Genomic DNA, 57,671 nt, shown 5'->3' with positions numbered 1-57,671 from the left:
CGCGCTACGAATCTGGCAGGGATTTACAAGGACACATGGATATTGGTGTATCGAGGAGTATAGATAGGGGAGCTACATGGCTTCCCATAGAAGTAGCTATCGATATGGGCGAATATGGCGGGTTGCCACAAAAGTTCAACGGTGTGTCCGATCCTAATATCCTGCTGGATGAAAAGACGGGCGATATTTATGTGGCCGGATTGTGGATGTACGGTGTGATTGATGAAACGGGGACCTGGTATCCTGGTATAAAAGATGGAAAAGAGATCTGGAACCATCAGTGGAAGACAAAGGGATCTCAGCCAGGCTTCGGCATCAAGCAAACGTCTCAATTCCTATTGGTAAAAAGCCAGGATAATGGGAAGACTTGGTCGTCTCCGATTAATCTCACTACGATGTGTAAAAAACAGGAATGGTGGCTTTGGGCACCGGCTCCCGGACATGGACTGACACTAAAGGATGGTACCCTAGTAATGCCAACCCAAGGGCGAGATAAAACGGGGAAAGCTTTTTCAAATATTACCTATAGTAAAGATCGTGGCAAGACCTGGACGACTTCGAATGCAGCAGTATCGAGATCGACAACGGAATGTATGGCAGTCGAGTTGGAAGATGGTCGTATTATGTTGAACATGCGATCTAACCTCAATACAACCAATAAAGGAGCGGATAATGGACGAGCCATTGCAACAACTGCAGATTTGGGCAAAACATGGATCGAGCACCCCACGTCGCACCGTGCACTGATCGAACCAACATGCATGGCGAGTATTCATAAGCATCAATACACCGAAAATGGCGCACCGAAATCAATTATTATTTTCTGTAACCCAGACTCTAAATACGAACGTGTCGATATCGCGCTCAAAGTGAGCAAGGATAATGCCGACACATGGGAAAGAAAAGTGCTTCTTGATGAAGGGAAAAGTAGAGGGTACTCTTGCATTACTTCCATTGATGACCATACGGTGGGCGTTCTTTACGAAAGCAGTCAAGCCGATTTGGTTTTCCAACGTATCGCGTTAAAAGATTTGTTATAAAATTATTAAAATATAAAAATGAATAAAGTAAAAGGTTTAATTGCAGCGACTTTTGCTGCATATAATGTGGATGGAACTATTGATCTGGAAGCTATTCCACCATATGTGGAGTACTTGATTGGACAAGGGGTTAGTGGTGTATTTGTCTGCGGAACAAATGGGGAAGGTCCTAACCTTACCGTAGAGGAGCGTATGGAAATTACCGAAAAATACATAGCTAGCGTGGCCGGTAGAATACGCGTGTTTGTACACGTAGGCCATAGCTCCATCACGGAAGCTAAACGTCTGGCAGTACATGCACAGGAGCACCGTGCGGACTACATATCCTCTGTATCTGCTTTTTATTTTAAACCCACTTCGGTGGCAAATCTGGTTGATTGTATGGCAGAGATTGCGGCAGCAGCACCTAAATTACCGTTTTTCTATTACCATATACCTGCACTGACAGGAATACAGATTGATATGCTGGCATTTTTAGAATTAGCAGAAGAAAAAATACCGAACTTGGCCGGTATCAAATATACTGCTGCAACGATCCATGAATACCAAGCTTGTCTACATTACAAATCTGGAAAATTCGATATTTTATTTGGCTATGATGAACTTCTTTTACCTGCCCTTGCTGTGGGGGCAAAAGGAGCTATCGGTAGCACATATAATTACGGCGCTAAGCTATATGCGAAGGTCATGGATTACTTCGAAGAAGGTAAACTGGATGAAGCAGAAAAACTTCATTTTCATGCGGTACAGATGATTCAATTGTTGGTAAAGTACGGCCCTATTCCTACGCAGCGGGCAATTATGAAAAAGATAGGACTGAACTTAGGCATACCAAGATTGCCGCTCGCCGCACTGAGTGAAGATCAGGAGAAAAATCTGTACACCGATCTCGCGAATTCGGACTTCCTTTCGCATGTAGCGTCCAGTTAACATACGGATAATGAACATACATCACTTTATATTTATATTATTTATGCTAAGCGCAATTGATCTAACTGCTCAGAACACTGACGTCAATATAAAATGGAAGAACCTACCTCAAATTCCAGACACAATGGGTTTTGCAGGGGCGTATATCGCTACAACGGACGATTTCTTACTGGTAATGGGAGGCGCCAATTTTCCAGACGGGGTAGCACCATGGGATGGAGGAAAGAAAGTTTGGACAAACAAGATATTTGCCCTTAAGAATCCGGAAGAAAGCTGGACGTCGGTTGGGCATTTACCTATGCCGATGGGATATGGGGCTGTTGCCTCATTCCGGAACAATGTCTTTATCGCGGGCGGAAGCAACCAAGAGGGGCACCTTTCTTCGGTATATAAGTTGACCTGGGTTGGAGGGAAATTGCACATCGATAATTTGCCAAATTTGCCTTCTGCAATCGCAAATTGTTCTAGCGTGCTGATTGGAAACTTTTGGTACATCGTCGGCGGCATCAACTTACCCGATTCGCCAACTGCCGAAGCTATTTGCTGGCGCATGAACTTAGCCGAAACAGCTAAAGGTTGGGAAGTTTGTCCGTCCTTGCCCGGCGACGGCCGTATGCTCGCCGTGCTTGGAGATATAAATGGAAAGCTGGCGGTATTATCGGGGGTAAGTTTACGAGCTGGTAAAAGAACCTACTTACGGGATGCTTATCTGTTGGAAAATAATGACTGTTGGTCGAAGATGGCTGATTTACCTGAATCTGTTGCAGCAGCTCCGGGGCCGGCCTGGTTTGACCACAAGTCCAATAATCTTATTGTATTTGGCGGAGATAACGGCGCACTGGCGAATCAGGATTTAAAACATGATCATCCTGGCTTTTCTAACCGTATACTGATGTACAATATGGAAGATGGAACATGGAATTATGCAACCAATAAAATTATCATTTCAGAAAAAAAGCAACAGGAAAAAATCTGGGCTCCAGTTACGACAGGCACAGCATATTGGGCTGGTGGAGTGGTATTGCCGTCTGGAGAAATAAGACCGGGCACACGTACACCACAGGTGCTCTGGGGAATTATAAATCAAGACTAAATCTTATGAACACGAAAACAAAAGGTTATGCATGGCTATTGGTAGCGCTGTTGTGGGTAGTCGCCTTCTTAAATTATTTTGATAGAATATTAATTACATCGATGCGCGATCCGATTGTCGCGGATTTCGATCTAACGGATGCACAATTTGGCTTGTTAACCTCTGTCTTTCTATGGTCCTATGGTTTTGTAAGTCCATTCGGTGGTTTCTTGGCAGATAAATATTCACGGAAAAAAGTGATTGTGTTGTCCGTCGCCATTTGGTCATTGGTAACGGTGTGGACTGGATACGCTTCTACATTTCCGGAGATGTTGGCTACCCGATTGTTAATGGGGGTGAGCGAGGCCTGTTATATACCCGCTGCACTCGCCCTAATAACCGATTATCATACAGGTAAAACCCGGTCACTCGCGACAGGCCTTCACATGTGTGGTCTCTACACTGGACTAGCTCTTGGCGGTCTTGGGGGATTTATCGCAGAATACTGGGGTTGGCGGTATGGGTTTCATATTTTCGGACTGTTTGGAATTGTTTATTCCTTTGTACTAATTTATTTTTTGAGAGATGTAAAAAAAGATACGACCGAATTAGATCCCGCCAATTTGCAACCTATTACACAAGCTCCCTCATCTTATTCAGTACGGGAAGGACTTTCTTCCTTGTTCAAGTTAACTTCTTTTTATATTATCTTATTCTATTTTGCCGTTCTGGGCATGGCAAACTGGTTGGTTAATGGTTGGTTGCCGACATTTTTGAAAGATCAATTCAATTTGGATCTAGGAACCGCTGGAATTTCTGCCACGGGCTACATTCAGATAGGCTCTTTTGTGGGCGTGATAGCGGGCGGGATTATTGCGGATCGCTGGGTGCAGAAGAATCCGAAAGGTAGGCTGAATGTTATGATAATCGGCTTCTGTATAGGTGCGCCTTTTTTGTTCGTCATGGCCGCTACAAACATCTTTCTAATAGCAATCGTAGCGATGATGGTTTTTGGCTTGGCCAGAGGTTTTAATGACGCTAATTTGATGCCCTTGCTAAGGCAAGTGGTCGATCAGAAGTATATTGCTACAGCTTATGGCTTCTTAAATTTTTTGAGTACGATAGTCGGCGGTATAATGGTGTATGTTGGAGGGGCATTGAAGGATGCGAATGTAAACCTTTCGATTACCTATCAAATCATAGCTGTTGTATTATTACTAGTTTCATTAACGTTGTCCCTCGTAAAAATTAAACAAAAGACCTAAACGCATACAGATCATGAAGAAATCGTTTCTTTTCTTACTATTTATCACATTGTTATCCGTGGCGTGCAAAGCTCAGCACCTCCGTTTACCCTCATTTTTTTCAGATCATATGGTACTACAGCGAAATACCGAGGTGTATATATGGGGGTGGGGACGAGCGGGACAGCAAGTATTGGTCGCTCCGTCTTGGACAATAGATACGATAACTTGCGTGGTGTCTGGAGAGGCAACTTGGAAAACAAAAATAGTAACCCCTGATGCAGGAGGTCCATACACCATTCAAATACACTCGCAAGGTCAGCACCTTGAATTGAACGATGTATTGATTGGCGAAGTTTGGTTATGTTCCGGACAATCTAATATGCAATGGTCTGCGAGAAATAATGTTAAGGAAATAAAAGAAATACTGCCAACCATCAATAACAAAAATATCAGGCTATTACAGGTGAGTAACATAGCTGCGCAAACGCCACAAGATAATATATTCGACCAATGGACGGAATGTAACCCCACTACCGTAGAAAGCTTTTCGGCGATAGGGTATTTTTTTGCTGACCGATTGCATAGGGAACTGGATGTGCCCATAGGTATTATAAATTCGAGTTGGGGAGGTACTTCTGCCGAATTTTGGACACCGAAGGAAGAGATAGCGAAAGATCCCGAACTTGTACAAAACGCACTCTTGCAAAAGCCTGCTCCAAGAAAGCCCTATCAACCGGGTGTACTTTGGAACAGTATGATTTATCCTTTGGTACATTACAAGATTGCGGGGGTGCTGTGGTATCAGGGTGAAGATAATACGATATCCTATAGTGGATATGACAAATTAATACAGACGATGGTCTTATCGTGGCGATCCGCATGGAATCATGACTTTCCGTTCTATTTCGTGCAGATAGCACCCTATACCTATAAATACAAGATTCCCAATGCGGCGCTACTGAGGGAACAACAGACTAAAACGGCGTTAAATTTACCTCATGCAGGTATGGTGGTGACAACCGACCTCGTTGATAATATAAAGGACATACATCCGCAGCAGAAAAAAGCGGTGGCTCATCGTTTGGCCGATCTCGCTTTGGTGTATCCATACAGAAGGGAGATGATTGATTTTCAATCTCCTATTTATAGAGATTATCGAATTGAAAACGATAAAATGCGAATCTTCTTTCATCATCTATATGGAAATTTACACGTGGAAGGAAAGGAAATTGTAGATCTTTATATCGCCGGAGAAGACAAGGTGTTTCACCCGGCAGATTTTAAGTTGGATGGCAAGGAACTGTTGGTCTTTTCAAAAAAAGTAAATAAGCCCGCCGCAGTTCGATTTGGATTTACCAATACATCTATGCCAAATCTATTTACAGAAACAGGTTTGCCTGTCGCGCCTTTTCGTACAGACAATTGGAATCAATTTTAAACAGCTGGCTCAGGATAGGAACGATTCTTTAGAACGAATTCGGCATTAGATAGAATCAGGGTAGCATTCAATATGTTATCCTATTTTTTTTGGTATAAATTACCGTTTTAAAAAATATATTTTTATCTTTAGGTGTAACTAAAGATAAACTTAATGTAAATGACTAATTTTTACAACCATTTTGCTAAAACGATTTATAAATACTCGGTACTCCTGAGAAAACCAAATGTAAACAGATGAACAGAAGAAACTTTTTATACTCCCTCAACATCGGTATGGCATCGGTTGCCTTACTCGACACGAAGCTATATGGTATGCCGCTTACAGCACCTTTAGCCCAACCAATTGCCGATAAAGAATTATCCTATCACACAATCCAGTCCGTGAAATTCTCTTCCGTACGCTTACAGTACCCGCGACTAGTTGGAAAAAATGCCCGCCTTGATATTCACGGCTACGGTCCAAGAGTGGAAACCTGTATCATCCACACGGATAAGGGAGCTATGGGATGGGGTTCATTAAGAGGGTCGAGGAGGCACGCAGAGGATCTAGCAAAAGAGTTAACGGGTAAAAAAGTATCGGACGTATTTCAAACGAATGTCGGAATTTCAGATGGCAAAAATATTCCATTTGATATGGCATTGCATGACCTAGCTGGCGTCATCTTGAACAAGCCGGTGTATGCATTACTAGGACAGGAAAAGCCAATAATAACAGACTGTTATAGTGGAATGATTTATTTTGATGATTTGGAACCATCGAATAAACCCGGAGGAATTGATAAAATATTAGAGGAATGCGCGTACGATTACAAACTGGGATACCGACAGTTTAAGCTCAAGATTGGACGGGGAAATAGGTGGATGCCGTTTAGCGAGGGCTTACAGCGTGACATTGAGGTAACGAAAAAAGTAGCCGAAGCTTTTCCAGACTGCCAAGTTTTGGTCGATGGGAATAATGGGTTTTCTGTCGAAGAATTTATACAGTATATGAAAGGAATAGCTGGAGTTAGCCTGTTCTGGATTGAGGAACCCTTCCACGAGACGGTAACGGAGTATGAGAAATTAAGATCCTGGTTAAAGGGCGAGGGTATTAACACGCTTCTAGCCGATGGAGAGGCAGATTGGGATCAAAATCTGCTACGAGAGCTTATTGAGAAAAAGCTGATCGATGTACATCTTACCGACATCGAGGATCTCGGGTTCACCAACTGGCGAAAGCTAATGCCCGAACTACAGAAACTGGGTGCTCAGGCTTCTCCACATGCATGGGGCTCGTTGCTCAAAACCCATTATACAGCACATCTGACTGGTGGTCTAGGCAATACCGTTACGATTGAGGGGGTATCTAGTACGTCGGATGATGTAGACTTATCGGGATATGCGTTGAAAAATGGCAAACTTGTACCTCCTGCGACAGCAGGCTTCGGAATGCCATTGCTCAAAAAAGAGTAGTACTTTTATTTATTTCGGAATTTTTCCTTCAGCGATTTGGTCTTGTAGACGATTCATGATGGGCGTTGCGGTCAATCCATGCATTACGATAGAAGATAGCATGGTAAATGCCACAATCGCCCACAATTCGTCTTTATGGACGAAGTCGGCATGATCAAGCGCAAAGGCAAGGTAAAATACGGAACCCATGCCTCTGATTCCAAAGAAGCTAACGGTTAGTCGTTCTTTCCAGTGCATTTGTGACCCCGCGAGAGAAAGATAGCCGATAACAGGTCGCACCACCAATAGAAACAGCAGGGAGAATAGTACGATTCGTAGCGTTAACGGTTCAAATATGCCACTGACAAGTGTACCTCCAAAAAAGATTAGCAGGACGCCAAGCAATGCGCGTTCCGTCTGGTCGGTAAAAGAATGGAGTTGCTGATGGTAATCGTTTCCTTTTTCGGCATGACGTAGGGTGATCGCAGCCACAAATACAGCAATAAAGCCATAGCCATGCAGCAACTCTGTAAAACCATAGGTAAATAAGGTAAGTGAAATTGCCAAAAATCCGTCACCGTGCTTGATTAGCTTGTGTTTTTTTGAAACGGTAAATACGAGATAACCGACTAGCTTGCCGCAAAGCCATCCGAGAAATAGACCCGCCGCTATTTTGTATAGAAGATGATATCCGAACCAATGCATTAGTTGTAGCTCTTCGCCAGATGCAGCAAGTGCCAATGTAATAGCCAGCCAGGTAAATGGGAAGGCCATGCCATCGTTTATGCCTGCTTCTGTGGTCAAGGCAAACTTCGAATCGGATCTAATCTTCTCATCCGGGGGGCCGATTTGTACATCTGCTGCCAAGACAGGATCCGTAGGTGCGAGAACGGCCGCAAGGAGGAATGCCGAAGGCAAAGCTAGACCTAATATATAATATCCGAGTATACCGCAAACAATCATACACAGGGACATCGCGATCGCGACTAGTTTCATCGGGTTTGACCATTTTCGAAATGAAAAAGTATGATCGATCTTTATGCCAGTTCCCATAAGAGAGATGATGACAATGAGTTCAGTCAAATGAACTGTTAGGCTGGTATTTTCTTGTGGAAGAGGTGAAGGCAACGAATTGGGCCATGCCAGGTAGACGAGTGCCCCAACTGCAACGTAGAGTAAAGAATAAGATATGCCTGTCCTTTTTGTTAAGGCCGGCATAAAGGCCATCCCTATGCTAGCAAGGCCTACAAGAAACATGACAAGAAAATAGGTATTCATTCGTGTTGATTTGTTTTATAGTACAACAGTGATATACCCTCAAATGTTCTCATCATAAAATACATGATATAGAGATTAGTGTTGGATGCTCGCCTAAAAAGACGAGGGCCACTAAAGATAGTGCGCCCTCGTGCTAATAGTTAGTGTGAAGAATCTTAATAGCCAAATATCTCTTCAAGGCTTAGTTTTGTCAATGTTCCGATGTTCTGAAGTTGCTCTTCCGTAACGTTTTTCTCGGAAGCAACTATACAGTAGGTGTAAGGCTTGTTTGCCAACTCCGTTTGGTGAACGTTCTCGATATCTGCAAACTGCATGGTCTTGACTTGATCGTACCAACCTTTGCGTCTATCGTGATTGATTCCCTTTTTCTGATTTTGTAGATAGCTGAAGATGATGCCATCCTTTTTAATGCGCTGTGTTTCAATATTACTAAGGAAGCTTTTCTTGGCTGTATCAAACGCTTTCTCTGAACGTGGTAAGGTATTCAGTAGTGAATTCATGCCGAGTACAGCATCACTGATTTTATCCGATTGCGTACCAATAAATGCGGATACGCTAAAGGGGTCTTCTTTTTTAGCCGGAATTGAATATGTTGCATATGTTGTGTATGCTAATCCCTTGGCTTCCCTTAAGTTCTGGAAAACGATCGATCCCATTCCTCCGCCGAAGTAATTGTTAAACAGCGCAATACTTGCTTCTTTTTCGGATTGATAATTGTTCCCTTTTCTATACCAGCTAATATCCGCTTGCACCATATCATAGTTTGCAAACAATACCGTATTTACACTTTGCTCCGATCGGGTATAGGTACGTTTCGCAGGTATGTTGGTATACGATTTTGGTGACTGGTGATACTGACTAAGTGCCTTGCTATATTCTTTTAAAGCAAGCGGACTGTAGGCGATCACCTGATGTTCGTAATCCATCAGGCCATGCAATAGGGTTACGAGTTCGTCGCCTTTGATCGCAATAATGGCTTCGGTAGACAATTGATCGTTAAATGGATTTTTTGCACCATATGCAGCGTAATTCATAAGACCTTGCATGATATTGCGTTTGTTGGTCTTATTATTTTGACGCTGTTGTAGCACATCTCGCTTCAGATTTTCCAGCGCCGATTCGTCAACTTTACAGTTCTTTAACAGATCCGTAAGGAGTACCATGGCCTTGCCATAATTTTCCTGTAAGCCGGTTAGCGTGATACGGGTCTCTTCTGAACCTATATTAATGCTGTAGTCGCAAGCCAATTTGTAAAATGCTTCTTGCACCTGTGCTCCAGTTAATTTATCAGTTCCAAGATAGGAAATGTAGTTTCCTGCCAATGGTAGTAATTGATGGTTCCAGCTTCCCATATCAAAAAGAAAGGTTTGTCTGAATAACTGATTATCTTTGTTTTGTACATATAGTACAGCTGCGTTACCTGCTTTTCCTTTTTGGATGTCCCGCTTGTAGTCCAACCATTCCGGTGATACGGGTAGGGATGGCATCGAAGCTATTTCGTTTAAATAGGACGATTGTTTATCCGCATTGGTGTGAACAGGCGTGATAGGAGGCTTTTCTACTTTAGCGATATCATCGGTCATGCCTTGGTTTTTATTAACGACAATATAATTGTCTTTAAAAAATGCATTCGCAAATTCGACGATTTCTGTCTTCGTGATTTTAGAAAGTGCATCAAGATAAGCTACTTCCTGATCCCAACCTAAACTTTTAGTTCGGATGAAATCAGTAGCCAGACTTTCCGTGCGCGCCGTATTATTATCTAAACTTTGCAAAAAAGATAGTGTGCTGTTTGCACGGATCGCATTGATTAATTCGGTATCGAATTCACCTTTTTTTAAGAGGTCGATTTGGGACAAAAGCAAAGAACGCACTTCTTCAAGCGTCTGTCCTTGCTTTGGATAGCCATAGAGGGTGAAGACGCCATAATCCTTTTGCTGTGAGATGTTTGCACCAGCAGCTAATACAAGTTGCTTTTGAGACAGATTTAGATCGATTAATCCAGCTTTTCCGTTATTCAACAAGGAAGCCACAACATCTGCCAATAGGGCATCACGGCTATTGCTTTTACCAATACGATAGCCCATTAACATGTACTGGGCACTAGGTCCTGCGACGTCAAGAACCACGGCACGTTGAATGGGCTCTTCAGCAACCTTGCTATCCGCTACCGCTGTACCAGTTTTAAAGCTACCGAAATGCTTATCTATCTTCTTGATCATCTCGTCGGAACTAAAATCTCCCGCTAATACAATAGCCATATTATTGGCTACATAATAGGTGTCATAGAACGAACGGATTACTTTTAGGGATGGGTTTTTAAGGTGTTCTACGGTACCTAAGGTCGTTTGCTGTCCGTAGTTCGTTTTTGGAAAAAGATGCTTTAATAACGCTTCATATGCGCGGTTCCCATCGTTATCGAGACTAATGTTCTTTTCTTCATAAACAGTTTCTAGCTCGGTATGGAATAACCTAAATACAGGATAACGGAAACGCTCGGCCTGTATCATCAGAAATTTATCGACCGAACTTGAGGGAATATCTTCCTTGTAGATGGTTTCATTAAACCAGGTATGTGCGTTGGTACCTTGTGAACCAATGGCAGACATTAGCTTGTCGTACTCGTTGGCTACGGAGTACTTGGACGCTTCGACAGATAAACGGTCTATCTCTTTATAAAGTGATTTTCGTTTTTCGACATCCGTCTCCGTGGTGTATACCTCGTACAGTTCTTCGATCTGATCTAATAGTACCTTTTCGGATTTCCAATCAGACGTTCCGAACTTATCCGTACCCTTAAACAATAAGTGTTCAAGATAATGGGCCAATCCAGTGTGAGTCGCAGGATCATTATTACTACCAGCGCGCACGGCTATTTGTGCAGTGATGCGTGGCTCATTTTTGTTTTCTGTTAAGACTACCGTAAACCCATTTTTTAATGTGTAAAATCGGGTAGCCATGGGATCGTTGCTAACGTAGCGATAGCTGTATCCTGCCGCTTCCGCTTCCTTCCAGCTGTGCTTTTCCTGTGCCTGGCTAGACTGGATAAAACTCAGACCGATAAAAAGGATACTGATGCGGAAAAAATGACGTTTTATATTCATCATACTGTGTTTTGAAATAGTTCTGTGATAGAGAAATTACTTGATGTTGATGGCAAAGATCTTTTCGTCGGGTGGCAGACATTGCTGATCATTGCATACCATAAATTCCACGGCGCCTTTAACAATAGTCTGACCTTTCTTCAATTTGATCTTTTGTTGAAAAACGACTTCTTTGTTGAAATATAACACCTGCATGTTGAATGTTTTTTCAAATTTCTTGTTCGGGGTAGGCTCGAGTACCTTTCCACTGAGTTGGTAATCGCCAGAAGGCGTAAAGCTGAATGAAGTGGCTACAGGACCGCCCTCACCGATATGTTGCGAATAGATGTTCCAACCATTATCGATTGTAGCCTTTAAAAAAAGTACAGCTTCATCTTTACTGATCTTTTTAGCTGCAAATGTCCATTTTACGGGATCATACACTTGTGATTGTGCTGCGTTGAAGGCAAACAGTGCGGTTATTATTATTATCAATCTTTTCATTTGTATTGTTTTATAGTTTTCTTTCATCAAACTTCCAGATTTTTAAGATTATTATCAACGGTAATCCGTTTTTTCAATAAAATATTTTGTTTTTTATTGTTTTTTCAATTTTTTTTATTGCTGTAGGTAGTGTTTGTTGTGTTCTAAATGAAAAAACGCGTTAACGCGAGGTTAGCAGATTGTTAAATAATAGGTAGGTGCTATACAATAAACCGCTAATTCGTAGGGATATATGGCATTATATGGAGTTGAGTCAATTTAAGAGTATTTTATTTGCTTTTTAGTTTATTTTTTACTATATTTGCATCAGTATGTTCTAAAAACAAAACAGCACATCTGCTGTTTTATTATAAAATCCACAATGGTTTGAGAGAAATTAGTGTAATAGGTGGTGGGAGTTGGGCTACCGCTTTAGTGAAAATATTAGCAGAAAATAAGATCCGGGTATATTGGTATTTACGCCGACAATTACAGGTAGAAGCAATTACTCGAGAAGGCCGTAACCCGGATTACATCAACTTTGCCAAGTTAGATACCGATTATATCGAAGCTTCCACGGATTTGGACGACGTTCTTTCCAAATGCAAGCACCTGTTATTCGTCGTCCCCAGTGCGCACCTCCCCGCAGTTTGTCAGCAGATCGATCCCCAGCAAATGGAGGGTAAAATTATTATATCTTCTATAAAAGGTACAGTCGGACCAGACAATCTACTTCCTTCTGCATATTTGGCAAAAAGTTTTTCGGCATTGCAGGTGAATCAAGCTGTTATAGCAGGACCATGCCATGCGGAAGAAATTGCAGCAGGTAAGAAAACCTACATGACGGTATGTGCCGGAGACCAAGTGCTACGCACCGCGTTGGGTAATGCCCTTGCTTCGAATTACATCCAGATTTGCGAAAGCCAAGATCTATTAGGTGTCGAGTATGCTGCCATTTTTAAAAATGTGGTGGGATTGGTATGTGGTATGGCAAAGGGAATGAACTATGGCGATAATTTTATTGCCGTATTGGTGGCCAATGCGATCCACGAGCTAGAGACGCTATTGCACGCACTGGGTCTAGATGGCGCGCGGATAGGAAGTTCGAGCTATCTTGGTGACCTGTTCGTAACGGCATATTCGCAGCATAGCCGAAACCGCACCTTCGGCGTTTTGATCGGACAGGGATATAATGTGGAACAAACAAAGGATACCATGTCTATGGTAGCAGAAGGCTATACAGCTACAAAAGGTCTACATGATATGGCCGCTGCACGTGGACTTAATTTGCCTATTTTGAATACGGCGTACCGGATTTTATATAATTATATGCCGGTAAAAACAGAATTTAAACTATTAGAAAGGAGCATGATTTGATGTTGTTAGCAACAGATTTAGATGGTACATTTTTAGGCGGTAGTATGGAAGACCGCTTGCGGTTATACCGTTTGATTAAACAAGAAAAAGATATTCAGTTGGTTTTTGTAACGGGAAGGGGACTGGAATCAGTTATTCCTCTCCTAAACGATCCACTTATACCAAGACCGAATTATATTATTGCTGATGTGGGTGCCACCGTAGTGAACGGATTTTCACTCGAGTCTATGGAACCGCTACAAGGCGAGATCGAAGCCAAATGGCCTTCGCTTTATAATATCCGACAAGAGATTTTGGATATCGCGAATGTGACGTACCAAGAAGTACCTCAACAGCGCCGTTGTTCGTTTTATTATGACCAGGATGTTGATCTGGATCAGATAAGGGGTATTGCAGACAAGTTTGATTGCGATATGATTACCTCGGTAGATCAATATCTGGATATCTTACCCAAAGATGTAAACAAGGGGAGCACCTTACGGGCGCTAGTGGCAACACTGGGTGTACCCGACGAGGAGGTACTCGTGGCCGGCGACACGCTAAATGATCTCTCCCTATATCAGGTTGGATTCAAAGGGGTCGTAGTCGGTGCGGCTGAGCAGTCGCTATTGGATAATACCGCGGATTTGGCACATGTGTACCAAGCGGTAGAGAAAGGTGCTGGAGGGATACTGGAATCCATGGATCATTTCGAAGCCTTTAGAAAGCATTACCCAACTGTACGTGGCAAAAATGCCGTATCGGTAAAGAAGAAAACGAACCAGTTGGTGATGGTCTATCACAGACTACCTTTTGAACAGGAAATTGTGAATGGAAAAGCGATACGCGTATCTCCGAAGAGTCCGAACGGGATCATTCCTTCGTTGCTCGGTCTTTTTGAAAAAGGCCGATCGGGTTTATGGATTGGCGAAGAGGTGCTGCAGGAAGATACCCCGGTTATTCCCAATCAGCTTATTGACGAAGAGCGCTTTCCAAACTTGGTGGCATCAACAATCAGCTTACCCAAAAAGGACATCGATCAGTTTTACAGAGTGTTTTCCAAAGAAGCATTTTGGCCAACCATATTTTCATTTGTTGACAAGGCAAAATTTAATCATAGCGATTGGGAACATTACCTGAAAATCAATCGCTTATTTGCCGAGCGTATTGCACGCGACGCCGATCAGGATGCATTGGTATGGATTCACGAATATAACCTTTGGATGGTACCGGCCTATTTGAAGACCTTAAGGCCGGATCTTAAAATTGGTTTCTTCCATCATACTTCATTCCCTGCTGCAGATATATTTAATATCATTCCATGGCGGAAAGAAATCATTGGAAGTTTGCTTTTGTGCGATTTTATCAGTTTTCATATTCCTCGCTATGTAGAAAATTTTGTCGATGTGCTGCGTAGCCATACACCGTTTAGGGTGGTCAAGAAAATCAATGCCGCGAAGCAATTTCTTACCTACAGCTGTGCGTTGGGGGTTGATCAGATGACGAAAATTATTGAAGTCGATGGGAGACAGGTGCGACTTGGCGCGCAACCTGTGGGTGTTAATATCGATAAAATAAAACGGATCTTAAGTCAACCGGAAGTGAAAAACAAAATTGCTTCGGTAAAAAAGAGCAAAGAAGAGCTGGGACGTAAAACAATCCTATCTGTCGAACGACTTGACTACGTGAAAGGTCCATTGGAAAAGATTCTGGCTTTTGGCGAATTCCTTGCCGAATACCCGGAGTTTAGAGAGAAGGTAGAATTGGTGAACATCTGCACGCCGCCATCGCAGGGCATGTCGATATATGACAATATCCGAGATGAGGTAAATAGAGCTGTGGGAGAGATTAATGGTAAATATGCTACGATGGATTGGGTGCCTATCCAGTACTTTTACCGGGCTTTACCATTTGAAGAAGTGGTAACTTTATATGGATCTAGTGATATTGCTTGGATTACACCACTCCGGGATGGCCTCAATTTAGTAGCCAAAGAGTACATGGCCGTTCAGGGCTTCCTGGAAAGCGACGGCGCACTGGTACTGTCTGAGTTTGCCGGAGCGTCTGTGGAATTGCCTTATGCTATTTTAACTAATCCATATGATATGAAAAGTATGAAGGAAGGCTTGCTAAAAGCGTTGCTCATGCCTGAAGACGAAAGAAGGGTACGCGTAAACCGATTATACGATCAGGTAACCTACTACGATATCCATTACTGGGGTAAGGATTTTGTAAAGGAACTGGAAAAAGCTGTAGCAAAGTAAATACTTCGCCTATTAGCGCAATTTCCGGAATTCCTTCGGGGGGACTTTATTCCTTTTTACAAATTCGCGGTAAAAGTAGGATTTATTGGTCATCCCACTTTTATACATCACCTCTTGTACGGATAGATTGGTAGACACCAAAAGCCGCTCGGCGGTCAGAAATCGGTAATCCTTGATAAAATCCATCAGGGACAAGGAGGTGATGTTTTTGACTTTACGGTATAAGCTCCGCGGACTGGTGTGAAGTAATTCGGCGATATAGGCAGGACCTAAATCTGGGTTTTCGATGTGTTCATCAATGATAGCTATGATGTTGGCAATGAGTTTCTTATCATCGCGGTGTACAATGTTCTTCTTTGTCGTCTCATAAGCACTCTCGGGCGAATGAAAGTAATCTCGCATGGTTTCATTTTTCTTAACCAGCCGCACGATATGTGAGCGCATTAGCGAAAGCGAGAACGGTTTTGTTAAATAGACGTCGGCACCAGATTGGATACCGGTCTCCTGTTGCTTCTCCGTAGTCTGGGCAGACAGTACGATTACAGGAATATGTTTAAAGGATTTGTCGCTTCTGATTTCTTGAATAAGCTGTAAGCCATTCTTTCCGGGCATCATAATATCTGTCACGACTAAAGAAACGCTTTCGGTGTTTAGTAGCTCCCAGGCCTGTTCGGCATCAGCGGCCGGCAAGATATGGTAATCATCAGCAAGGTAACGGGAAATCATGGATACAATATCACCATTGTCGTCTACTAGCAAGATAGTGGGTCTTGTGTTTTCTATTTTTTCGAGCACGGTGTCTTCCCGTTTATGATTAGCAGGCAACTGGTCGTCCGAGCCGCTTACCGGTATATGCGGCAGCAATACGCGAAATTGAGTATAGTGATCAGGCTCACTTTCGACCTCTATTTTACCTTCAAGCAATTCGACCATAGAGCGGCAGATCGATAACCCTAATCCGGTGCGACCTGTTAACTGCATATAGCCGCTGTCATCTTCGTTATCGAGCATGTGGTAGGGTTCAAAAATGCTCGACAATTCGGATGCTTCAATACCTTTACCTGTGTTATAGACTGTTAGTTCTAATGTATCATCGATCTGATGTAAGTTTACGCTTACCGTGCCGTTCTCGGATGTATACTTAAATGCATTGGAAACCAGGTTGTTTAGGATTCGCTGAAAAAATGCCGTGTCGGTGTTCCAAGTCAGATCTGCGGAGATGCACTCCACATAATTGATGCCTGCTTTTTCGGCGATTAAACGAAACGACTTAAGGTATTGCGCCGCTAGGGGGGTAAGATTTACATCTTTCTGGATATGATAGGTGGGGGCAGGCTTTTCGGGATCATGTATATTGAGCAGTTCTCTGATCAAACCCTCCAATGCCACCGTATTGCTTGTTAATGTATTGAGATGATCCTGATATTCCGTATCGGAATGAGGGACGCCTGCCTTCAATACCTCACAAATTCCCTTGATGAGGGTCAGCGGTGTGTAAAACTCATGCGTCATATTGGTGAAAAAGGCGAGTTTGGACTCCAGAAGTTCTTTTCGCTGATTTTTGATCATTTCTTTCTGTGCTTCTTCCTGTCTTCTGCGTGCTATGCGCTTCGAAACCTGATACACGTAAAAGCCGAGTGCAGTTAGTAGCAGGGCATAAATACTTAGCGCGACGGTAGAGCTATACCATGGTGGCAATTTAGTGATGTACAGGGATTCGGTTTGTTCGTTACCCGTGTTAACGTCATTTTTGTAACGTACTTTTAATACATATTTTCCGGCTGGAAGGTTCATGAAATCGATCTGATTGGCATTTGAAATCGAGATCCATTCGTCGTGATAATTCTCTAATTTATAGCTGTATGCATAGTCCTTGTTAAGGTAATCGAGTACGGTGAATGAAAGGCTGAAGGATTGTATAGAAGCGGGGATCTCGATCCCGTTTGCTGATGTAGACTCGAAATCAGAAAGTGGATGGCTTTCGCCCTTCACCTTGATATCAAAGAAATGAAAATTTCTGGAGCGTGCGTGCTTCTGCTGCAGTGACTGCTGGGGGTTAATCCATACAAAGCCGTTTACGGCACCAAAATACAACCTTCCGGTATACGGACATTTCCAAAATGCGTCGTCCGAAAATTCATTGATTTCCAGCGTAGGCGCAATATAGTTGTGAAACAGTCCATTCTGCGGATTGTACTTTATTAGGCCCCTGCTGGAACTTAGCCATAAATATCCCAGCTCGTCGGCCAGTATGCCATGTATCATATCATTAACCAGTCCATCTTTCTTGTTGTAGTGTTTGATATCCGATGCTACGCCTCGGGAATATGTAAAGGAGGTTAGTCCGGAAGTGGAGCCAAGATAATAGGCATTGCCTTGATCCCGCCAAACACTTAATATATCAGTAATTGCGGCGTTATTTTCTGGGTCGATCACAGAGACGAACTTATGCTGTTTCTTTTCCATATCGAATTCTGCCACACCTTGACCGCCCCGCAAGCCGATAACTAATTTTGATGGCCCGGAAAATACCATGGACTGAATCTCATTTCCGGCGAAATTCTTGCCTTGGATAAGGTAATTTGTTGCCGACTTGACGCGTATATGGCCAGCGACCTCCTCCAGAAAAACTTCAATCAATCCGAATCGGGTGGAAGCTAGCCATAACTTGGAATTGCTAACTTCGAGGATAGTATGTATGCTTTCTAGAAGCGGAGCTTTACTTTCGTGTATGGCCTCTCGTACTTGCCCACTTTTATAGTCATAATAGAATAATCCTTTTTCAGTTCCGATCCAAAATAAATCATGATAAGCGCTTTTTGCCATACCAAAAATCTGAGAAGATAGCAGTCCTTCTTTTTTGTTGAAGCGCCTAATATTATTTTCATTTATTCGACTGTTTATTAGTGTATTATTTTTACTTATCTTAATTAACCCATCACCATTAGTGCCAACCCAGATGCTACCCAATGAGTCGGTTAAGATCGTTCTAACTGGTTTGTTTGTAATATTGGCCTGGGATAAATTAACTTCACCAAAAACGGGGGTGGAGGCACTATGCTGCTGTACGCCTTGACCATCTGTTCCAATCCACAATAGATCTTGATAGCGATCTGCCAACAAACAAAAAACGGAAACCCCCGGTCGGACCCAAACGGTGGGATCTTCACTGCCGCGTCCAACTTTTAATACACCGGAGTTCTTTAATGCAATATATACCGCTTTATCGTAATATTCGATTTGCGCAATGAATCCGTAGTCTTCGTTGGCCATCGATCGGATATTTGCAAGCTGGTGCTTGCGTGAGGTGAGCAGATCATATTGATACACACTAAATTGATCGTCGATAAAGTACAGGTCATTGCCCGATAAACTCGCTTTGACGATACGCCGTTGGTGTATTTGAACTTCTTGACCATTGACTTTTGGTCTTCCCTTGATTTCGTTTAAGTTTTTGGAAAATAAATGACCATCATTTTTCAATATCAGTAACGTTGAATCAACAATGAAAAGTTGGTTTATGTTGAGTAAGGTCATCTTTTCGTCTGTAATTTCGATTCGATCAATGGTGCCCTTCCCAGCTTTTGCAGATGCTTTATGATAGAGTAGTACCCGATCTTCTGGGATCATCCATGTGTCGCCAGCAGCATCGGATTCAATATGTACCAGCTTTGGCAAGTCAGGGTATGAAGCTGTTATTTTGCGTGTTATCAACGATAGTTTATTTAGGCCCATTGTGGTAGAAATCCATAGATGATCTTTATCCGCCGAAGTAATTTTATAAATAATATTGCTACAAAGTGATAAGGGGTTTGCGGGTTCATGTCTATAGGTAATCACCTCAGTTCCGTTGTAGAATGACAGGCCATCGTATGTCCCGAACCACATATACCCCTGATGATCTTGAAAGGAGTACAATACAGCATTGTTAGGGAGGTAAATAGTTGCACGATTATACTGCTGGGCCATGGAAGGCAGCAGGAAGGTTGTATACATTAGGATGGTTACGAAGTATCTTAATTTGCCAAAAATCATCATAGTGTTGGTTTGCAACTGCATTGTAAAGTGAGCTGTCGTCCCTAAACGTTTAAAAAACACAATCGGCTTGGGAACGGAAGCGAACACGGTTTATAGAATTTAAAGATACAGTTTTCTGCCACGCTATGCTAACCCGGCATAGCACTATCGGTACCATATGTTGCCAAAAAGGTGCACTTTTTTACAACTGGCCAATAAGTGTACCTTTTTGGCAGGATCGAGCGGCAATTTCGTTTATCAATCCGCTACTTTTGGTCTATTATAAATCTGAAAGGATAGCCTCGATCAACTGGCATATCGTTACATCGATACATATTTTCGTCAATGTGAGTGGGCTGGATAAGAAGCTACTAAATAAAAAACTTAAAATAGATAATAATCAATGAAGAAGATTACTTGTGTTTTCCTACTTTCCGTTGCGATTACAACAGTTTATGCACAAAAGGGTATAAAACTAACATCACCAAATGGTGATTTGACGACCGAAATAAAGCTGACCGACAAAATTTATTATTCTGTATGGTGTAAGAGTGATACACTACTGCAAGACAATTTTCTACGTCTGCACCTGGATGATAAAGTATTGGGTGATAGACCAAAATTGTTGAGCAAAAAAGAAAAACAGATCAATGAACAGTTAAAACCTATTGTACCATTGAAGTTTTCCACGGTAGAAAACACGTATAACCAACTTCTTTTGCATTTCAAAGATAAATATACCGTAGAATTCCGTACATACAACGATGGAGTAGCCTACCGGATTATTACGGATATGAAAGACAGTATCAATATCGTATCAGAGGAGATGAACATCAATTTTCCGAGCGAACAATTGTTACATGTACAGCAACCCGGCGGCTTCAAAACGGCGTACGAAGAGATCTATTCGCATATTAACAGTAGGGAGTGGAAGCCGACGGATAAGATGGCCGTACTTCCTATGTTGATCGATACCAAAAAATCCTATAAAATTTTGGTATCCGAGTCAGACCTAAGCGATTACCCCTGTATGTTTGTCAAAAGCAACGGCCAAAATGGAATCACATCAGTCTTTCCGAAAGTGCCCATCAAATTCGGGGATGATGGCGATCGAAGCGTAAAAATTTTAGCTGAAGCGGATTACATAGCTCGGACTGCTGGCCAACGAAGTTTTCCATGGCGTTATTTTGTGATTTCCAAGCAAGATACAGAGATATTGACAAATACGATGACCTACAGGTTGGCCACAAAAAATGTTTTATCCGATGTATCATGGATAAAGCCAGGTCAAGCAAGTTGGGAATGGTGGAATGGTGCGAAGCCCTATGGTCCTGATGTAAATTTTGTATCGGGCTATAACCTAGATACCTACAAATACTTTATTGATTTTGCCGCTAAATTTGGTATGGCCTATATTATCATGGACGAAGGCTGGGCAAAAAATACACGTGATCCGTATACTCCTAATCCGGAGGTAGACGTTCACGAAATCATCAAGTATGGTAAGGAGAGAAATGTAGGGGTGTTTTTATGGCTGACCTGGTTAACGGTGGAGAAAAATCTGGAGCTATTTGAAAAATTTGCGTCGTGGGGCGTTAAGGGCGTGAAGATTGATTTTATGGACCGAAGTGACCAATGGATGGTTAATTATTACGAACGCATTGCAAAAACTGCAGCAAAGCATAATTTGCTAGTGGACTTTCATGGATCCTTCAAGCCGGCCGGACTGGAATATAAATATCCCAATGTGATCTCTTACGAGGGGGTGCGTGGAATGGAGCAAATGGGAGGATGCTACCCCGATAACAGTGTTTATCTTCCCTTCATCCGCAACGCGGTAGGACCGATGGATTATACGCCTGGTGCCATGATAAGTATGCAACCGAACGTATATAGAAGTGAGCGTCCGAACTCGGCAAGTATTGGGACCCGAGCATACCAAATGGGATTGTTTGTCATTTTTGAAAGCGGTATTCAGATGCTTGCAGACAATCCCACCATGTATTACAGAAACGAAGAATGTACGGATTTCATTACCAATGTACCGACCACCTGGGATGAAACAGTCGCCTTGGATGCTAAAGTTGGTGAACACGTAATCGTTGCTAAACGAAAAGGCGAGAAGTGGTATATCGGCGGTATGACCAATAGCAAAGAGGATTGGCGGAATTTTGAACAGAAACTGACTTTCCTGACTGAAGGAAAAACCTACCGGATGACCAGTTTCGAGGATGGTATTAATGCAGTCGGACAGGCTATGGATTACCGGAAAAAATCGGTGGAGGTCAATAGCACATCTTCCATTTCGATAAAGCTCGCTAAAAGTGGGGGTTTTGCAGCAGTGTTGGAGCCTGTAAACAATAAAAGACTACAATAATTTAAAACCAAGATAAACGATGTAAGGACAAATTTTCAATACACTATTTATGATCAGCAAATTATTGCTGTATGATGTAAACCTGTTCTATGCAGGAGCACAATTACCAATTAACGAATAAACTATAACCAATGAAGAAAAAGGATTTTAACAAAATTCGCAGGATCAAACGGGGTATTAAAGTGGGTACGCCGTTAGGGATGATGATACTTCTCTCGCTGATAAGCGTGGACCGAGCCCTCGGGGAATCATCTAATGTAGTAAAAAAGGAAACTGACGAGCTGGTAAGTAGACAGCAGCAACGTACCTTATCGGGTAGGGTGACGACGACGGATGGTGCACCGCTCGTAGGTGTTACAGTTTCCATTGTCGACTTCTCTGTATCGACACAAACGGACCAAAATGGGGAATATGAATTTCGTATTCCCGACGAAGCCAAGACCGTTCGATTTACGATTGTCGGCTTTAAACAGCTAGATCAATCTGTAGTCGGCCGGCCGGCGATAGATGTGCAGCTCGAGGAGTCTGCAGATGATCTAGAGGAAGTGGTGGTAGTAGGGTACGGAACGCAGAAGAAAATCCAGACCCTAGGTGCACAGTCAAACTTGGATGTAAAGGAGTTGAAGCAGCCAGTAGCGAATATCAGCACGGTATTGGCAGGCCGAGTTTCGGGAGTAGTAGGCATGCAACGTAGTGCCGAGCCGGGACTTGATGGTGCGCAGCTCTGGATCCGTGGATTCAATACCTTAAATAATTCCAGTCCGCTTGTGCTGGTGGATGGAGTCGAGCGGAGTTTCAGTAACATCGACCCAAATGATATTGAATCATTTAATATATTAAAAGATGCATCCTCTACTTCGGTGTACGGTGTGCGCGGGGCAAATGGTGTTATCTTGATTACAACAAAAAAAGGCTTGGCTCTGGAAAAGCCGCGGATAGACGTCGATTACTACCAGGGCATTACCGAATTTACCCGCGTGCCAGATATGGTAGACGGAGTTACCTATATGCAAATGGCCAACGAAGCCAATGTAACGCGGGGAGATTCGCCAATCTATTCAGAAGAATTGATCCGAAAAACGCTGACCCAGGAAGATCCAATGCTTTACCCTGATGTAGATTGGTTTCAGGAGATCTTTAATCGATTCGGTAACAACCGGAAAGCTAACTTAAGTATCCGTGGTGGGGCGGCTCGCATGAACTATTATGTATCTGCTGGCTATTACGATGAAAAAGGTCTGTTTAAAACAGACGGTCTTTCACAGTATAATTCTGAAATTGCGTACAAACGCTATAACTTTACCTCCGCACTAACTGTGCATGCCACAAAAACAACGACTGTGGATTTAGGAATAAAAGGCTGGATCTCCAATGGTAACTATCCGGGTACGGGAACTAATTCGATCTTCGCTTCCGTCTTTAATTTATACCCTATCCTATACCCTGTGAAATATCCGGATGGATCGGAACCTTTTGTATCTACGGGTGGAGGCTTGAGTAATCCTTATGGGTTACTTACAAATCGCGGTTATGCGACGACCTATGAAAACCAAATGATGTCGGATATTCATGTGAAGCAAAAGCTGGATTTCTTAACGGAAGGACTTTCGGCTAGGGTTTTATACTCTTTTGATGCGCAAAATACCAATCGATTAAATAGATCCAAAGTCCCCTATACCTATTATGCTAGAGAACGTGATGAGAACGGAGAGTTGATCTATGAACGGACGGACGGAGGCAATGGTAAAGATTACCTTGAGTTTGGTCGAAGCAATGGCGGACGGAGGCAATTCTACCTCGAATCGGCCATTAACTACAGCCGCGACTTCGGGGGACATTCTGTAAATGGGTTATTCTTGTATAACCAGTCCGACCGAGTCAGTGCAACTGCCGACAATCTAATGGGCTCGATCCCTTATCGGAGCCGCGGTATTGTCGGTCGGGGAAGCTATGCATTTGAAGATAAATATTTAGCAGAAGTGAGCTTTGGGTATAACGGATCCGAGAACTTCGCACCTGAAACCCGTTATGGAATTTTTCCATCCTACGCCATCGGATGGGTACCCTCCAATGAAAAATTTTGGGGAAATATGTCCAATGTGATTCAGCTGTTGAAGATTAGAGCCTCATATGGTCTGGTGGGAAGCAGTAAACTGGATGGTAATGAAGATGGTAGACGATTTGCATATATCGCCACTGTGGCAAATACCGGTGGATATAGCTACGGCCAAAACAGAGATAACAACATAGGTGGTCTGGATATTGGCGAGTATGCTTCCACCGTAACTTGGGAAACGGAAAAGAATACAAATATTGGACTTGAACTTAAAACTTTTGATAATGCATTAGAACTGATGGTCGATGTGTTTAAGAGACGAAGAGAAAATATTTTCCTTTCACGTGCCTCGGTACCCGGTTCCATGGGACTGCGGTCAAATCCACTCGGAAACTTGGGTATATCGGAAAACAAAGGTATTGATATAACAGCCAATTTTAGTAAGCAATGGGGTGAATGGGGAGCGACATTCCGAGGCACATTTACCTACAATGCGAACAAGCTGATCGAAAATGACGAACCGGCTAAACCTTATCCTTGGATGGAAAAACGTGGACATCGTCTTTTTCAGCGCTTTGGCTATATAGCGGAAGGTTTCTATACACAGGAAGAAATTGAGGATCCATCAGTTGCCCGTACAGCAGGTGTGGTGCAGGCAGGAGATTTAAAATTTCGGGATTTAAACGGTGACGGTGTTATTGACGGAAACGATCAGACAGCGATCGGACTTGACCATGTGCCACAAATTCTTTACGGATTTGGTTTTACGACAGCCTACAAAGGCTTCTCATTGGGTGCATTTTTTCAGGGAACCGATCGGGTAGAATTTTCAATGTCAACTACCTTTATGCCGTTCCGTGCAGGATCTGCACGAGGAAGCTTATTTAATAATATAGATGATCGCTGGACAGAGGATGATCAACGACAAGATGCATTCTATCCTCGTTTGTCTTATGGAGATATCAATCAAAATTATTCAGCACCAAGCAGTCACTGGGTACAAAACGGCCGTTTTCTACGTCTGAAAACACTAGATTTTGGCTATACTATTCCTAGAGGTCGCTTTAGCGGGTGGGGTGTAGAAAATGCACGGATCTACTTTATCGGTTATAACTTACTTACGTTTAGCCCGTTCAAAATGTTTGATCCAGAGCTGGGTAGTGGTGCGGGAGATCGTTATCCAAATATTAAAACCTATAGCTTAGGACTGAACATCACTTTTTAATTCTGTTGATTATGAATACAACGATAAAAATTTACATAGGATTATTGCTTCTGCTCATATGCAGTTCTTGCAACAAAGATTTCTTCGATCAAGTGCCCGATGATCGCCTACAGATCGACGATATATTTAAGCGTCGGACGACGACGGAACAATACTTGGCAAACGTATATAACCGAATTCGTTCGCAAATGGATTGGCGCTTTGACAATAGCTTTGAAGGCTTATCGGATGATGTCGATATTACGTATAACGACATGGCTCCCTTTCAGTTAAATATAGGTAACTGGGATAGAAATACAGGTGCCTTCAACAGGTGGGGACATTACTATCAGGGCATTCGTTCTGCATCCTTCTTTATACAACATGTAGACGAAAATCCGGAGGTACCGCAGCAGGAGAAAACCAAATGGAAGGCAGAAGCCCGCTTTCTGCGTGCTTACTTTTATGCTAATCTCATGATGCAATACGGCCCAGTGATCCTTATGCCAGATGTGCCCTTAGAGCCTGATGCAACGTTGGAAGAGATCAGCATACCGCGTAACACGTACGATGAATGCGTGGCCTATGTGGTTAATGAAATCAATACAGCCATTCCAGATCTACCTACCACTCCGGTAAGCACACGCGAATGGGGTAGAATTAATCAGGGCATGGCTTTGGCATTTAAATCCAGGGTGTTATTATACGCGGCTAGTCCATTATTTAACGGAAATACGGAGTATGCTGATTTTAAGAACCTAGATGGTACTGTACTGATCAATCAGCAGTATGACATGAATAAGTGGAAGCTTGCTGCTGATGCTGCTAAAGAAATGATCGATTTTGGACAATACAGCCTTTATATCGAAAGGGATGCCAATGGCGCAGTTAAGCCATTTGAATCCTTGAAAAATGTGCATCTTACAGATTGGAACTCCGAAGTTATCATGGCGAGGGTATCGGATAATTTTGGTCCAGATAAAATGGGATCACCTCGAAATGTAGGCGGCTGGTCGGCTTTCGGTCCAACGCAGCAGTTGGTGGATGCCTTTTTTATGGCAAATGGTAGACCAATTACCGATGGTGCCTCGGGCTATTCTGAAAGCGGGACGACTTCGCAGCAAACGAATTATTATGCATCGGGTACCTCAAATATGTATGTAGGGCGTGAACCTCGTTTCTATGTAGCAATTACCTTTAACCTCAGCAAATGGCTCAACAATGATAGAGGCAGCAATAACCAACCTGTAACGATACAGATGTATAGTGGAGGAAATAGTGGGTTATATACCGGAAGAAACTATTCTCGAACGGGATATGGTGCGCGTAAAATGGTACATCCAAGCAGTACGTTGGAACCAGATCGTATACAAGGTCGTTTAGAAGTGCAATTAAGGTTGGCAGAGGTCTATCTGAATTATGTGGAAGCACTAAATGAGTATGATCCCAACCATGCGGATATCCTAAAATATCTCAATATGATTCGTGAAAGAGCAGGTATTCCACAATACGGGACAGCCGAGGATAATTTACCTATTCCAGCAGACAAAGATGCCATGCGTGATGCCATCCACCAGGAACGCCGGGTAGAATTGTGCTTTGAAAATCTACGCTTTTTTGATACCCGTCGTTGGAAAATTGCACCTGATACAGATGGTGGTGACTTTTACGGCATGAACATCGAAGCTACGACCTCTGCAGACTTTTCACAACGTACGGTATTCGAAACCCGTCAATGGAAAGACAAGCAATACTTATGGAATATTGTGCAGGATGAGCTGAATAAAAATAGAAATCTTGTAGAAAACCCAGGATGGTAAGCATACTATACCACCTAAAAGTTAAAAAAATTATGAAAAATATAGCATTTCTTAGCACCACGGTAGTTGCAGCTATCTTATCCCTCGCTTCTTGTCAAAAGGAAGCGAGTGCAGGACTTGGTGAGGGACTCGTAGAGGAGGTTGAATTGCGCTCACCGACAAACGAAACCCGGGTCGTTCTTGACGCCGAGCAGCAAGCCGGTGTATTATTTAAATGGTCGGAGGCCATGGTTTCGAATGGTACGCTGGCCTTCTATACCGTATTGTTTGATAAAGCTTCGGGAGATTTTTCGGAGCCCTTAATGAGTCGAAAACCTGAAAGACTTGGTACTATGTATTCACTGAACGTATCCCGGCTGCAGCTTGATTCGCTGGCGAAGGCTGCAGGTGCGAATATAGGAAACCCCGTCGACATAAAGTGGACGGTAAGGGCAAGCAATGGCGTAAATACTGCGTTGGCCAAACAGCCTTTCACCTTTACGCTAGAGGTTACACAGGCCGAGCAATCGGATATGTTGATGACCGCTGCAGACGAAATGATGGATGCACTCGTAACGTACTTTCTCGATGGCATGCCTTTGGATGTTTGGGGTGAATACTATCCGCGTAGGAATACGTTTTGGGATGGTGCATCGACCGTGTGGGGGCAAGGTGCTGCTTTTTCAGGTTACACCGCTTTAAAGGCTATGGGAGAGCACGATGCGTCATTAAAAACGAAGTATGCTAACTTATATGATAATAGATTTTTAACATCGATAGACAAGTTTCGCAACCGCAGACAAGGTGGTCCTGAGGGGTATGCAGTATTTCCGGGCGGAGGAGATGAACGCTTTTATGATGATAATGTATGGATCGGATTGGATATGGTTGATCTGTATATGCTCACAGATGATTCTAAATACCTTGACCGCGCGAAATTAGTATGGAACTTTGTCTTGTCGGGAACAAATAGCTTGATGGGAGGTGGTATTCATTGGAAGGAAGGAGATAAGGGAAAAAACACCTGTTCAACGGCTCCTGCCGCCGTACTTGGTGCCAAACTATATCAGGCAACGAATGAGCAGGCGTATTTGGATCGTGCGAAGGAATTTTATCATTGGGTGAAGGATCGACTCCAGGATCCGGAAGATAAGCTTTATTGGGATAATATAAAGTTATCTGATCCAAATAATCCAGGTTCTTCCGTCATCATAGATAAAACGAAATATACCTACAACGCGGGACAACCGATACAAGCTGCTGTATTATTGTACGAGATCACTGGCGACAACCAGTACTTGATCGAGGCTAAGGCCACCGCTGATGCAGCCTACAAACGTTGGTTTAAGCCATATTATTCAAGTGCGCTAGGCGAGGAGATTGGTATGTGGACGGATAACAATGTGTGGTTTAATGCTATTCTATTAAGAGGTTATATCGAACTATGCCGTATAGATAAAAATGAAAAGTATGTACAGGCTTATCGAAAAATAATGCAGCATGCCTGGATGTCAATAGCGCGCGACCCACAAACTAATCTATTGAACAATGACCTTAAAGCGACTACGCCACGTACCGAGTGGGGAATTCTTTATCAAGGTGCATGTGTAGAAATGTTGGCTAGACTCGCCGATTATGAGGCAAAAAAGTAACTGGAATATTAAATAACTGTACCAAATTATGACACGTATATTTAGAAATAGGATTGCTGTGCTGGGCATAGTATTCTTGTTTTGGGGCTGCTCCAAAACAGAAGAGATAAAAGTAAGCGATATTCTGATCCAAAATATCGGAAACGAAGGACTAACTATCCCGCTAAATGAAACATTCCTGGTAGAAGCATCTACTGCACCAGGGAATGCAGATAGAGCAGGTATCACTTATAAATCTAGCGATGAGGAAATATTTACGGTATCTGCTAAAGGACTCATACAGCCTAAACAAATGGGTGAAGCGGTTCTACAAGTGAAGACACAGGACGGCAGTCGATTGAACGACGAACGTACGATTATTATCGAACGACCTTCGATCGAAACGATCGAAATTGAAGGAATGGTAGATGGCTATCTGATCGTTGGGTACAATCTGGAACAAAAAGTGATGATCAACCTACTTCCAGAAAACAGTACGCCACTAGTGACATTCCACACCGATGATGCCAGTGTCTTTACCGTGACGGAAGCCGGTAGGGCGGAAGGGCATCTATTGAATGGCGAAGCTAATTTAACTGTTCGGGCGGTACATAATCCCGATATCATGATCACCTGCAAAGTTAAGGTCCTGGATCTTACGGTAGAAGATATTGTCGTTCCCGCTGATAAGATAATGATCAACGCGATGGGTGGCACTTATAATTTGCGCCGTGATTTAACTATATTGCCAGCTATTGCGTCGGGTGTTGAATTGCAGTATGAAAGCAGCCGTCCGGATATCGCGACGGTGGATGAAGAAGGTATAGTGACCGCGAAGGGTAGAGGTGATGTACAGATCACGGTCTCATCAAAAGATGCTGATCCGGTGAAGAAAACGGTTAACTTTTTCATCGAAGCCGAACTAAGCTACGAGGGATGGACGGCGACGGCTTCATCCTATAGTGAATCGCAGGGAACTCCGGGTGCAATCTTAGTAGATGGAGCTAATCCGTTTTGGCACAGTAAGTGGGCAGGTGGGGAAGAGCCTCTACCACATTGGATACTGGTCGATATGAAAGAAGAGCACATGATTACAGAAATAATGATCAATCGTAGAAATTTTAATAATGATCTCCGTAAAGCCATTATAGAGGTGAGCCGCGACGGCAGTTCCTTCACACAGGTGGGTATCCTAGATTGGGGATCGAGCCCGAGTTCGGACGCCCTTCGGTATGCTTCATTTGCGAAACAGAAGGCGCGCTATATTAAAATTACGGTGACGGAAAGCAACAGGGGACGGGTAGCCAGCATCAACCGCATGCGTGTATATGGTGCGAGCGAGTAATTGAACGTTACTGGATCCAATGACAAAGACCGAATAAAAATGGAGGCTATTGGCTAGTCCATAGCCAATGGCCTCATAACTTGATAAAATAATACGATGAAGAGAAAAATTCTAAACGTCTGTCTATTTTTCGTGAGCATACAGGCTTATGCACAGCAAGATATTTTGCAGCATTTACCGAAACATGCGGATCCTGCTATGGTGGGCGAAAAGCTAGTAAGAAACTATCTTGCTAGCGATTACCGTCATTTTGACGAAATCTCGGGGGAACCACCTTATATTGTGTATCCGGAAACATGTACTTGGCTGGGGGCACTCGTTTTTAGCGAAAAAACAAACAATAAGCAATTGCTCACCGACTTGGAGAAACGTTTTTATCCTCTATTGGGAAAGCGCAAAGAGCTCATGCAAAAGCCCAATCATGTAGACAATACGGTTTTTGGAGTGATACCTTTGCGGCTTTATATGCTGACCCAAAATCCGTTGTATTATCATATCGGGATTGATTTTGCGGATCGGCAGTGGCAGATGCCAAAGTCTTCAAGCCGCGATAGCATCAAACACCGTTCGTTTTTAGAAAAGGGATTGAGCTGGCAGACGCGGTTCTGGATCGATGACATGTATATGATCACCGCAATCCAAAGCCATGCTTACCTGGCTACAAAGGACAGAAAGTACATTGACCGGGCAGCATATGAGATGACAGTATATCTCGACTCGATACAGAGGCCAAACGGACTTTTTTATCATGCAAAAGAGGCACCTTTTTTCTGGGGTCGCGGCAACGGATGGATGGCAGCTGGCATGACTGAATTATTGAAAAATCTACCTAAAGAGAGCGAGTACTATGCCCGGATATTAGCGAGCTATCAACTGATGATACGTACCTTAAAAGAAAATACCAACAGCGAGGGTCTTTGGGGGCAATTAGTTGACGAACCTAAAGAGTCGTGGACGGAAACTTCGGGGTCGGCGATGTTTACCTATGCCATGATCACCGGTGTAAAAGAAGGTTGGTTAAAGCAAGCCGAATATGCACCAGTCGTGCGTAAGGCCTGGCTTGCGTTAATGCCTTATCTTAACGAAAATGGTGATCTCAGGGAAGTGTGTATTGGTACAAATATCGGTTCAACGAAGGAGCATTATCTCAACCGTAGACGTTTGGTTGGCGATTTCCACGGGCAAGCAGCGCTCTTGTGGTGCGCTAGCGCCATGCTAGCACTACAGAAGTAATTGATACAGCATCCCGAAAGCGGCTTTCGGGATGCTGTATACTAAAGTATATTTTCCAATTTTTTCATAAGCTGGTCTCCTCGCAAACCCACTGCAACAATCTTACCCTTAGGATCGATTAAATAGTTTATAGGAATGGACTGTACGTCATAGCTTTGGGCAGCAGCATTATCGAACCCTTTGAGATCGGATACGTGAATCCAGGGAAGACCATCTTTTTCAATGGCATCAATCCATTGCTGCTTACCGCTTTCTTTATCGAGCGAAACGCCAAGTATCGTAAAGTTTTTGTCTTTAAACTTTTCAAATGCTTCAACTAAATGTGGATTTTCAGCACGACAAGGGATGCACCAGGAAGCCCAAAAGTCAAGCAATACGTACTGACCACGAAAGTCTGACAGGCTAACTGGCTTACCCGAGACATCATTCATCGTAAAATCAATGGCATCCTTTCCTAGTCCCAGTTTTTTTGCACCAAGCAGCAACCGTGAAACGCGTTGGCCATCCTCGGAATCACGCCACACGGGTGCCATATTAGTGTATATTTGTGACATCTCTTCGTAACGTTGGCTGAGGAGATTAGGTCTAGCTATTTGTTTCATCAGGTCAAACGACACTTGAGAGTTCGGATAGGATGCTAAAAAATCCAGATACACACTATCTCGCTTAGCAGCAAAGCGTTCTTCCTTTATATCGTTGTCGGTCAAGCCGACAGCGTTAAGACTCTGCTGAAGTATACTGAAATCATGCTGAACAGCGGCTCCCTTTATAGTGGCAGTTTCTACACGTTCTCCTTTTATCGTGGTGATTCCCGCATCAAGATAGAATTGAGTGCTCTCGCCTCGTTTCTTTGTTTTTGCTTCCTCTTCTTTAGAATAACCAACGAAAAGAAGGACTTTTACAGGTTTATCAACATTCCCTTTCAGTTCGAAATGACCTTCACGGACACGTGTCGTATCGTGTTTAAACGTTTTTCCGTTATGGTAGGCCAAAAGAACCGCACTACCTTCCATTGCAGGACTTGATATGTCTCCTTTGAGGTGGAAGGTTTCCTGCGCAACAGCTGTATGTAACACGAATAAGCTTACGCACAGCACATATAGTGTTTTTAAGTTTTTAGATTTATGCATGTTATTTATTTTACGAGTTCCTGAATTTTGTTAAATAAGGTTTCGCCTCGGAGGTTGGTTGCCACAATCTTTCCCTGGCCATCAATCAATACATTTTGTGGAATGGCCCGCACACCATATAGTGCTGCCGCTGGTTCTTTCCAGCCTTTGAGACTGGAAACATGATACCATGGCATGCCATCCTGCTCAATGGCGGCTTTCCACCGACTTTCGTCATCGTCTAGCGAAACACTGAGAACCGTAAATCCTTTGTCTTTAAACGCGTTGTATGTTTCAACGACATGTGGATTTTCTTTGCGACAGGGACCACACCAGCTAGCCCAGAAATCGACCAGCGTATATTTATTTTTAGCAATCACTTCCTTTAGACTAAGGGTTTTGCCCTCTGGCGTAGTAGAGACAAAGTCTTTATAGGCTGTCCCGGTCAACTGACCTTTGGCAGCAAGTAATCGTTCTTCTAATTGCTGCCCAAGTGGGGTCTCCTTTAATTCCGTACTCAATTTTTCATAATAGGGATAGGTGGTCTCGTAGTTGGCCAATCTTCCCAGCGCAGTTTTATCGAGATAATAAAGAGAGACGTAAGAGGCGGGGTTTTCTGCTACAAATTCATGAACTATTTGTTGCTTAGCGCTGTGTTGTTTACTGATCTCGGGTATCAACTTCGCTATAAAAGCTTTCTTTTCTTCACCTTCTGGCATCATTTTAAACGTGTTCAATCCATCGAAGAGCTTTGTCTCTGAAGGCCGTATTTGTTTGGCCAATCGCTCATGTGCTTCTGCCATTTTTGTGCCACTGATATGCGCATAACGAATGGAGTCGGGGGCGGATACACGGATGGTTCCTTTTGACAGAAACAAATCAATGAAATCGACAGTTTGTCCCTCCTGGATACCCAACTTGCCTATGGTAGGCGAAGTTATATGCCCTTCTAATTTGAAACGGCCGTTCTTCACGATAACGCTATCTGTGATTTTGGTTGTATCGTTAACGTAGTACAACTTGATGAACTTGTCATTGTGCCGTGGATTTGCTTTGCCTTTTATAGTAAAATTTCCACTTTGCGAAAAAGATGCTACCGGACTGGCTAACAACGTGATTAATATCCAAATATGTATTAGTTTCATGTTCTTTTTTATAAATGTCTATAAATTAATTTACTGCTCGCCAGTTGATGTCTTTTACCTTGATCATATCTGTCCAGGTGCTGTTTTCTTGTGGCAATAGCTCTACGACATCAGGATTCATACCTACCCTAAAACGCTGTAGAGTTCCCTTCTCTATGCTGTTATATGTAGCTATATATAGACTGTTGGCAACATGGTCGATCTGTGTGTCAAATTTTAACATCGTAATATCGTCGTTTCCGATCTCGGGAAAGGTATATAGCTTCTCAAAATTGGTGCTATAATCATAGGCGTATAGCTTATTGTCTACTGAATAAAAAATTACGCTCCGGTTGGAAGAGAAAGCGTAGAAATCTGCTTTATCAAAATCGGTCGCAATTGACTTGACCGTATAAGCCGCGCGTTTAGCGGGATTGGTTCCATTGGCGTAAAATTTATAGATATGGCAGGTATTGTCGTTGTCTTTCATAATGGCAAACGAATTTCCATTGGTCGAGCCGCCGTCGGTGTTACGGGTGTTTTCTGCATAGACAAGGGTACGACCTGCTGGTTGATTCCAAGGGAAAACATCATTTGCTCCATCGGTTAATACAACAGAGGAAGTAGCGATAGCAATACCGGTAAAATTCAAGAAACGTTGGTCTTTCGTGTCGTACCACATAAACGTGCTCATGCTGTTTATCGGATAAAGTAAATATGGTGCCGCAGGGATTAGATCCTCCTGCGCGGAAGCCACCCTGTTTACGGGGTTGTTATAATAGTCTCCGCCTACGAGTACAGGAGCGCCTGCAAAGATATCGCCGCCAACAGTAATAAGTGCACGATATAGGGTACTACCGGTAGCACCCGCAGCCGTACGTATCTGTGGTGCTACCACTATCGGTTGAAGCGTTTCAGCATTAATATTATCCGACGTGTAAACGAATCGACTAAAAATATTGGCTGTTGTAGCGGCCATTGTTGCGCGATCTAGAAAGTAAGATCCTGTATTGGTCATCACCCATAGACGACTGTAGGTAGCCGTGCCACTTGTATGAAAGAAACTAACCGGTCCACGCAAACGCGGAAGCTCTGTTCCAGACAAAATATTCCTGATATGCACAGTATCAGAAAGCATAGCAAGCATCTCAGCTTCCGCAAATCCCTCCTCGTCTTCGCCTATAATAAGCAAACCCTTAGAATAGGGTGTGCTAACAGAGATCTTTGTATTAGCCGTCCAAGTGACGCCGGTTACCTGATCCAACACCCTATAGAACAGATCATAGGATGCAGGGCTAAGTTTTATCGGATATTCGACATTTTTCTCTCGACTGATGGTATCAAAGGCCGACGTACCTAACTTTAATATCCAAAGGTGGCTGTAGCGAGATTCGTCGGATTCGTCCATTGTTTTGGTAATCGTGGGTACAATACGCAATGTGTCGATATTTGTGCGCATTACATACGTATCGTTTACGCCTTGGATATCCAGCTCATTGATGTCGTGATATTCGTAATTACCGAGATCCTTGCTACAGGCATTCAGGATTAGCATACTTAAAAATGCTATTTTATAATATATTTTCATGTTATGTCTTAATTATTTGTGAAGATTAAGGTCCAGGAACGTAGGGTACACCAAGATAGGAAGTCCAGGGCACCGAGCCCATCCACATCAGCCGGCCGTCATCTTCAAGTACAGGATTTTTTTCGTTCAAACGCTTGATTAAAATCGCGGCACCATCACTGGATATGAGCATTTGACGAACCATGGGCATAGTTTCAGTACTTGCAAAATCTTCATATGTCAATCCAAGGTTTTCCATCAGAAACTCCATCTTTTTACGTGTGAATACACCAAATAAACCTGATTCACGATTACCTGATTGTAGTGATCCGGACCACACGGCAGGCTGTATCATGATATCATTAATTCGTAAAGAATGTAGACCGGCATCAAATTCGGGTATGACTATACCTGAATTAAATTCAGGTATTGCATCCCATTCAGGAAAAGACAGTTCGAAATCCCTCGTTGGAATAAGACGCAATCCCAACGTTACGGGGTTTTCTTCCAGATCGGGCGTACGCTTAAGTCTGACTTTAACCAGGGTAGATACGGCACCTGACGGAATAGTCCATTCTTCCTGTATCGGTTCGTAATGCTGTCCGTCGACCGCTGTAGTTGAGTCTGCATTGACGGCTAGTCGGAAAGTCCGATCATAATCCTTCACAGGCCCTGTGATCATTACTTTTACAGGAAACTCTATTTCCTCTGTTCCGATACGGACAAAATCGACATTGCTATAAGGTTGATATGGCCAAAGGCTCTCCAAGATAGTAGAACTATTGTTGTGGCGTACAGAAAAATAGACACCTTCTTTGCCTTGGTATGGCATTATTTCTTTCTCACAGCCAATGAAAACGGTGGTCGCCAGCAAGAACAGGGTAAAACGTAGTAAATTTTTCATATCGTTATGCTTTCGTTTAGTTTCTTTGTGCGGTTTCGCTATCCGGCAGCGGAACTACGTAATTGTTTAATACCATTGTTTTTTCGGGAGTTATATTCAGAACGGCCGAATTAGGAATCGATTGGTATGAATTCCTTTTGTAAAAAAAGAACATTTGACCTTCGCCCAGCATTTCACGTCTAAACTCCTTGCCGATTTCTAATTTTAAAGCGGCGGGATCTGCAAATGATAACGAAACGGTATTTCGTGCTGCACGTAGTTTATTGAAATAAGCGGTGCCCTGCGCCAGATCGGGATGACATTCGGCAGCGATCAATAATAGCTCCGAAAGACGGATTAATGGTATCATATAGCGACCGGGACCATCGACGATATCAGCATATTTCATATTCGTAGTAGCTGTTGTTGTTCCAGTCGATGCGCTTTGCCAAATTCGGCGACGAAAATCATTCTCGTTGTCATAATAAGCACGCACACGGGTTTCATTCACATCGCCCTCAGTAAAAGATAATTTTTGGGTAGGCAGCAAGTTTACATCAAATAACCGTCTGTACATTTCACTGCGTTTGATGTCATATAGTGAGAACATAACTTCAGTAGAAAACATACGGTCTGGTCTGTCAACATCGGTTGCCGCGGTAAATGTAACATAAGGAAAAATGTTCTTTTCTGAAGATTGTACTTCGAAAAGAACTTCTTCAGCATGCAACAAAGCTTCTGTACGATTGCCTTCCCAAAGGTACGCACGCGCTAAAAGCGCTTTAACCGCATAATAGTTCAAACGATATTGCCGATAATAAAAATCGTTGGGACCAGAGGTATTGCTGTAATTTCTGACACCCTGGGTACGGATAGGATCAGATTCCAACAATCCTAACGCTGTTGTCAGATCAGCTTTCACCCGCAGCATGACTTGTTCTGAATTCAGCAGTGGCAACACATCATATCCTGTTTGATTGACGTATGGAATACTTGTCTTGTCCTTGTTCTCTGCACTGTGAATCGGCCCGAATAGACGGAGCATATCCAGATGTATCATTGCTCTCAGTGCAAGTGTTTCTCCTTTTATAATGTCATAATAAGGTTGAGGTAACCGTTCACTCGGTGCGTTTCCACATTTTTCTATAATAACATTGCAGTTAGCAATCAATTCGTAAGCTTTACGCCACGTATTGTCGAATGTAGCTTTTACGTTGGCATCTGTGTAGGTGAACAATGTGAACTTTTCGAAAATATGGGTAGAACTTTTAATATAATAATATTGCGCCAATACGTCAATCATGCCGGCACTCATATTCTGTCCATACAAATCCGGATGAGCCATCTCTACATAGACTCCATTAAGTGCCTTCATAAAGCCGGCACTATTGACAAAAAGCTGATCCTCTCCCAAGCGATCGACAGGTTTAACGTCTACCCATTTGCTACAGGACAGGGCCATCAACCCAATGAAAAGGATTATAATTATTTTATGCAGTGTTTTCATACTTTTTTCTTTTTTTTCTTAAAAACGAACGCCCGCCGAAAAGGAAACCGAACGTGCAAATGGATAGTCTATGCCTCTTTCATTTTTGATCGTCGAGATATGGAAAATGTCATTCATATATGCCCGAAAAGTCACCGAGGATGCACGGATTGATTTGAGCCAGGGAGCGTTCATACTCTCATAACCGATAGAAAAGGATTCCCCAATCAACATGTCGTTGTCTTCGACAAATCGCGATGATATCGGTGTTTGTTCGGTCCTGGAAATCGCTTTGAATTTAGCATCATCGCCAGGTTGTTTCCATCGATCATATAGTGCACGCTTGTCCTGATTAAGTACTACATTTCTAGAGGAGATATTTTCTACTTTTTCGTATAAAGTCTGCATAAAGGCTTGTCCGCCTACACGATATCTTAGATTGATGGACGCAGAAAATCCCTTGTAAAAAATATTGGTACCTATAACGCCCTCCAGATCTGGGTCACTGTTCCCTACGACGACTTCGTCCTGAAAATTATAAACAAAAGTCTGCTCGCCGTTCTTGTTTAAGAAGATCTCGCGCCCGGTAGCGGGGTCTATCCCTACGGAGCGTACGGCCCATAGATCAGAAGGGCTACCCCCGTCGTAATACCGTACGAGATTACGGCTTCTATTCGTTTGATTAAAATTATTCAGTTGGTTTCCGATATTGCTATATTCTGCGTTAAGTTGTCGCATATTAAGATTGATACGCCAATTGAACTGCCTATGCTGGATTAAGGTATAATCACTGGTTACCGTGAATCCCCTTGTCACCTGCTCGCCAATATTTTGAGAAGCCGTGGAAACACCCGTAGAAGATGGCAAAGATACCTGTACCAATAACGGATCTGTACTTTTTACAAAATAGTCGATGTTGAAACGTAAGCGGTTTGCAAAGGTGACGAAATCGAAACCTATATTACGGTCTAGGGTTGTCTGCCATTTCAAATTTCTATTCCCCATATTACTCACTATCGTACTCGCTCCAAAGGGATTACGATTTTCATTGTTGTAACGGTAAATCCGCATGGAGATATAGTCGTCAAAGTTTTGATTGCCGGGGTTCCCGATAGATCCGCGAATACGTAACTGATCGATCCACCCTAAATCTTTGATGTTCCCTTCATTGTGCAGATTCCAAGCCAACCCGAAAGACCAGATATTTGAAAATTGTCTTTCTGCACCAAACACTGAAGCCCCATCCGAACGTAGCGTCGCATCGGCTAGAAAACGCTGATCATAGGAATAACCCATATTTAAAAAAAAGCTGGCGCCACGACGTTTTGATTCACTAAAATCGGAACGCTGTCCGGCACGATAACCCAGTGCGAAATTGGGATTGGAGAACTCATCATCGACAAAACCAAAAACCTGATATGCACTCCGTTGGCGCGTAGCTTGTTCCATACGCCCACCTATCACGGCATTGAGCATGTGCTTTTCTGCAAACAGCTTACCATAGGTGACAGCGAGGTCGCCATCGTAATTCATATTTTTACCGTTTGTCTCCCGGTAGCGGCCCCGCTCCAAAGGATCTGTATTAAGAAATTCGGTATTAAAAGGGGAGCGGAATACTTCATCACGTGTCGAAAAGCTTCGAAGACCTAAACGACCGCGGACGCGCAAAGATTCTAGCGCTCGCCATTCCATTTCGAAGTTGTTCGTAAATCCTTGCGATCCTTCTTCATTTATATTTAGATTGCTCACATCATAAAGCGGACTGTATACCGGAGCCTCACCAGATCGTGTAGCACTAAAATCCTCCAACAACATTTTCACCGAACCATCGGCATTGTATTTACGGTGATAGGGATTGGCTCGCGAAAAGTCAGAAAAGGGTGAAGTTTCCTTATTGGCAATTACGTTATCGAGACTCAACGAATTTGTAAAGGATACATTTCCTCTTCGATATAATATGCGTACATTCCCGTTAGTAGCCTGCCTATCGGATCCTTTCATTACCCCATTGGTAATCCCGTGGTTGAAAGACACGCTGTAACGCAGATTGGCATCTCCTCCTTCAGCAAACAATGTGTGCCGTTGTGTAAGTGCAGTACGAAGGGGTTCATTGGGCCAATATGTATTAACACCACGTTGTACCTCTTTGAGACGATCTAGATAATTGGCTTCGCTATTTAGATTGGCGCCTAGAATAATCTTTCCATCTGAATTGAGCAAACCGTAAAAACCGGATAATAGTTCAAACTGGAGTTTTTCCTGTGCATTCATCAAATTGTAGTCCGTAAGATCTGCAAAACTTATATTTCCGTTAAGCGTATAATTAACACGCAACTGCCCTGGTGTAGGGCGCTTGGTTTCTACCACAACTACTCCATTGGCCGCTTTGGATCCGTAGATTGCTGCCGCCGCCGCATCTTTTAGTAAAGTAATACTCTCAACACGATCCATACTCAAATCAGAAATTATAGAAAGGGTACTCTCAAATCCATCTAGTATGAACAAAGGTTGGTTCGGGTTAGTTTCAAACTCGTCCGTAAGCCCGATCACGCTACTTTTTCCACGGATCTCTATATCGGGCATACGATTAGGATCGGATCCGAAAAGGTTGTTGTCTATGATAGCAAAAGACGGATCTAGGGTTTTTAGGCTTTGGAGCACATTCTGATTGCCGACCATGCTCAATTCCTTGGCCGTGTAGGTCGCCGCAGATCCGGTGAAACTTTCGCGGTCACGTTGATAAATACCGGTAATGACTACATCTTTAATGGCATCGGCAGCGGGTTCCAACTGGATGAATAAGTTTTCTTGATCTTGATACTCCATTTCCAACGCCTTCATTCCTATATATGTAAAAACTAAAAATGTTCTGCCTGTCCCGGAGGGCAACGCGAGTCGAAACCGTCCCTTTGCATCGGTACTACTGCTCAGCTTAGCTCCTTTAACCTGTACTGTAACACCTTCTAGGTGTTCTTTGGTTTCGGCATGCTGCACCACTCCGAGAATATATCTCTGTTGTACATCGGATTTGGAAACAAGGACTGCTGGACGTTGTGTTTTTCGCAACAGTGAAATGGTTTTATCTTCGAGCTGATAAACAATGGTTTGATTTGCAGTTACTTGATCCAAAAAATCGACCAAGCTCATGCCACGAGCATCTATATCGACAGGCTTTGCTGATTCTAAAACGCTTTTGGAACTGAATACAGTATAGCCTGTTTGCTGTCGGATAGCCTCTAAGATGCTGCTAAAGGGAATGTTTTTCCCCCTTAAGCTAATTTGTTGAGAATAGCTGGAAGCACTTGCTGTTAACAAGCCAGCTATCATTAAAAACATGATGATCTTCATCACTCGTGTTAAGTAATTTATATTCATTAATTTTACCGTTGATTTTGGTTGGTGCAATATCTGCTTGTAATGTTTAGGTAATTGTCGCAAATCAGATCGTAGGGGAAAGGATGGCAGTCCTTTCCTTCTTTTTTTGATTTGACGTACAATCTGTTTGGATTGATGGTTCGTGTTATTTCATAGGCATTTAGATTTTTAAGTGTTATATTTTCTTTCCTTTGATGATAAGCTTGCGCGTCGCGGTATCTAAGCTATAGTTAATGTCGGCGACGTCGAGTACACGCAGGACCAGGCCTATGTTTTGATTGCGGAAGGCATCGCCTGCTAATTCGACAGCTGGAACTTTTCCTTCATAGGCAATGGTCAGATCATACCAATGGCCAATTTCAGTCATTACCTCAGCAAAAGATTTACCATCGAAGCTAAACTTTCCGTCGCGCCAAGCGGTATAATTACGTACGTTAACTTCTTGCAAGCGTGTACCTGCCTGGTTAGTGATGGCCTGGCTTCCGGGGGACAATATTATTCGTTTTTGCTTGTCTGCTATAGCAATTTTCCCTTCTATTAGTGTCGTTTTGCTAACGGATTGATCGGCATAGGCTGATATATTAAATTGCGTACCTAGCACTTCAATATCTTGTTGTTTGCTGACTACTTTGAAAGGGACCTTTGAACCATCTTTACGGTATGCTGAAGTAACATTGAAATATGCTTCCCCGTCTAACTCAACTATGCGCTGCTCATCTTTAAAATATGTCGGATATTTTAAAGATGACGCTGCATTTAGCCATACCTGTGTGCCATCAGGCAAGGTAATTTGATATGTACCTCCACGAGGTGTTTGTAAGACCATCTTTGGCGCTGTACCGTGAGGCTCCTTGAGTGATCCTTCGTCCGTCACTCGGGTACCGTCATTGTAGCTGATCCCGTCACTCATCACAATGCCATCTTGTGCATTACTTAGGTTGATTTGACTCCCATCGGCTAATGTAAGTGTTGCTTTGTTCCCGCCTGGTTCGATTTTCGTACTAATTACAGGGGAAGCTACTTCCTTATGTATATAGACTTCATTCGTCCAAAGGCCAATAAATGCGATTAAAACTGCGGCGGCGGCGGCGATCCAATAAAATTTACGTATCCGGTAATGACCTTTCGGCTTGTCTTCATTTATTTTCTTAAGTAGTCCATTTAGTACGCGAGCCTTCAAATGATCGCTGCTCTCTTCTTCGGTTAATGGAATAGTCACTTCATTATCACTATGACTGGTATACCAATTCGCTAAAGCGTGCAATTCATCGGTATTTATACTGCCATTATTGAATTTGTGAACTAATTTTTCAATGTATTTCGGATCTTGGGTCATTATTTTTGCCTATCTACTTATATAGACAGAAAAATAAAGGGGGAGGGTGAGTCGAACTCGTATTTTTATTGCTTTTTTATTAAAAGTGACTTTAAAGGGTTGATTATTGAAAAAAAATAGGGATAAATACAAGTGTGGTCAATAATTTCGTGTTGTTGCGTATGTCTTTATTAGCTTTCTTGAGATGAGATTTAACCGTGTTTTCTGAAAGTTGTAATTTTTCAGCGATTTCCTTCGTCGAAAAGCCTTCATGTCGGCTTAAGGTAAATACCAATTTGCATTGTGCAGGCAAGGAACGGATTACACTATCGATCTGTTGCTCTAATTCTCGCATAATCAACTCATGTTCTGGCGTATGAAGATTTATCTCTTCGGCTGGGGGAAATCCTTCTGCCTTTAGTCTTTCGCGATAGCGACGATCTAAGATATTAAATGATTGATTGCGTATGGCACGAGCCAGATAGTTAGCGAGTTCATCTTTAACCAATGAAAAATTTTCGCGTAATTTCCATAATTTATACAGTACATCTTGCACACATTCTTCCGCCTCCTCTTGATTACCCAACCTGTTAAACGCAACAGCCAACATTTTTTCCCAATAGCGATCATATATCTCGATTAATACACGCTCATCACCGCTACGCATCAGTTGAACTAGCTCTTGATCACCATAAATTTTATAATCCACCATTACTCATGTAGGTACCTACCGTACAAACTTAGAGAAAGTTGATTTTATATGCAATTAAAATACATTTGTTTTCCATTGGTGCGTATCGTCTTCAAAAATTTCTCTACCCCAGATCGGCAGTTCATTTTTTATCCGTTCGACGACCTCACTGCAGGCTAAGGTCGCATCATTCCTGTGCTTTGAAGAGGTGAAAACAAACAGGCATATCTCTCCCGCATGTACGACTCCAAGACTATGGTATATGTGCATACAGGTAAGTTGGTATTTTGCAAAGATATCCTCCCTGATCTCGGTCATTTTGTTTAATGCCAAATCTTCATAGGCGGTATATTCTATGGCTTTAACCTTTTTATTTTCTATCACGTCGGATCTGATCTGTCCTAAGAAAATCTGGTGCGCGCCAATATCCGTTTTAGAAGCATGCCTAGCGATACTTTCTGCGATCGAGCGTGGCGAGATAGCGCTATTTTGAAATATTTTTTTAACTTTATTCATTCTTTTAAATTATTGATACCTCCGTCTAGGTGGCTGATTTTGTAAGCTTTCCCTAACTGCTCATGCAACAATTTCATTCCTATGAAACTCCGCTTACCGGACTGGCAGATTACAATAATATTTTGTTGCTGAATCTGAGTCGCCTTTTCTGTTAAATTAGACAAGGGTATGGCTAAATGAGGGAATCCGAGCTTGGGGTATTCCCCTGGCTCACGAACATCGATGATCACCGTATCTGGAAGGTTTGCCATTTCATAAAGGGATGACGGACAAATTGTTTCACTTCTTTCAGATTTCATTCCGCAATGAAGATTATAATCCGTCAGTTGAAGGTCCGCTAAGGAGGTGGGATATGCAATGCTCGACGTTATCTGCGCGGGGATATCAAGCAATATCGTTTGATAGTTTAACAAGTTGATAGTAAGTAGCTTATTGGATAGTGAATTTCCGATACCTGTTATCAATTTAATAACTTCTGTTGCTTGTATTGTTCCGATCATACTTGTCAAAACTCCCAATACGCCGGCATCATTACAATCTGGAACTTCTGATGGCCGTGGTGGTTCAGGAAAAAGATTTCTATAGCTCGTTTTCAAGCCTTCATCATTGGGGATATTGAAGACTGCAACCTGACCCTCGTATTGATAAATAGCGCCAAAGACCAACGTCTTCTCCATCAACCTACAAGCATCATCAATCAGATACCGTGTGGGGAAATTATCGGTACAGTCCACGATTAATTCGTAATCTGATAATAGTTCGATGATATTTTTGGTGTTCATCTGTTCCGAAATCACTCTTATGCTGATATCCGGATTCATTGATCTAAGTCTGCTGGATGCAACTTCAGCTTTCAATTTACCTACATCGTTAGTCGTGTATAACACTTGTCGTTGCAGATTGCTGAGAGCGATCACGTCATCGTCTACAATACCAATATTTCCCACGCCAGCAGCAGCTAGATATTGAAGTACCGGACACCCAAGCCCTCCAGCTCCTATGATAAGAACGCGGGCTGAAGCAAGTTTTTGTTGGCCTTCCATGCCAAATCCATGCAGTTTTAGTTGTCTGTCGTATCGCTCTAGATCTAACATAGCTTATCCTCCTGAATAGGGCGGCATTAAAGCCACGATATCGTTACTCTCCAGTTTTGTGTTACCTGAAATAATTTTTTGGTTCACTGCAATACGCAATTTTAGATGGCTTAGCATCGGAAATTCCGCATAGAGGTTCTCCATTAATTTGTCTGTGCTTTCAGCATCGATATTCAGATCTGAAAGTAAAATTTCCTTTAACCTACCAAAAGCCATAACTTTTATACCCATAATTCTTTCATATCTATGCGGTTGTAAATAATAATTTAAAAGCAGCAACCAACAACACGACTGCTAGTACATATTTTAATCCATTTTGGTTTAGTTTCTTGGATGCAAAATAAGCTCCCGCTAACCCTCCCATAAATGCGAAAATGATATACATCCACATATTGCTTGTGAAGGCAATATCTTGTGTGAGCATACCAGCTAAACCGGAAACGGAGTTGACGAAAATGAAAGCCGCACTTATAGCCGCGGTTTGCTTTTGGTTTGTCCATTTCAATAGAATCAAAACCGGAGATAACAAAATACCACCGCCTATTCCGATCATCCCAGATAACAAGCCTATAAACCCACCAAATACCAGAGACAGGTATAGGTTCGGGTCTTTTAATTCGTCATCTTTTGGACTCCTAAAAAAGAAAAAACGAATAACCGGGAAGAGTAGTAAAACACCCAAAATACGTTTGTATAATGCATCTTCCATATTAATCATTCCACCGACAAAAGCGAAGGGAATGGAAGCAATCGCAATGGGAATAAACGTACGAATTTTAAAATGACCATCTCTGTAGTATTGGATAAATGCGGTCAGCGATACAAAGAGATTAAGTACGAGTGCTGTCGGTTTCATTTCCTGCGGTGCGGCGCCATATAATGCCATTAATGCAAGATAGCCGCTTGCACCACCGTGTCCTACCGCTGCATACAATGCTGCCACAATAAATAATAAGATGTAAAAAGGTTCTATATCCATATTATATTACCTGTACTCTCCATCATCCGCCTATTGTTATCATACTTCGGTTTTGAATAACTTCTGCATCTATATTTTCAAATGTCCCATTTAGTTGACCACCCTGTTTTTTTTCCTTAGACCAAATAGCTGGTTGAATAATAGACAAAATTTCTTTTCCCTGTCTTAATGGGGTAAGAAGATCCGTCTCCTGTTTTGAAAACAAACAATTTTTCAATTTTCCATCAGCGGTAAGCCTCATTCGGTTACAGCCACCACAGAAGGGTTCACTCATTGTAGAGATAATGGCAAAACTACCCTTATGGCCTGTAATAGTATATCCTTTTGCCGTATCGTGAATTCCGATCTGTTTGGATGTGAAAGCATATTTTTCACCGATGGTATCTAATATCTCCTTTTGGGTCATTACCTGATTGCTACTCCATTTATTCCCGCAAAAAGGCATAAACTCAATAAAACGAACTTCTACAGGATATGCTTTTGTAAATTCTATAAAATCGCAAATTTCATCATCATTAATTCCTTTCATTAATACCACATTGATCTTGGCTGTAATATTATTAGCCAATAGCAGATCAATGTTCTTGCTGACCCTATGAAATAAATCCCGGCGGGTTATTTTTAGAAATTTATCAGGTTGTAGCGTGTCAAGGCTTATGTTGATACTGTGGAAATTAGCTTGAAGGATCTCGGGAAGTAAGTCATCAACTCGTATTCCATTGGTGGTGCAGGTTAATTGCACTGGTAATTTACCTAGGTTGAAAATAATTTGGGCCGCATCTTTACGTACAAAAGGTTCACCCCCGGTAATCCTGATTTTATTTACACCTTGCTGAACAAATATATGAGCTAACCGATCAATCTCCTCTACTTGCATAAGCCTTGAAGGAGGAGTAAAATCATATTTCTCTTCGGGCATGCAATAAAAACAACGGAGATTACAATTGTCTGTTAATGAAATCCGAAGATAATTATGTGTTCTACCAAATTGATCTATTAACATGTCGATTAGTTGAGTATTATTTGCTGTCTATTTCACAAGTGTGTAGTTATATTGTCTATATGTTTTCAAAAATACAACAATAAAATGATGTTTATCAATTTTTATGTATAATATTTCCGATATTTTATATTTTTTATATGATATAAGTAGTATTTTTTGTTGTTTTTTAGATAATTCAGATTTAATGTGTAATTATTTATTGTTTATAGTTTATTTAGCTTAAATTTTATCTTTATATGGTGTGTTTGGTGGAATTTTTAACAGGGTGGGGTTTGTTTGTTGAAAGTTCGAATGCTTGCGTACATGATTAATAAATAACTTAGATTAATCTATTTTTTTAAAATTAAAACATAGATTGTACGCTTTTGTTAGTAAATTAATGGATATGATAAAAAACGAAAACTATACAAGCGCAGCCGAAGCATTAATTAAAAGACTATTACCCAACAAAGCAGAATATTTTGAAGTCCTCATTCCAAATTCCGATGAAGAAGGAGAAGATTTTTTTGAGATCATACCAAAGGATGGAAAGGTTGTTCTTAAGGGCAACAATCCAGTTTCGGTAGCATCCGCATTACATTGGTATTTAAAGTATCTGTGTAATTGTCATATCTCATGGAATAGCGACCAGTTGGAATTACCGGATCTCTTGCCAACTAATTTCGATCCAATTGTACGTAGTACTGAATTCAACATCCGTTCGTACCTAAATTACTGTACATTTAGTTATTCCATGCCTTGGTGGGATTGGGAACGATGGGAGCGGGAGATCGATTGGATGGCCTTGCATGGTATTAACATGCCATTAGCGATTACCGGGCTCGAAGCAGTCTGGCAAAATACGCTACGCCGTTTGGGAATGGATGATAATTCGATTAGAAATTTCCTGGTTGGACCAGCCTACTTTGCGTGGCAGTGGATGGATAACCTCGAAGGATGGATGGGGCCACTGTCTCAAGATTGGATAGATCGGCATCTGGAGTTAGGACAGAAAATAATTGGCAGAGAGCGTGAACTGGGAATGAAGACCATCCTTAAGGGCTTCAGCGGATACGTACCTACTGCGCTTACAAAATTTTATCCCGAAGCTAAAATCTATAAAACGGATTGGATATCGACTTTCGAAACAGCACAGATCGATCCATTGGATCCGTTGTTTGTGCAAATAGCTGAAATATTTGTAGAAGAACAATATAAACTTTTCGGTACAGATCACTATTATTCCGTCGATCCATTCCATGAAAGTCAGCCGCCGATTAAGACAGCAGATTATCTTGAACATGCGGGAAATGCCATCTTTTCGGCCATTAACAATATTGATCCTGATGCTGTATTAGTGATTCAGACCTGGTCGCTTAGGCAGGGTTTGTTGCGAGCCGTTCCAAAGAATCGTACACTCATGATGGCCCTCACTGGAACAAATTGGAAAAAACATGAAAGCTATTGGGGCAGGCCTTGGGTGGTCGGTATGATGCACAATTTCGGCGGACGGAGTTATCTTGGCGGCAATCTAGCTCATTTTCTGAGCCATGCGCTGCGTTTGAAGCGTTTACCGGCAGCCCAGAATGTGCAAGGATTAGGGATTTTTCCCGAAGCAATCGAGCATAATCCAATCATTTATCAAGCGGCCACGGAAATAGCATGGCACCAGGAAGTTCAGGACGTATCTAGCTGGACGAAGCAATATGCTACCGCCCGCTACGGAAGTCTCCCAACCGCGGCCGCACGTGCTTGGGAAATAATGCTATCGACAGTATACCAACAAAAAAAGGTAAAGATTATCTCCATGGAATCGCCTATATGTGCTCGTCCTGCCTTGTATACGCCTAGCGTATCGATGAATGGTGATATGGTAAGGGATTATAAATTAATAGATCTGTGGTCGGCATGGGACGAAATGCTGAAAGCTGCAGATGAACTAGGTGCGAAACATACATTTCAGTATGATGTGGTAGATATTGCAAGGCAGTGTCTTGCAGATTTATCTTTACTATTACATCAAGAAATAAGTATCGCCTATAAAAGTAAAGATCGCGACGCACTTCAAAAAGCCGGCGAGCAGTTTATCGACCTAATGGAAGATCTAGATGACCTTTTGGCAACGCGCGAAGAGTTTTTGTTGGGCAAGTGGCTTACAGATGCGCGAAAATGGGGTAATCATGAAGAAGAAGAGAACCGCTATGAACAGGCAGCGAGGACATTAATAACGGTATGGGGGCCGGTAACACCGAATGCATTGTTTTTTGACTATTCGAACAGACAATGGTCTGGTTTAATCAAGGGATTCTACTTGCCTCGGTGGAAAATGTTCATTGATTACCTCCTTGAGCAACCTGAGAATCCCAACAAACGGTATCACGAGCGAAAACTACGAAAATCTTACGGCCGGCCGGCAAACAATGCGCATCCTTTCTTCGACGCCTTGTCTTCGTGGGAAAAGTCATGGACTGAGGAACATGCAACCTATGCATCTATACCAGTAGGCGATAGTATCGAGATAGCTAAAAGATTATACACGAAGTGGTGGCCAATCATGCGAGGTGAATCCAAGCAGGTGGTACCACTCGCTTTGCAAGCCGAATACTTAGGCGAATTACTCCCGCAACCTGAGGAGCCCAAGAATTTTGGACTGTAAAGGCATTAGTGATGAGCCGGAATCTACAGATAGCATGTGATGAGTTCAAAGTTTTACTAATTGAAAATATAAAAAAGACGGCTGCCTTTCGGGAGCCGTCTGTAAAAAATAAACTATTTAATCGCTTGTCAACTTAATTTGGCAGGAGAATCTCCTCATAAGGAAATGTTGTCCCAATAGAGTGAGAAATAACTATCTCTATGGTACATGGTTCACATTTGTTGCCTCCACAGATAGGCGTAAAAATGACTTTATAGGTTCCTGTAGTTACGAATTGATGTTGAAAGGTTTTGCCAATACCATTTGCGATTACACCATTCGGTCCATGTATTTCCCACTGATAACTTGCCATGCAACTTTCTGGCTGACAAACAAAATCAGGTGACGTAATACTATAATTACCTTTCTTTAACTTGATCGACCGTCCACATTGGACAACCTGCCCCGCATTGACGATCTTCGCCTTCTTTGCCAGTTCAAGATTTGCTTCAAATTGATGATTTGGTGTGTTGGATAAAAGTCGACCTATACGCACATCGTGGTTCTTCCAATGTCCACAATCGCAGGCTGTAGCACAACACCGGATCTGAAATCTCCGAGATTCTACCGTACATTCGCTACGCGGATCTCTAATCAATAAATACCAGGTACGATCACTGCTACACGGAAAATTTGCTGGTATACTGTAGTTAAAAGTATTTGTACCGCTGATACCCGATGCCAGCAACTGGTAGGTAGCATTCGTTTGCCCGTCAACCAAATAGATATCCACCAGGCCTGACGGCGTCGATCCTGACCAGGTCAATTGTATGCTTTCTCCGGGACAAAAGGTTCTGTCTTCGCTTAGGTGCGTAATTGCTAGCGTACAAGGCTCTTCTACCGGTTCTCCCGTGAAGCAGATAGTCTTTTCACAGACATTACAATTCACATCTTTGACCCTCACTTTAAGACAGAAGGTAAACTCCACCTCACAACACGAGATATCCAGGACATTTGGTTCACTAATCTCCAGTTCGATCTGTCCATTCACTAGGGTAGGAGATCCTAACCCCCAAGTTAGACTACCCGCAGGCCCATTGTTCAACAAGGTCAATCCATCTAACTGTGCAGTATTGGACGATAACATGCCGAAAATACCCATATCCGTTGGTTTACAATCTTCCTGGCTGTAGGTAGCGTGGAAGTCAAGCATCGTAATATCCAACTCTTGTATAGGTACAGAACCACCTGACACCTGAATATAATATGTCCCATTTCGCTTTACCAATTGTGCCGAAAATCCCGGAACATCACAGCACTCCAAACTCGTCACACAGGCTGCAGGCTCGGCTTCGCTACCGTAGTTGGCACTTAGCGGCACCCCACTCGTACTCATTAGTGCTGTTGCAGTCACCCCCACGTTACAACAATTTGCGCCCTGCGTCTTACGCACCGGTATGGTTATCGTAAAGGTCTCTCCGGGAGCCAATGCGACCGACGGCAATACATCAACCTGTATATTTCCGCTACTATTGCTCGGTAACAGTGCTCCTGCCATATTCGTTACCGTAACAGCACCTGCACGTTCCACACAGGAAGGTAATGCGTCCGAAATACCGACAGTATGTAGAGGCACACTACCGTTATTGGTCACCTCTATCAAATAGTTGAACGTCTGTCCGTTTTCGACGATATCTTGATCGGCCGTTTTCTTTACACTCAATACACCGGCTTGATCTACGGTATAGTTTACGGCAGAAGATAGAGAAGAACCATCGTACGTCAAGCTCGCACGATTGGTTTTCGAACCATGTAACTGGGGTAGAATGGTCGCATCGAATATAATACGTAGGAAATTCCCCATACCAATTTGGCAGATACCCGGCATATTTGTTATGGTAAACGTAGGATTTTGTAAGTCTGAGGTATTTGCAACGACCGGGAAAGGCAGGCTAGGCTGCAATTGACCGGTAGCAACGTTACAGTTTGAGCTGTATCCTAAGTTCCCATCCGTATAGTATTCGTATTGTATAGACGAAGGTACGATCTGCAGATTCTGACCCATGGCAGACAATGCATCCGAAACCACTGTATTTAGATTCCCAGAGCCAGAGTTCCATATCGTTACGGCAAATCGGATTGTATTCCCAATCTGATATAATGGTGGAACCAAATTGTTTGGTGGATCAAGGATACATTTTTTAATTGCTGGGATAGGACGCGGTTCTTCTACGACAAATTGGGTAGTCGCCGTTTGATTCTGTATTGACGTATCCAATTGAGGGCAGTCGATGCCTGGACAGGATGTTGATGGAGAACCTCCTCCCGGCCCTCCGGGATCTGTTCCAACAGCTTGATAGCTCACCTGAGCAGAATTGGCGATCGTACTACCAACGACAGCTCCCATATCGATACTAAAGGGAATCCATATATAAACCGTCTGACCTGGATTCAATTGGGTGCTGCCACTACTGAACGTATAAATACCTCCTGCATTGCTAACAGTCCAGCCTGCAGGACCCGAAGGTGTTCCTACCAAGGTAATACCGGCTATATTCAAATTGTCGGTAACGTCAATAGTTGTCCACGGCACATTTCCATTATTCGTTAAAGTGATCAGAAAGCGTCCTTGACAACCTGGTGTTAAATTGGTATTGGCAGCATTATAGACCTGCTTGGTAAAAGAAATACTTGCATTTGGACTACTCATCGCTGGTGATGTTGCCGTCGCCGTGCCATTCATCGTGCCGCAGGAGCCATTTCCCAATTGAAAATCATAGTCTACATTATTCGTAATAGTAGATCCTTCAGGTATACAATTATTCAAATACACACTATAAATTCCGTACGAACCGTTGCTAGAAGGATTGATCGTCGCAACGTTGAAGAATGCGCCGGAAATCACAGGTGTTGGTGCGTTTTCGGTCAATGTACCTTGAAGCGCATAAGTACCTAATCCCGAACCATTCGGATTATTGTGCTGTAGAAAAATGCGCCAATGGGAATTCCCACATACCAGGTTTCCGCTAACAAATATTTTCTGCACTGACCAGTAGTTTGCTGCTCGGGCTTTTACGTTAACCGTACTAGTGCAAGTGTACTCTTGGCCACCGCAGTCTACCGTGACAGTAACTGTAAAGGTTCCTTCTGTACCATCACAAGTCACATAGCCCGGAAACTTAAAGAAGAGATTGAAATTTTGACCATCGTTTCCCGCTAGTGGAGTTGTATTTTGATAGGTCTGCGGTGCCGTCGTCGTAAATGGTACAGCCCCTGATACCTGATATTGAAGATTACTCGATGTAGTGACCGTTACCATCTTTACGCAGCTTGCGGGCATCGTACCAGGTAATGTTATGTTTAATGGGATGTTATCTCCTGTAAGCGCTTCGGTCGGCACACTGATTGTCATGGCGCCAAAAGTGCCTATATTACAATTCGCTGTTTGTGGTGCTGTGTTTAGCACAATCTGCCCCCTGCTGCCAATGGACAAGACCATGAAAAACAGCAGTAAGCTATAGCTTTTTATTTTTATTAGACTGTTCATAACGCTTAAAATTAATTGGTAAACTGAAAACATTTGGTGAACACACAGGATTTGCAATTGGCCTGATCGTAATACACGACAATCTTAAAACAAACCTCGTAATTCATCTTACAACAATCGGCATCAAACCCTGCCGCCGGTCCAGGAAGTCCTACGATCAAGTCGATAGGTATATTACCCGTGAGCGCAGAACTAGAAAGATACTTGACCACCTTCGAAGCATTTGGGTTACTATTCGAGTTGCCTGCAGCGGTATAGAAATTCAAATTTGTAGATCCATTGATCGAAGAACCATTCCGTAATAACATTCCCGCCTCTTCTAAACTGGTGATACCACCAGAACAAGGTTCAGGGTTAGCTGTATATTGATACGAAAGCACCTGTAATTCTATCGCATATATCGGCTGACTGACCTGAAGGCTTCCCTGGAATGAAAAAGCATACGGTGCCGTTTGCACCGGATTGATCTGCATATCGTCAAAGTTAAAGGTCATATCCTTACAATCTTCACATATACACTCGGGAAGACTGTCAATCAGTGTACTAACTCCCGGTTGGCAAAAAATAGGCCCAGGATCCAGGTCGTCTCCCTGCAAGCCAATGCCAATAGCTGTTACACTCGATGGCACTTCCACCTCAAAACAGTACTGCACAGTCGAGCTAGAAGTGCCTACTTGTGTAACTAGTATAGGTTGAGGGGCCACTAAAGTATAATTCAAGGAATTATAGCTCTGATCGAAAACGGTTAATCCTGTACCTGGTTGTACATACGTAAGATCGCCTGATGCACTGTTATATACCGAACTGAAGCATATCTTGTATTTTCTGTTTTCTCCAACATATCCCATACAACTGATCTCTTCGTCTTGAATGGTAAATTGTATATCACAATTGCTGATGGCAAAAAACTGTGGGGTAGATACCAAACCTTTTGTAAGCTCGGTTACCTGCCAACGGTACTGTCCCGGTTCCAGTCCTAATCCTTTGGTTAGCTCCTGAACGGAAAGCGCAGTTTTTGAAGATAAGGCCTGATAACTCTTACGGGCACCTTGACGTGCGTCAACCTGAACTACATCTATACTATATTGAGCAGTAGGTAAAACTCCACCGACCAACCGCCAAGTAAAGGCTTTCAATTCCTTATCCGACTGGAACTGACTATTATTCTTTGGCGATATAGGTTGCACGGATCGGCGTTCTTCCTGTTTTGGCGATTCTTCTTTGCGGGGAAGAGAAGTCTGCGCTATCCTCTCCTGGCTCTTTGGGGTTTTCATTGATGAGTTGGTTTTTTGTTTACCCAATTGCAGTGCTAAGCCCATTTGTGCACCAAAAGATTTCCAACTTTCACTGCCGTTATTGGGCGCATATCCCGCTTCAACGAATTGCCCCAACTCTTGAATAGGGTTCCCATTTACATCCACAGTTTGTAGCCGTTGTTCGTTATAATTATATTTGGATAGTGAATAATTGCCTTCAGCCCAAACTTTCAGGTTATTCCCCAATGGATAAGAAAGGCGTATTCGTGGCATGACATGGAAGGACTTACTATCCACTTTGTCACGGCTATAGATTCGCTTCTTGATCATACGATCTTCTGTACCGACATATTGATCAAATGCAATCGGATCCTGACGAAGGATATTAATCCCACCATCTACTGCTGCACTCAACTGCAGTTTCTCGCCTACATGGAAATCTGCGCGAGGTCCGGCTCCAAATCGCAGAACGTGCTGTGAGGGCATTAAACTGGAGTCTACTCCAACAGTGGGGGAGCCTACACCCGAAAGCAAGTACGGTGCGATAGATTTCGAAGTCCTATTTTTGGAAGAGAAAAAGCCCGCACCTAAGTCTATCCCTAATGAAATAAACCGGTTGGACATGAATGGAAAATACGAACCTATATTGCCACCTTTACCTGTGACGAAATAAGTCTCTTTAGGTCCGCTGATCGCCCCTCCTCCCAAATAAATCTCGGGACGGTGCTGCGCTAGAGTGGGTCGAAGAACTCCGAGATGTGCTAGGCAGCATAAAATGAGTAAAATATTTTTCATAATATTCAGTATTTGTTAATACTGTGATATCAACAGTTTTTAATAATTGTTACCCCTCTTTCCATATCTTGTAACTAAGGCAATAGTATAATCTAAGCTTTACTGGGGAATGACATAGTACTGGAAAAATTTGAGCTTACGTTGCTATTAACGAAAAGGTTATTTTTGATCGGAATTCCTGCTATTATAAACTGTATCTGGGTAGAGTCTATTAGCGTGCGCTATTCAGTGAACTGGCCTGATTTGGATATAATGAATCGTTTATATACCTTCGCAAGGTTACTTTACTTCGCCTAAATATATGGATAAAGGAGATCAAGCGGAAAAAATGCTTTTATACCGTCTTCAGGAAGGTGATGAGAAAGCATTTGAGGAAATCTACCTACTTTATCGAAAAAATATCATATTGCAGGCATATAAACTCCTGAAGTCGCGGGATCTCGTGGAAGAAGTTGTACAGGATGTTTTTACTAAATTATGGTCAAATCGGAAAAAAATTGATCCCAATCAGGTATTTGAAGCGTATCTCAATCGTATAGTCCGCAACCATATTATTGATCTGTTCCGGAAAATGAAGCGCGACCAGATGCTGAAAGATCAGCTCATCCTTGCAATAAATGAATCCTATGACCACATCGAACCGCTTTTATTTCAAAAAGAGAATAAAAAACTTATATCCGAAGCCTTAGCGCATCTTCCTGCACTGCAACGTGAAATTTTCATTCTATTCAAGATAGAGCAGAAAAGTTATAAGGAGCTTATGGAAGAATTCGGACTGACTAAATCGTCGGTAAATTCCCATATTTACCGCGCTAATTTATTTTTAAAAGAATATCTTCAAAAGCACCGCAAAGAAGATCTTATTCTGATCCTTATATGGGCCATTTTTACCCAAAAATAGACCAAAACCGGCCCAAGTTTCTCAAAAAAATCATAACTAGCAAAAAAATATTAAAAAAGTGTGCGTACTTTTTTTCCGACAAACGTATTGTATTATGTAGGCCGGGAAGAGATGGCGCGTCTATGTATTTACCTGATTGCAAATTATGAGCAAAGATTATCTTCAAGCATTAGTTGAAAAGTTGATTTCGAATGAAATCACATTGGACGAATTGGACCAGCTGATATCGAAAAATGCTGACCCAGCTTATCGTGATATGATGGAAGAAGTGATTGATGAGGTACTCCTCAGTGCGCCGGCCAGCGAAAAAGATCCCGAAGACTATGACAAAATGAGACATAGAATTGATCAATACGTATTGAAAATTCCTCGACGGTCAGCGAAAATAGTTCAACTGCGGAAGACCTCTTGGTGGGTAGCAGCTTGTTGTTGTCTAATAGCCAGTAGCATTTATTTGTATAATTCCTCTGGTGACTGGAGCGGGCGTGATCGATCGAATTTTGCGGGGCAAAATAACCCGTATTCGACAAACTCCTATATGTCTTTCGGAACATCGAATATATTATCCCTCGATAGTCTGAAGGCAGGAGAAAAGATAGTTAGAGACGGCATCGTGTTAACGAAAGAAATCGACGGGGGTATCACTTACGAAACTAGTGCTGAAGCGTCTGACGTAGCCCCCGTAATGGTATCGATTGTGACGGCTGCAAAAGATACCTATAAGATTACGCTTCCCGACGGATCCACGGCATGGCTTAATGCACAATCTTCTTTAAGTTTTCCTTCCCGCTTTACAGAAAGCGAGCGAAAAGTAAGTGCCACGGGGGAGCTTTTCTTTGAAGTTGTTCCAGCAGGGGAGGCTGATTATAAGTCGTTTGTGGTGCAGTCAGATCAACAGCGTATCAAGGTGCTGGGTACAGCCTTTAATCTGACGGCATATCCCGAATCGGGTTATACGATCACCTCATTGGTCGAAGGGAAGGTTGAACTCCAAGCTAATGGATCAAAAGCGATTTTAGTACCGGGGCAGGAAAGTGTGTTTAATAAAAAGGGTAACAGCTTTGTTGTACGTCGTTTCGACATGGAGCAAGTGCTGGCCTGGCGTACCGGATATTTTGTGTTTAAAGAAACCTCGCTCCCAATCGTGTTAGATCACTTATCTAAATGGTATGGGTTTGATATTAAGGAGTCCGCGACGGAATCTTTTCATGCATCTGTAACAGCGAACATAAATCGAAATATTCCGATTTCTTCCGTTTTAAAATCTTTGGAAGAAATCGCACCCTATAAGTTTACTATTAAAGACAATAAATTAATTTTAACTAAATAACGATAGAAAGGAGGCACATAACCATATGACCTAAATATGTATAACAATCTAACAGAAAAGAACATACCCGCGGTAGATTTCTGCTCACCTAAACAGACCATCTACTATAATTACTAACGAACAGTTAATCGAGTACCACTATACTAAATGGTATTAAATAAATGAAGATAAAAAACGCATGCATAAGCCTACTGTTTAAGAAAACAGTAACTTGCCTTATTCTATTCCTTGGTTCATTTCAGATATGGGCAACAACGAGCGCGCAGACCGTCTCGTACAAAAAAGAACGGGCTTCTATATTTGAAATATTGCAGGAAATCCAAAAGCAGACGGCCTACAGTTTTATGTATAATGCCGAAGACTTTAAGAATTTTCGTCGACAAAATGTAGATTTTCACAACACAAAAGTTGAGCTGGTTTTACAGCATATCTTTGATAAGGAGGCAATAGAATATAATATTAAACAAAACCTAATTACATTATACACGAGTAAAAATAAACCGAAGATTCGAAACCTGCAGGATACCGTCATATTGAGAGGTAAAGTGATGAATACGGATAACGTACCGCTGGAGGGTGTTTCCATACAGCTAAAGAATACGAAAAAACAAACCAGCACAAACAAAGACGGTGATTATTTCATCGAAATAGGTCAATTGAAAGGGATATTGGTATTTAGTTATGTAGGTTATAAGGACCTCGAAATACCTATTGCAAATTCTCCTGTAATAAATATTACACTCAGCGCAGATTCTTCGTCCCTAGATGAGGTTGTCGTAGTGGGCTACGGAACGCAAAAG

At 42.5% G+C, this 57,671-nt stretch carries 37 protein-coding genes (2 of these 37 cut by a window edge); 18 read left to right on the top strand and 19 right to left on the bottom strand.

Going from position 1 to position 57,671, the window contains the following annotated elements:
• The 6 genes from FAZ19_RS11595 to FAZ19_RS11570 all read left to right on the top strand — a co-directional run.
• Positions 1-1,040, top strand: the 3' portion of a protein-coding gene (locus FAZ19_RS11595; protein ID WP_136820884.1) for a sialidase family protein. It extends 601 nt beyond the left edge of the window; the window shows 1,040 of its 1,641 coding nt (coding positions 602-1,641); its start codon lies beyond the left edge, outside the window; the stop codon is at positions 1,038-1,040.
• Between the two features lie 18 nt (positions 1,041-1,058).
• Positions 1,059-1,970, top strand: a complete 912-nt coding sequence (locus FAZ19_RS11590; RefSeq protein ID WP_136820883.1) for a dihydrodipicolinate synthase family protein — start codon at positions 1,059-1,061, stop codon at positions 1,968-1,970.
• 10 nt (positions 1,971-1,980) lie between these two features.
• A complete protein-coding gene (locus tag FAZ19_RS11585; RefSeq protein WP_136820882.1) occupies positions 1,981-3,063 on the top strand; it encodes a galactose oxidase in 1,083 nt (360 codons plus the stop codon).
• Between the two features lie 5 nt (positions 3,064-3,068).
• Positions 3,069-4,307, top strand: coding sequence for an MFS transporter (locus tag FAZ19_RS11580; RefSeq protein ID WP_136820881.1), 1,239 nt, complete (start codon positions 3,069-3,071; stop codon positions 4,305-4,307).
• Positions 4,308-4,320: 13 nt separating this feature from the next.
• The gene (locus FAZ19_RS11575; protein WP_229707487.1) at positions 4,321-5,727 is read left to right on the top strand and encodes a sialate O-acetylesterase; all 1,407 of its coding nucleotides are present in this window, start codon (positions 4,321-4,323) and stop codon (positions 5,725-5,727) included.
• Positions 5,728-5,963: 236 nt separating this feature from the next.
• Positions 5,964-7,181 carry an enolase C-terminal domain-like protein gene (locus tag FAZ19_RS11570; RefSeq protein ID WP_211245490.1) on the top strand — a complete coding sequence of 406 codons (1,218 nt, stop codon included), beginning with the start codon at positions 5,964-5,966 and terminating at the stop codon, positions 7,179-7,181.
• Positions 7,182-7,190: 9 nt separating this feature from the next.
• Here the strand turns inward: FAZ19_RS11570 and FAZ19_RS11565 are convergent, their stop codons facing one another.
• The 3 genes from FAZ19_RS11565 to FAZ19_RS11555 all read right to left on the bottom strand — a co-directional run bounded on the left by FAZ19_RS11565 (position 7,191) and on the right by FAZ19_RS11555 (position 12,025).
• Positions 7,191-8,378 (bottom strand): cation:proton antiporter, encoded by a 1,188-nt coding sequence (locus tag FAZ19_RS11565; protein ID WP_229707547.1) that lies wholly within the window; start codon positions 8,376-8,378, stop codon positions 7,191-7,193.
• A gap of 215 nt (positions 8,379-8,593) precedes the next feature.
• A complete protein-coding gene (locus tag FAZ19_RS11560) occupies positions 8,594-11,545 on the bottom strand; it encodes a M16 family metallopeptidase (RefSeq protein ID WP_229707489.1) in 2,952 nt (983 codons plus the stop codon).
• Positions 11,546-11,578: 33 nt separating this feature from the next.
• Entirely contained in the window at positions 11,579-12,025 is a 447-nt protein-coding gene (locus FAZ19_RS11555) for a protein-disulfide reductase DsbD N-terminal domain-containing protein (RefSeq protein WP_136820879.1), read from the bottom strand.
• A gap of 366 nt (positions 12,026-12,391) precedes the next feature.
• On the opposite strand from FAZ19_RS11555, the gene FAZ19_RS11550 reads away from it, so the two are divergent.
• Together FAZ19_RS11550 and ggpS are read left to right on the top strand one after the other, a co-directional pair.
• Positions 12,392-13,381, top strand: coding sequence for an NAD(P)H-dependent glycerol-3-phosphate dehydrogenase (locus tag FAZ19_RS11550; protein ID WP_169305642.1), 990 nt, complete (start codon positions 12,392-12,394; stop codon positions 13,379-13,381).
• Positions 13,381-15,624: a glucosylglycerol-phosphate synthase gene (gene ggpS / locus FAZ19_RS11545; RefSeq protein WP_136820877.1), complete on the top strand. Its 2,244-nt coding sequence runs from the start codon at positions 13,381-13,383 to the stop codon at positions 15,622-15,624. The genes FAZ19_RS11550 and ggpS overlap by 1 nt, the downstream gene beginning before the upstream one ends.
• A 12-nt stretch (positions 15,625-15,636) precedes the next feature.
• Here ggpS and FAZ19_RS11540 read toward each other — a convergent pair whose 3' ends face one another.
• Positions 15,637-19,620, bottom strand: a complete 3,984-nt coding sequence (locus FAZ19_RS11540) for a hybrid sensor histidine kinase/response regulator transcription factor (protein ID WP_169305641.1) — start codon at positions 19,618-19,620, stop codon at positions 15,637-15,639.
• A gap of 424 nt (positions 19,621-20,044) precedes the next feature.
• Between FAZ19_RS11540 and FAZ19_RS11535 the strand changes: the two genes are divergently transcribed.
• The 6 genes from FAZ19_RS11535 (at position 20,045) to FAZ19_RS11510 (ending at position 31,286) form a co-directional block, all read left to right on the top strand.
• Complete coding sequence (locus tag FAZ19_RS11535) at positions 20,045-22,018, top strand: glycoside hydrolase family 97 protein (RefSeq protein WP_136820875.1); 1,974 nt, start codon at positions 20,045-20,047, stop codon at positions 22,016-22,018.
• A gap of 131 nt (positions 22,019-22,149) precedes the next feature.
• A complete protein-coding gene (locus tag FAZ19_RS11530; protein ID WP_136820874.1) occupies positions 22,150-25,299 on the top strand; it encodes a SusC/RagA family TonB-linked outer membrane protein in 3,150 nt (1,049 codons plus the stop codon).
• Between the two features lie 11 nt (positions 25,300-25,310).
• The gene (locus FAZ19_RS11525) at positions 25,311-27,098 is read left to right on the top strand and encodes a RagB/SusD family nutrient uptake outer membrane protein (protein ID WP_136820873.1); all 1,788 of its coding nucleotides are present in this window, start codon (positions 25,311-25,313) and stop codon (positions 27,096-27,098) included.
• A gap of 32 nt (positions 27,099-27,130) precedes the next feature.
• Positions 27,131-28,729 (top strand): glycoside hydrolase family 76 protein, encoded by a 1,599-nt coding sequence (locus FAZ19_RS11520; RefSeq protein WP_169305640.1) that lies wholly within the window; start codon positions 27,131-27,133, stop codon positions 28,727-28,729.
• A gap of 28 nt (positions 28,730-28,757) precedes the next feature.
• Positions 28,758-30,053 (top strand): discoidin domain-containing protein, encoded by a 1,296-nt coding sequence (locus FAZ19_RS11515; protein ID WP_136820871.1) that lies wholly within the window; start codon positions 28,758-28,760, stop codon positions 30,051-30,053.
• A gap of 96 nt (positions 30,054-30,149) precedes the next feature.
• Positions 30,150-31,286 (top strand): glycoside hydrolase family 88/105 protein, encoded by a 1,137-nt coding sequence (locus FAZ19_RS11510; protein WP_136820870.1) that lies wholly within the window; start codon positions 30,150-30,152, stop codon positions 31,284-31,286.
• 41 nt (positions 31,287-31,327) lie between these two features.
• Here FAZ19_RS11510 and FAZ19_RS11505 read toward each other — a convergent pair whose 3' ends face one another.
• The 13 genes from FAZ19_RS11505 to moaA all read right to left on the bottom strand — a co-directional run bounded on the left by FAZ19_RS11505 (position 31,328) and on the right by moaA (position 46,428).
• Entirely contained in the window at positions 31,328-32,416 is a 1,089-nt protein-coding gene (locus FAZ19_RS11505; protein WP_136820869.1) for a TlpA disulfide reductase family protein, read from the bottom strand.
• A 5-nt stretch (positions 32,417-32,421) separates the two neighbouring features.
• Positions 32,422-33,540, bottom strand: coding sequence for a TlpA disulfide reductase family protein (locus FAZ19_RS11500; protein WP_136820868.1), 1,119 nt, complete (start codon positions 33,538-33,540; stop codon positions 32,422-32,424).
• A 25-nt stretch (positions 33,541-33,565) separates the two neighbouring features.
• On the bottom strand, positions 33,566-35,107 hold the full coding sequence (locus tag FAZ19_RS11495) for a PKD-like family lipoprotein (protein WP_136820867.1): 1,542 nt from the start codon (positions 35,105-35,107) through the stop codon (positions 33,566-33,568).
• Positions 35,108-35,132: 25 nt separating this feature from the next.
• Positions 35,133-35,990, bottom strand: coding sequence for a DUF4843 domain-containing protein (locus FAZ19_RS11490; protein WP_136820866.1), 858 nt, complete (start codon positions 35,988-35,990; stop codon positions 35,133-35,135).
• 16 nt (positions 35,991-36,006) lie between these two features.
• The gene (locus tag FAZ19_RS11485; protein WP_136820865.1) at positions 36,007-37,476 is read right to left on the bottom strand and encodes a RagB/SusD family nutrient uptake outer membrane protein; all 1,470 of its coding nucleotides are present in this window, start codon (positions 37,474-37,476) and stop codon (positions 36,007-36,009) included.
• A gap of 18 nt (positions 37,477-37,494) precedes the next feature.
• Positions 37,495-40,830, bottom strand: a complete 3,336-nt coding sequence (locus tag FAZ19_RS11480; RefSeq protein WP_229707491.1) for a SusC/RagA family TonB-linked outer membrane protein — start codon at positions 40,828-40,830, stop codon at positions 37,495-37,497.
• Positions 40,831-41,005: 175 nt separating this feature from the next.
• On the bottom strand, positions 41,006-42,166 hold the full coding sequence (locus FAZ19_RS11475; RefSeq protein WP_136820864.1) for a FecR family protein: 1,161 nt from the start codon (positions 42,164-42,166) through the stop codon (positions 41,006-41,008).
• 103 nt (positions 42,167-42,269) lie between these two features.
• Positions 42,270-42,857: an RNA polymerase sigma factor gene (locus FAZ19_RS11470; RefSeq protein WP_136820863.1), complete on the bottom strand. Its 588-nt coding sequence runs from the start codon at positions 42,855-42,857 to the stop codon at positions 42,270-42,272.
• Between the two features lie 54 nt (positions 42,858-42,911).
• Positions 42,912-43,352, bottom strand: a complete 441-nt coding sequence (locus tag FAZ19_RS11465) for a molybdenum cofactor biosynthesis protein MoaE (RefSeq protein WP_136820862.1) — start codon at positions 43,350-43,352, stop codon at positions 42,912-42,914.
• Positions 43,349-44,446, bottom strand: coding sequence for a ThiF family adenylyltransferase (locus FAZ19_RS11460; protein WP_136820861.1), 1,098 nt, complete (start codon positions 44,444-44,446; stop codon positions 43,349-43,351). The genes FAZ19_RS11465 and FAZ19_RS11460 overlap by 4 nt, the downstream gene beginning before the upstream one ends.
• 3 nt (positions 44,447-44,449) lie before the next feature.
• A complete protein-coding gene (locus tag FAZ19_RS11455; protein ID WP_136820860.1) occupies positions 44,450-44,677 on the bottom strand; it encodes a MoaD/ThiS family protein in 228 nt (75 codons plus the stop codon).
• A 13-nt stretch (positions 44,678-44,690) separates the two neighbouring features.
• Positions 44,691-45,425 (bottom strand): sulfite exporter TauE/SafE family protein, encoded by a 735-nt coding sequence (locus tag FAZ19_RS11450; RefSeq protein WP_136820859.1) that lies wholly within the window; start codon positions 45,423-45,425, stop codon positions 44,691-44,693.
• A 22-nt stretch (positions 45,426-45,447) separates the two neighbouring features.
• Positions 45,448-46,428 carry a GTP 3',8-cyclase MoaA gene (gene moaA / locus FAZ19_RS11445; protein WP_136820858.1) on the bottom strand — a complete coding sequence of 327 codons (981 nt, stop codon included), beginning with the start codon at positions 46,426-46,428 and terminating at the stop codon, positions 45,448-45,450.
• A gap of 385 nt (positions 46,429-46,813) precedes the next feature.
• Here moaA and FAZ19_RS11440 point away from each other — a divergent pair, with 385 nt between their 5' ends.
• Positions 46,814-49,063, top strand: coding sequence for an alpha-N-acetylglucosaminidase (locus FAZ19_RS11440; RefSeq protein WP_169305639.1), 2,250 nt, complete (start codon positions 46,814-46,816; stop codon positions 49,061-49,063).
• A 133-nt stretch (positions 49,064-49,196) separates the two neighbouring features.
• Here FAZ19_RS11440 and FAZ19_RS11435 read toward each other — a convergent pair whose 3' ends face one another.
• Complete coding sequence (locus FAZ19_RS11435; protein ID WP_169305638.1) at positions 49,197-52,589, bottom strand: DUF11 domain-containing protein; 3,393 nt, start codon at positions 52,587-52,589, stop codon at positions 49,197-49,199.
• 11 nt (positions 52,590-52,600) lie between these two features.
• Positions 52,601-54,640, bottom strand: coding sequence for a hypothetical protein (locus tag FAZ19_RS11430; protein WP_136820855.1), 2,040 nt, complete (start codon positions 54,638-54,640; stop codon positions 52,601-52,603).
• A gap of 301 nt (positions 54,641-54,941) precedes the next feature.
• Here FAZ19_RS11430 and FAZ19_RS11425 point away from each other — a divergent pair, with 301 nt between their 5' ends.
• The 3 genes from FAZ19_RS11425 to FAZ19_RS11415 form a co-directional block, all read left to right on the top strand.
• The gene (locus tag FAZ19_RS11425) at positions 54,942-55,541 is read left to right on the top strand and encodes an RNA polymerase sigma factor (RefSeq protein WP_136820854.1); all 600 of its coding nucleotides are present in this window, start codon (positions 54,942-54,944) and stop codon (positions 55,539-55,541) included.
• Positions 55,542-55,686: 145 nt separating this feature from the next.
• On the top strand, positions 55,687-56,871 hold the full coding sequence (locus FAZ19_RS11420) for a FecR family protein (protein WP_136820853.1): 1,185 nt from the start codon (positions 55,687-55,689) through the stop codon (positions 56,869-56,871).
• A gap of 161 nt (positions 56,872-57,032) precedes the next feature.
• On the top strand, positions 57,033-57,671 hold the 5' end (the start) of the coding sequence (locus FAZ19_RS11415; RefSeq protein ID WP_136820852.1) for a SusC/RagA family TonB-linked outer membrane protein. Its footprint extends 2,691 nt past the window's final position; 639 of the gene's 3,330 nt are visible here — the first part of the coding sequence; its start codon is at positions 57,033-57,035; its stop codon lies off the right edge, out of view.

It is taken from the genome of Sphingobacterium alkalisoli, from assembly GCF_005049105.1.
Lineage (GTDB): Bacteria > Bacteroidota > Bacteroidia > Sphingobacteriales > Sphingobacteriaceae > Sphingobacterium > Sphingobacterium alkalisoli.
Note: the sequence above shows the minus strand (reverse complement) of the source record. Positions and strands in the feature narration are given on the sequence as shown.

Coding starts and splice junctions, on each gene's coding strand:
- FAZ19_RS11460 (WP_136820861.1), bottom strand. CDS start 44,446: ATGTTAGATCTAGAGCGATACGACAGACAACTAAAACTGCATGGATTT.
- FAZ19_RS11575 (WP_229707487.1), top strand. CDS start 4,321: ATGAAGAAATCGTTTCTTTTCTTACTATTTATCACATTGTTATCCGTG.
- FAZ19_RS11555 (WP_136820879.1), bottom strand. CDS start 12,025: ATGAAAAGATTGATAATAATAATAACCGCACTGTTTGCCTTCAACGCA.
- FAZ19_RS11565 (WP_229707547.1), bottom strand. CDS start 8,378: ATGCCGGCCTTAACAAAAAGGACAGGCATATCTTATTCTTTACTCTAC.
- FAZ19_RS11510 (WP_136820870.1), top strand. CDS start 30,150: ATGAAGAGAAAAATTCTAAACGTCTGTCTATTTTTCGTGAGCATACAG.
- moaA (WP_136820858.1), bottom strand. CDS start 46,428: ATGTTAATAGATCAATTTGGTAGAACACATAATTATCTTCGGATTTCA.
- FAZ19_RS11435 (WP_169305638.1), bottom strand. CDS start 52,589: ATGAACAGTCTAATAAAAATAAAAAGCTATAGCTTACTGCTGTTTTTC.
- FAZ19_RS11485 (WP_136820865.1), bottom strand. CDS start 37,476: ATGAAAACACTGCATAAAATAATTATAATCCTTTTCATTGGGTTGATG.
- FAZ19_RS11585 (WP_136820882.1), top strand. CDS start 1,981: ATGAACATACATCACTTTATATTTATATTATTTATGCTAAGCGCAATT.
- FAZ19_RS11480 (WP_229707491.1), bottom strand. CDS start 40,830: ATGAATATAAATTACTTAACACGAGTGATGAAGATCATCATGTTTTTA.
- FAZ19_RS11420 (WP_136820853.1), top strand. CDS start 55,687: ATGAGCAAAGATTATCTTCAAGCATTAGTTGAAAAGTTGATTTCGAAT.
- FAZ19_RS11430 (WP_136820855.1), bottom strand. CDS start 54,640: ATGAAAAATATTTTACTCATTTTATGCTGCCTAGCACATCTCGGAGTT.
- FAZ19_RS11560 (WP_229707489.1), bottom strand. CDS start 11,545: ATGATGAATATAAAACGTCATTTTTTCCGCATCAGTATCCTTTTTATC.
- FAZ19_RS11455 (WP_136820860.1), bottom strand. CDS start 44,677: ATGGGTATAAAAGTTATGGCTTTTGGTAGGTTAAAGGAAATTTTACTT.
- FAZ19_RS11590 (WP_136820883.1), top strand. CDS start 1,059: ATGAATAAAGTAAAAGGTTTAATTGCAGCGACTTTTGCTGCATATAAT.
- FAZ19_RS11425 (WP_136820854.1), top strand. CDS start 54,942: ATGGATAAAGGAGATCAAGCGGAAAAAATGCTTTTATACCGTCTTCAG.
- FAZ19_RS11515 (WP_136820871.1), top strand. CDS start 28,758: ATGACACGTATATTTAGAAATAGGATTGCTGTGCTGGGCATAGTATTC.
- FAZ19_RS11450 (WP_136820859.1), bottom strand. CDS start 45,425: ATGGATATAGAACCTTTTTACATCTTATTATTTATTGTGGCAGCATTG.
- ggpS (WP_136820877.1), top strand. CDS start 13,381: ATGTTGTTAGCAACAGATTTAGATGGTACATTTTTAGGCGGTAGTATG.
- FAZ19_RS11465 (WP_136820862.1), bottom strand. CDS start 43,352: ATGAATAAAGTTAAAAAAATATTTCAAAATAGCGCTATCTCGCCACGC.
- FAZ19_RS11470 (WP_136820863.1), bottom strand. CDS start 42,857: ATGGTGGATTATAAAATTTATGGTGATCAAGAGCTAGTTCAACTGATG.
- FAZ19_RS11505 (WP_136820869.1), bottom strand. CDS start 32,416: ATGCATAAATCTAAAAACTTAAAAACACTATATGTGCTGTGCGTAAGC.
- FAZ19_RS11495 (WP_136820867.1), bottom strand. CDS start 35,107: ATGAAAATATATTATAAAATAGCATTTTTAAGTATGCTAATCCTGAAT.
- FAZ19_RS11490 (WP_136820866.1), bottom strand. CDS start 35,990: ATGAAAAATTTACTACGTTTTACCCTGTTCTTGCTGGCGACCACCGTT.
- FAZ19_RS11535 (WP_136820875.1), top strand. CDS start 20,045: ATGAAGAAGATTACTTGTGTTTTCCTACTTTCCGTTGCGATTACAACA.
- FAZ19_RS11580 (WP_136820881.1), top strand. CDS start 3,069: ATGAACACGAAAACAAAAGGTTATGCATGGCTATTGGTAGCGCTGTTG.
- FAZ19_RS11525 (WP_136820873.1), top strand. CDS start 25,311: ATGAATACAACGATAAAAATTTACATAGGATTATTGCTTCTGCTCATA.
- FAZ19_RS11500 (WP_136820868.1), bottom strand. CDS start 33,540: ATGAAACTAATACATATTTGGATATTAATCACGTTGTTAGCCAGTCCG.
- FAZ19_RS11520 (WP_169305640.1), top strand. CDS start 27,131: ATGAAAAATATAGCATTTCTTAGCACCACGGTAGTTGCAGCTATCTTA.
- FAZ19_RS11475 (WP_136820864.1), bottom strand. CDS start 42,166: ATGACCCAAGATCCGAAATACATTGAAAAATTAGTTCACAAATTCAAT.
- FAZ19_RS11570 (WP_211245490.1), top strand. CDS start 5,964: ATGAACAGAAGAAACTTTTTATACTCCCTCAACATCGGTATGGCATCG.
- FAZ19_RS11530 (WP_136820874.1), top strand. CDS start 22,150: ATGAAGAAAAAGGATTTTAACAAAATTCGCAGGATCAAACGGGGTATT.
- FAZ19_RS11440 (WP_169305639.1), top strand. CDS start 46,814: ATGATAAAAAACGAAAACTATACAAGCGCAGCCGAAGCATTAATTAAA.
- FAZ19_RS11540 (WP_169305641.1), bottom strand. CDS start 19,620: ATGTATACAACCTTCCTGCTGCCTTCCATGGCCCAGCAGTATAATCGT.